Source organism: Thermostichus sp. OS-CIW-20 (genome assembly GCF_054061455.1).
This window is the reverse complement of the sequence record NZ_JBSSEF010000008.1, coordinates 1-57,179: the sequence shown is the minus strand read 5'-3', so window position 1 is coordinate 57,179 and position 57,179 is coordinate 1. Positions and strand designations below refer to the sequence as shown.

Below are 57,179 nucleotides of genomic sequence, written 5' to 3'. Positions count from 1 at the left end.
TATGCCACCAACACGGCCGGCTGGCAGGCGGTGGTCAAGCAGGCGGATATGTTCTTGTTGCTGGTGCCTCCCTACTATTTCCTTAGCTCCATCTGGGTGGCACGGCAGCGCATGCCCCTCTCGCGGGTGCCGGCTTTCCGCACCTTGCAAGGGATCAGCATTTTGGCGGCGGTCTATCTCATCCTCTCTTGGCTCAGCCGCCGGGTCTATGTTGTCTTTTTCTCTTACCTACCCTTTTCGGCCTTTCTGTGGATCCTGGCGGGGTTGTTGGGGGTGGCCTATATTGGCTATCGCATCCTCTTTGGGAATCCGCCCCAGTACCCGCCCGAAAGCTGAGGGGCTGGCCGACAGGGACTAGAATTCGAAAGAAACCCTTTGCAACGGCAATGGTGACAGTCCCTCTGATTTCAGCCCTGAACATCGACTACCGGCCTTTGCAGGAGTTGTTAGCGGCGGGAGCTTGGCTGGAAGCGGATCGGCTGAGCCTGCAACTGCTGTGCCGGGCGGCGGGGGAGGGGGCGGCGCGGCGGGGCTGGCTGTACTTTTCCGAGGTGAGCCGGATCCCGGCAGAGGATCTGCGCACCATCGATGGCCTGTGGCGGGCGGCCTCCGGGGATCGCTTCGGCTACTCGGTGCAGCGGCAACTCTGGCTGGGGGTCAACCGCAACTGGGAGCGCCTCTGGCCGCTGATTGGCTGGAAGCAAGGCTACCACTGGACTCGCTATCCCGACGAGTTCACCTGGGATCTGTCCGCTCCCAAGGGCCACCTGCCCCTTTCCAACCAACTGCGGGGGGTGCGGGTGCTGGAGGAGCTGCTTACCCACAGAGCTTGGGAAGACCTATCCGGCTGAGCGTCTTTTGAATCTTATTGAATCTAAGTTGGATTGGACTGTGGCCGAGCAACTGCAACTGACCCAATTTCCCCACCTGCCCGGCGATCTGGCCCAAGCCTGCGAGCAGGCCATCCAGGCCACACGCCTGGCCCTGCAAGCGGGATACCGCCGCTTGCTCATCGAGATCCTGGCCCCCGACATCAAGCCGGAAGTCTTGGCTCGTCCATTTTTGGAGTTGGTGCCGCCACCGGCTTTGGTGTTGTTCAGCGATGCCGGCGGAGCGGCCCTGGCCCAGCGGGAATGGGGATCCCTCCCCGACGGGATCCAACTGCAGAGCCTGACTGCCCGCACCCAACCTACGCCAGAACAAAGTGTCCTGTTCGTGATGCCGGCGGTTTACAGCCTGGATCAGGTGGAGCGGGTTTGCCAGTTGGTGAGCGGCGGCGATCCCTCTGGGCTGGCGGCCAAAGGCCGGGATCCCAAGCCCGTCGTTCTCCTCAACCCGCAACTTCAGGATGCCGCCGCAGTGGGGGTGGGGTTGGCCGGGCGCCGGCTGCGGCAACGCTTCCTGAGCACCTTTGAGACCAGCTACTACCTGCGCTCGCTGGTAGAAGGAGCCCTGTTTCGCGCCTACCCGGATCCCTGGAGCGTGTGGCAGCAGGAAGAGCCCGGCCTCTACAGCGTCCTCAAAACCTTTAGGGCTCGGCCCAGCGGCGAAGAAGTGGCCGAGCTGTTCAGGGCCAGCAAGAGAGGGGATCCCTGGTGGAGCTGGCGGCGCTGGCTGGGCGGGATCCCATGATCGACCTGCAGCTTCAAGACTGGTGGTCGCGGCAACGGCTCACCCAGCTTAGCTACCCCAACCTATCTCTCAGCGGCGCAAGTGTGTCTTTGCGAGTCATTTTAGAGCCATTTAAAAACGTCGGCGCGATCTGGTATTCAAAGATTTATGGAGAGTATCAGGATAATGTTTTATTGCTGGCCTGCTCTCCAGATTTAGAAGGACTATCGGATCGTGTAAGATGCCTAGAACAGTCTCCTATTCAGAAACTTTGCCGAGAAAATTTTTCCAAACATTTTACTGAATATTTGCTAACTGATGCCGTCGCCTATGAATTAGAAATCCGATTTGAAGGCAAAGACTTTCTTGTTGTCGACCAAGAGAGGCTTGGAAATAGAGTTGTCCACCAAATCTACATTCACGACAACTGCTTTTTCAAACCCGTAGAGGACGATCTCCTAAGCAAGATTATCGGTTGCGTTCTTGAGCAACATAGCTTCTACTTAGGGCAGGAAATCGACTGGTCAGAGATCTCGGCGAGATTAACTGATCACTTGCTCACTTCGAGCAAAATCGAGATCCAAAGCGATCCCAAGAGGCAACATGTGTGGATCCCACAGCTAGAAGAAAAAAGTATCCTCTCGGATCCCTTTTTCAAAAAGCTTTCGGCCAGGGCACAGTGGTTATTGAAGGCAGATAAGCCCGTTTTAGAAAGAAAAAAGCCACTGCCTGAAGGGTTCGCCAGCATCTAATGCTTCTGATGATATTTTTGCCCCCTAGCTGCAGCACCTTCCCCAGGGCAGACTGCTCGTATCGCTGCTCCTATCGGAAAGGGACTGGGGGTGAGGGGAGAGACTGGAAGGGTCAGCGGCGCGACGCGCCAGGGCATTGTCTCAAACTACTCTGATATCGATCCCAAAGTTCCAATCCAGTTCCAATTTCGGTGATAGAATCACAACACGCTAGGAGTGTCTGGGGGCTGCCCCCAGGCTGAGATTACATCCTCAGAACCTGATCTGGGTCATACCAGCGTAGGAAAGCGAGTACCGGAGTTGACACCATGCGCAGCGAATGGGTTGCCCGCCGTCGTGGGCAAGCAAATGTTACGCAAATGCACTTTGCCCGGCAGGGCGTGATTACCGAAGAGATGGACTACGTGGCTCGGCGAGAGAACCTACCGCCGGAGCTGATCCGCTCAGAAGTGGCGCGGGGCCGCATGATCATCCCTGCCAATATCAATCACACCAACCTAGAGCCCATGTGCATCGGGATCGCCTCCCGCTGCAAAGTCAATGCTAATATTGGCGCCTCCCCCAGCTCCTCTGGATTAGCCGAAGAGCTGGAAAAGCTGAAATTGGCCATTAAATACGGCGCCGATACCGTTATGGATCTGTCCACCGGCGGCGGCGACTTGGACGAAATTCGCACGGCTATTATCCAAGCTTCTCCGGTGCCCATCGGCACGGTGCCCATCTACCAAGCTCTAGAAAGTGTCCATGGCAATGTCGAAAAACTCTCGGCAGAAGATATCTTGCACATCATCGAAAAGCAGGCCCAGCAAGGGGTGGACTACATGACCATCCATGCCGGGATCCTCATCGAATATCTGCCATTGGTGCGCAACCGTCTCACAGGAATTGTCTCTCGCGGAGGTGGGATCCTGGCCCGTTGGATGTTGGCCCACCACAAGCAAAACCCGCTCTACACCCACTTCCGCGACATCATCGAGATCTTCAAGAAATACGATGTTTCTTTTAGCCTGGGCGATGCTTTGCGGCCCGGATGTCTGCACGATGCTTCTGACGAGGCCCAGATGGCGGAGTTGAAAACCCTGGGGCAGTTGACCCGCATGGCCTGGGAGCACGATGTGCAGGTGATGGTGGAAGGGCCAGGGCACGTGCCGATGGATCAAATTGAGTTTAACGTGCGCAAGCAAATGGAGGAATGCGACGAGGCTCCTTTCTACGTTTTGGGGCCGCTGGTAACCGATATTGCCGCTGGCTACGACCACATCAGCTCTGCCATTGGGGCGGCCTTGGCCGGCTGGTACGGGGCGGCGATGCTCTGCTACGTAACTCCCAAAGAACACCTGGGCTTGCCCAATGCCGAGGATGTGCGCAACGGCCTCATTGCCTACAAAATTGCCGCCCACGCTGCCGATATTGCCCGCCACCGTCCTGGGGCCAGGGATCGAGATGACGAGATGTCCAGAGCCCGCTACAACTTTGATTGGAACCGACAATTTGAGTTGTCTTTAGACCCAGAGCGGGCGCGAGAATATCACGACGAGACCTTGCCGGCAGATATCTACAAAACGGCGGAGTTTTGCTCGATGTGTGGACCGAAGTTCTGCCCCATGCAGACCAAAATGGACGCAGAAGCGTTGAGCGAGCTGGAGCGATTCTTGGCCAAGCAGCCAACAGCTTAGGCATTAGCTTGCCCTGGGCCTCGAACGAAGTTGGAATCGACCTTGGTTCCATCCCTGCTCTCGGGGGAGTGGGGAGGGGCTCTCTCTGCAAGCTATGCTGGGTTATAGAGAAACCCTTGCGGTTGTCTCTGTGGAGGAGAGAGAAGAGCATGGCACTGAAGCAACTTGGACATGTTGCTGTCCGCGTAGAAGACATCTCTAAGGCAGTAGAGTTCTACGAAAAGTTGGGGATGGTCAACGTCTGGAAGGATCCCGACTGGGCCTATATGAAAGCCGGAGACGATGGGCTGGCACTCTTGGGGCCGGGCTACCGGGCGGCAGGGCCCCACTTTGGCTTTGTCTTCAGCAGCAGGGAGGAGCTGGAGGAGCAGCATCGGCGCTTGCAAGCCGCAGGGATCCCGGTAGGGGCCATTCACAGCCATCGGGATGGCACTGCCTCCTTCTATGGCAAGGATCCCGATGGCAACCTGTTTGAGTTTCTGTACGAGCCGCCAGGCACTTTTGACCAAGCCAAGGCCAAGACAGCCGAGGCAAGTGCTTGAGCTCTGAACTGCTATCGCGCACAAGCAAGCTAGGGGCCGTGGGCGTCCTTCTGTAGCCCTAAGCAATCTTGCTGAGCAGCCCAGCTGCCCAATCGAGAAGACGGTTCACTTCTTCTGAGGTTCTGGCTTCCGAGTAGAGCCTCAGCAGAGGTTCGGTGCCGCTGCCCCGGATCATCACCCAACTGCCGTCGGCAAGGCTAAACTTGTGGCCGTCGCGATCGAAATGCTTGATTACCTTTTGCCCCAGGATCTCAAGGGGGGGATCCGTCTGTAGCTGCTGGAAGAGCCGGGTTTGTTGACCTTGATCCGCCAGGTGCAGGTCGCGGCGTAGGTAAACTGAGGTGAACCCTTCCCGTTCTTGCAAAGCTCGGTAAAGGGCGCTCAGATCTTGCCCGGTTTCGGTGACGGCTTCGATCAAGTACAGGGCAGAGAGGAGGGCATCCCGCTCGGGGATGTGGCCCAGATAGCCGATGCCGCCCGATTCTTCTCCCCCCAGCAACACCGGTGTGCTCAGCATGCGCTCGGCGATGTACTTAAAGCCCACCGGCGTTTCCGTAACTGGCAGGCCATAGCGCTCGGCCACCTTCACGAATAGCTCCGAGCCGCTGATGGTTTTGACGATCTCGCCCCGCAGGCCGCGCCGCCCCGCCAAGTGGTCGATCAAGATGGGAATGAGGATCTGCGGGCTGAGAAAATGGCCTTGCCCATCGAGGGCAGCAATGCGGTCGGCATCGCCATCGAAGACCAGACCCATCTTTAACGGGGCGGGATCCGCTGCGATGATCTGGGCAGAGGTCTGCAGGTTTTGCGGCAGCGGCTCCGGTGGGAACCCGCCAAACAAGGGATCCCGACGTGCCTGCAATTCGATCACCTTCTCCCCCAACAGGCGGCTGAGGCCCCCGGCGCCAGAGCCAAACATGACATCCACCCAGATCTTGGCCGGGGATCCTTTGAGCTTCTCCAGATCCACAAAGCGGCTGAGCTGAGCCAGGTAGCCGGGCCAGGGATCCCAGGTTTCGATGGGGGCTGGGTTGGATGCGAGAGGTTGCAGGTGGTGCAGCTCCTGCTCGATGGCGGCGGTAACCTCCGGCGGCACGGAGCCGCCAAATCCGCCTTTGACCTTGAGGCCGGAATAGTGGGGCGGGTTGTGGCTGGCGGTGATCACCAAGGCGCCGTGGCAGCCGCGCTCTTTGGCCGCCCAGCTAAAGGCCGGTGTCGGGGCCACACAGGCAGAGAGATAAACCGGGATCCCCAGCCGCGCCACCACCTCGGCAGCGTGGGCAGCAAATTTTTCTGAGAGAAAGCGGTTGTCGTAGCCGATCAGGATCCCTGCCCCAGGATAGGTGCGGGCCAGCACCTGGGCGCTGGCCTGGGCGGCAATGCCCAAGTTCTGGAAGGTAAAGCCATCGGCGATCACGGCTCGCCAGCCGTCAGTGCCAAAACGAATGGAGTTCCCGGCCATGATTGCACCCAGATCCACCCCGACTACAGAGAAGGATAGCTTGGTAGCCCTGCACTTGAGGGCAGGGCGGAAAAGCCCGTAAGCAACTTTAGTGGCTCGCCAAGAGTTGCCACCAAGGCGTACCGTTCCCAGGCGAGCACCGACCGGTGGCAAGCGTCCGAACGTCTCAGCCAACCTGCAAAGACTTCGTCCCGCTGACGCCATCAGAAGAGTAAGCAGAACCTTGGGGCTTTGCCTCGAGGAACTGTCTGGGGGCGTCTTGACAGCGCCTTTACGAGGTCGTTGTTGAACTGCGTAAGAATCCCCTGCCTTTAGGCGGTGGGAGTGTCAAATAGCACGGCGGAGCCGCCACCCCACTCCCCCGTTTCAAAAACGGCAGCGGCTGGGTGGGGTCGCAAAAGCTGCGGAAACGGCTACAGTAACCTGGAAAGCGTTCCGCTCCTAATGAGCCATGACTCAGCAACTGACTCTCGACGGACTGGGATCTGGATCGGGTGGGGGATCCCGTCTAGGGCGAGTAATCGTAACCGATTTGCAGGGGGAGATGCAGCGCTCCTACCTGGAATATGCCATGAGCGTGATCGTGGGGCGGGCCTTGCCGGATGTGCGGGATGGCCTCAAGCCGGTGCATCGCCGCATCCTCTACGCCATGCACGAGCTGGGCCTGACGCCGGATCGCCCCTACCGCAAGTGCGCGCGCGTCGTGGGGGACGTGCTGGGGAAATATCACCCCCACGGGGATCAGGCGGTCTATGACGCGCTGGTGCGCATGGCACAAGACTTTTCCAGCCGCTACCCCCTGGTGGCGGGGCACGGCAACTTCGGCTCGGTGGACGACGACCCGCCGGCGGCCATGCGCTACACGGAGTGTCGGCTGGCGGAGCTGAGCCACACAGCCCTTCTGCAGGGGATCTCCGAAGCAATTGTGGACTTTATGCCCAATTTCGACGGCTCCCAGGCGGAGCCCACCGTCCTGCCGGCCCGCCTGCCCATCTTGCTGCTCAACGGCTCTGCTGGCATTGCCGTGGGCATGGCCACCAACATCCCGCCCCACAACCTGGGGGAAGTGGTGGACGGCCTGCTGGCTTTGATCGACGAGCCCGATCTCAGCCCTGAGGAGCTGTTGCGCTGGATCCCGGGGCCGGACTTTCCCACCGGCGGCCAAATTGTCGATGGCCAGGGGATCCGCGAGGCCTACCTCACCGGCCGCGGCTCCATCACCCTGCGGGGAGTGGCCCGCTTTGAGGAGATCCAGCCGGGCAGAGGACGCCACCGCCGGCCCGCCCTGATCATCAGCGAGTTTCCCTATCAGGTGAACAAGGCTGCCTGGCTCGAGAAGGTGGCCGAGCTGGTCGCCCAAGACCGTCTCAGCGGCATCGCAGATTTGCGGGATGAGTCGGATCGCAGCGGCATGCGCGTGGTGGTGGAGCTGAAGCGGGAGGCCAACCCGCAGGCGGTTTTGCAGCAGTTGTACAAGCTCACCCCCTTGCAGAGCACCTTTGGGGTGATCCTGTTGGCCTTGGTGGAGGGAAAACCCCAGCAGCTCAGCTTGAAGCAGATTTTGCAGCACTTTTTGCAATTTCGCGAGGCCACTCTCAAGCGGATGTTTCGCGCCGAACTGCAGCAGGTACAGCGCAAAGCCGAAGAGGTGGCGGGGATGGTGCTGGCCCTGGCCGATCTGGAAGGGGTAATCGACCTGCTGCGGCAAGCGCCCGATAGCGCCACGGCCAAAGCCCAGCTGCAAACCCGCTTGGGCTGCACCTCCCAGCAGGCGGAGACGATCTTGGCCATGCCCCTGCGCCGCCTGACAACCTTGGAGCGGGAGCGCCTCTATCAAGAGCAAGCCGAGCTGCAGGCCCGCATCGCCGAGCTGCAGGGACTGCTGCAAGATCGCCGCAAGCTCTTGAATTACCTGAAAAAAGAGCTGCGACACTTGAAAAAAACCTTTGCGGATCCCCGGCGCACCCAGATTCTCTCGGCCTCGGAACTGGAAGCGGAGGCGGCCCAGATCCCCGGCGGCGAAGCCGGCGAAGACAGCCGCTTTCTGCTGCAACTCACCCGCAAAGGCTACGTGCGCCGCCTGCCTCTGCCTGGGCCTCGCTCCCGCAGCAACCCGGCGCAGCGGGAATTGGGAGAAGATACCCTGGTCAGCCTGGAATGCGTGACCCCAGAGCAGGCAATCTTGGTGCTCACCGCCAGCGGCAGGGCTTTCACCGTGCCCATCGAAGGGATCCCCCTCAGCACCGGCTCCTCGCGGGGGGTGCCTCTGGTCACCCTTCTCCCCAACCCCGAGCCGATTGTTGCCGCCTTCCCGTTGGATCCCGTTCGCGTCAGCGGTGCGGAGCACTCTCCCGGCGAGGCCAGCTTGGTGGTGCTCAGCCGGCAGGGGCGGATCAAGCGGGTGGCCTTGGCGGAGCTGGTGGGCCTCAGCCAACGGGGAGCCGCCGTCTTGAAGCTCAAAGAAGGAGACGAGCTGGGCTGGGCGGCCCTTTGGCATCCCGGCCACCAAGGCTACAGCGTTGTCCTGGCCACCTCCGGCGGGCGGGTGCTGCGGCTGGACGCCGAACAGATCCCCTTGATGGGTCGGGCAGCTATGGGATCCCCAGCTCTACGTTTGGGGCGCACAGAACAGATCGTCGGTATGGCGCTGCTGCCCCCGCAAGGGATCTTAGTTTTGGCCAGCCGGTCGGGGTATTTGAAGCGGCTACCCCTGGGCGAGATCCCCATCCTGGAGCAGGGTAAAGTGGGCGTGTCGGCCTTTCACTTCTCCAACAAAGGGGATGGCTTGGTGGGCTTGGTGGGTTTTCCCCCCGATCTGGCGGCGCACCCCCATCTGCAAGTGGATGTGATCGCGGAGTCCGAGCGGGTACACTCCTTCTCTCCTGAGGAAATTCCCCTGCAAGGCCGGTCCGGCGGCGGATCCCTGTTGGTCAAGGGGGAGCAGGTTAGGGAGTTGCGCCTGTTTTGGCCGCAGTGGCTGCCGGAGGGCGGGATTGGATAGCTCTGGAGCTTTTGGGGGAAAGCAGAAGTCTGGATCGCTAGGACAGAGAGCCATCCCCAGGCGAGGCAGAATCAGGCGGCTGGGAGCCGGGATCCGGCGCTTCGGGATGGCGGACAGGCTTAGGGAGAGTGCCACCTGACTTAAGAACCAGGCAGCGCACAGTTTGGTGCAGTTCCTCCAGCAAAATGCCGATGGCAGAGCGGAAGTCCCGGTGGTCATCCCGCATTTGCTCCAAAATGGCGCGGATGACTTCCTTACAGTCCTTCAGGATGTGCTGCTGCTGGGCGATGATCTGCACCAGCTCGCTCTGTTCCTTGAGCAACTCTCGCAAACAGGTACGCAGCTCGTCCACCTGGTTTTGCCAAAGGGCTTGCCCCTCTCGCAACTCCATGACGCTGGTGCGCAAATCGGCGGTGGCATCGCGCAGGGCTTCGCTGTGGCGCCGCTCGGCCTCCAGTTGGCGTTGCTGCTCCTGCTGCTGTTGGCGCAGCTCGGAATTGGCCCTTAGGTTGGCTTCCGCCACTCTGAGCAATCGATCCAAGCAGGCCTCGGCGAGAGCCCAGCGCTCCTCCGGCAAGGAAGATCGGCCTCGGCTAGCCCGCCTGCGGAAATATCTTACGGTCACTGCACCTCGTACCTGTGGCAAGGACATTAGACTAGGCGTACACTCGAGCGAGGGAGTTTGTCCCAGCAAGTTGTCCATCGATCATACCGCTTTTCCCAACCCCCCCTGCAATTTGGGCGCGAAAAACCGTCCGAGCAGCTTCTGGGCCGCAGGGATCCATCCATCTGGCAGAGCACCCCTTGAGTTAGAAACAGCGGCCCAGCACCGCAGCCCAAGGAGCGAGGCTGCCTCTTTCCAGGGATCCCGGAAGTCCCTCTAGGATGAAGAAAGTTTGCAGAGAGGAAAGCCATGCTTTCACTAGCCAATCAGGTGGTGCTGATTACCGGCGCTTCTGCCGGCATTGGCAAGGCCGTCGCCCTGGAAGCGGCCAAACGCGGGGCCCGCTTGGTGCTGGCGGCCCGCCGGGAGGAGCTGCTACAAAACGTCAAGGACTTGGTGGAGAAGCAGGGGACAGAAGCGCTGGTGGTGCCCACCGACATGGCCGATACAGCCCAGGTGGAGGCGCTGGCCCAAAAGGCCCTGGATCGCTTTGGCCGGGTGGACATCCTGGTGAACAACGCCGGCTACGGCCAAATGGGACCGGTGGAAGAGGTGGATGTGGCGGCGATGCGGCGGCAGTTCGAGGTGAATGTGTTTGGTCTGCACGCCCTCACCCGCGCCCTCTTGCCCCAAATGCGGGAGCGGGGCAGCGGCCGCATCCTCAACCTCAGCTCCGTGGCCGGCCAGATGTCGATGCCTTTCAGTGGGGTTTACAGCGCCACCAAGTTCGCCGTGGAGGCCCTCAGCGACGCCCTGCGGGTGGAAGTGGCCCCTTTTGGCATCAAGGTTATCGTGATCGAGCCAGGGCCGGTGGCCACCGAGTTTGGCCGCGTGGCCGAAGAGACCTTTGCTGCTGTTGTCAATCCCAACGGCCCCTACAAAGCGATCTTGGACAAGGCTGCCGAGCTGGCCAGCTCGTTCCACAAAATGGCCTGGCCGGTGGAGAAGGTGGTGGAGCCGATCCTGAGAGCCATGACGGATCCCCACCCTTCCGACCGCTACACCGCTTTTACGGGCGGCAAGCTGGCGCTGGGGCTGATGCGGTTGCTGCCCGCCGCTCTGGCCGACCAAATGTGGCGGCGCGTCTACGGCCTGGATGCCCTGGGATCCCCCAAATCGGCCTAGTCGCCGATTGCAGGGATCCCTTCCCAGCGCAATTCCGGGCATTTCGTGCGGCAGGGTTGTATCTTGGGGGAGCGACAGGTTAAGTTTGTTGAAGGACTTTTAATAACCAGGTGTTCCCCTTCCCCATGAACAAACCTCTATCTCCCCAGCGCTGGCTAATTGCCCTCATGCTGGGCTTTTGTCTCTGGCAGGGATCCGGCCTAGCTCCTGCCCACGCCGCTCTGGCCTCTGCCCTCACCTATGACCGCTTCTTGCGCTATGTCGAGGAGGGTCGCGTTACCGATGTGCGCCTCCTCGATAACAACCTGGTAGCCGAAGTGACGGCTGTTGACCCACAAACGCAGCATTCCACCCGCTACCGGGTCAACCTGCTGCCCAACACCGTGCCGCAACTGGTGGATCGCCTCACCGAGCAGGGGATCGAGGTGGCTGTAGTGCCCACCCGCGATGGCAGCGCCTTCTGGGCGATCTTGGGCAACCTGGTCATCCCGGTGCTGCTGCTGGGGGGGTTGTTCTTGTTCCTGCGCCGCGCTGGCGGAGGAGCAGGCGGTCCTGGACAGGCGATGAACTTCGGCAAGTCGCGGGCCCGCTTCCAGATGGAAGCCAAAACCGGCGTCAAGTTTGACGATGTAGCCGGGATCGAGGAGGCCAAAGAAGAGCTGCAAGAGGTGGTTACCTTCCTGAAGAAGCCGGAGCGCTTCACTGCCGTAGGGGCCAAGATCCCCAAAGGCGTGCTGTTGGTGGGGCCGCCGGGGACGGGTAAGACCCTCTTGGCCAAAGCCATTGCTGGCGAGGCGGGAGTGCCTTTTTTCAGCCTCTCTGGCTCCGAGTTCGTGGAGATGTTCGTCGGCGTGGGGGCCTCGCGGGTGCGGGATCTCTTTAAGAAGGCCAAGGAGAATGCTCCCTGCATCGTCTTCATCGACGAGATCGACGCGGTGGGCCGGCAGCGGGGAGCGGGCATTGGCGGCGGCAACGACGAGCGCGAGCAAACCCTGAACCAGTTGCTTACGGAAATGGATGGGTTTGAGGGCAACTCAGGGGTAATTGTTATTGCCGCAACCAACCGCCCGGATGTGCTGGATGCGGCGCTCCTACGGCCTGGACGCTTCGACCGCCAGATCACCGTGGATCGGCCCAGCTTCAAGGGGCGCTACGAGATCTTGCGCGTGCATGCCCGCAACAAGAAGCTGGCAGAAGAGGTCAGCCTGGAGGCCATTGCCCGCCGCACCCCTGGCTTTGCCGGCGCCGATCTGGCCAACCTGCTCAACGAGGCGGCCATCCTGGCGGCCCGCCGTCAGCACAAAGCCATCACCAACCAGGACATCGACGACGCCATCGACCGCATCACCATTGGCCTGACCAAGCCGCCGCTATTAGACGGCAAAAGCAAGCGCCTCATCGCCTACCACGAGTGCGGCCATGCTCTGTTGATGACCCTCTTGCCCCATGCGGATCCCTTGAACAAGGTAACGATCATCCCCCGTTCCGGAGGTGCCGGCGGCTTTGCCCAGCAACTGCCCAACGAGGAGCAGATCGACTCCGGCATGTACAGCCGCGCCTGGCTGTTGGATCGGGTGGTGGTCGGTTTTGGCGGTCGGGCGGCGGAGGAGATCGTCTTTGGCTACTCGGAAGTGACGACGGGGGCCAGCAACGACCTGCAGCAAAACACCAACCTGGTGCGGCAAATGGTGACCCGCTTTGGCATGTCCGAGCTGGGGCCCCTGATGTGGGATCCGCCCAACAACGAAATCTTTTTGGGCGGCGGCTGGATGAACCGCGTCGAGTACTCCGAAGATGTGGCCGCCAAGATCGACCGGCAGGTGCGGCAAATCCTGGAGAGCTGCTACCAAAGAGCGAAGCAAATCCTGCTGGAGCACCGGGCGCTGCTGGATCGCCTGGCCGACACCCTGGTGGAACGGGAAACCCTAGATGGGGACGAGTTTCGGGCCATTGTGGCAGAATACGTGCCCATCCCCGAGAAGATCGGCTTGCCCAGCCCGAAGACGGCTTGAGGGATCCCCTCTCGCTGCGGGATTGATTAACCTGGGAGGGTGGTTGTTGGGGCCGGCGCCCGGCAACTGCCCTTTTGTTTTGCGGCTGTCGTCAGGTTGTGTCATGCTCTCTTCTCTCTCTGCCTTGCCGGTTCACCTCTACCGCTGCCTGAGCTGTGGTCAGGAAGGGCTGAACCTGCCACCGGGACGTGAGCCGGGAGCCGCGGCGGATCGGGTTTACTGTCCCCGTTGCGGCCAGATCTACCCCATCACCGCCTTTGGAGCGGTGGATTTTTTGGCCGCCGCGCGGGACTTGCCGCTCACTCCCGCTCAGGCCATTGCCCATCTGCCCGGGTTTGCCTGGGGCTACGATCGCCTCTGGCGGCCTTGGGCGCTGTCGCTGTTGTCGGGGGAGCGTTTCGGCAGCGAGCGGGAAGGCCAATTGCTGGCGGAACTGGTGGGGGAGGCAGATCCCGTCTTGGATTTGGGCACGGCAGGGGGGTACTGGAGCCGCCTCCTCTTGGCCAGGGATCCGCAGCGGACGGTGATCGGCCTAGACAACGCGACGGGAGTGCTGGCGGAGGCGGCCCAGCAGGCCCAGCCCCACTGGCAGCGCTACAGCCTGGTGCGAGCCCGGGCGGAGCAGCTTCCCCTGGCCTCTGGAGCCTTTGGGGCGGTGATCAGCGGCGCCACCCTGAACGAGGTGCCGTTGGATCCCTGTCTGCGGGAAGTGGCCCGTGTTTTGAAACCGGGAGGGGTGTTTGTCTCGATGCACAGCCAGCAGGTGCAGGGATGGGGGCAGAGGGTGCAGCAGTTGCTGGAGGCGACCGGCCTTCGCTTTTTCTCCGCAGACCAGTTGCGCTGGCACTTTGCCCAGGTGGGGTTGCGCTTGGAGCGCTATCTCAGCTTCGGCTGGGTGGCTTTTGTGCAGGCAGTGCGCCTCTAGGGGATCCACTCCAGGCCAACGCCAAAGCTGGATTCCCGCGCCAAGGTGGAGTGGCGCAGGCTGTAGCGGGCAGCAAGACGAAGGGAAGGGCTAATGGCGTAGGCGGCGGTGATCTCCGCTAGGGTGGCCTGTCCTTCTTCCGGCTCCTGCGGGGCCACCCAAGTGTAGCTGCCAGTCAAGTCGGCGGCTCCGGGAGCCAGGGCCAAAACAACAAAGGCCCCATAGCTCACCCCGCTGAGGCGGCGGTTTTTTTCTTCCAAGGCTCGATAGCCCAGTTGGGGGGCCAGGTTCAAGCGGGAGCCCATAGGGGCGAGAAAGTAGCGCACCTCTGACCCGTACTGGCGGATTTCTGGGTTCTCAGAAGATTGGCGATAGTCGCCGCTGAGGGTGAGGCGATCTCCCAGGCGCAAGTCCTGCAGGCTGATTCGCCACTCAGAAGCCGACTCGAAACCCGCCTGCAAACGGGTGGGCAAGACGGGAGTATTGCGGATTTCTTCCAGGAGATTGGGCGGACTTTGCAGCCAGCGGCGCAACACGGGGCTATCCTCCACAATTTGGCTATCCAGCCCCAGATCTAAAACGCCTGAGAGCGCGGTTGGCCGCGGATCTGCTTCCTTGCGGCCCGCTTGGGTCGAATGGGCCCAGGCCGGCCATGCTGGCATCAGCCCAGCCCCAAGGAGCAGCATACCCAAGCAAAGTCCTTTGCCAGATTGCCCTACCACCTGCAACCCCCGCCCCTCCCGTCCTTAACTGTAGCTGCTTCCAATAGGAGCTTTCACGCCAGCTCGCGGGCGCCGCGGCTCTCAGCAGCGTAGGATGACACCCCAAGGACGGTTCAACAATGGCAAGGCAAAGACTAGCGGTTTCGGCTGTTGGCCATGACTCGCAGCCGCTGGGCCAGGTTTTGCAGTTGCCGCTCAAATTGCAGATTTTCCCGCTGCAACTGGCTAACTTTTTCACAGCTATAGAGAACGGTGGTGTGATCTTTCCCGCCAAAGTAATCGCCAATTTTGGGCAAGCTAAGATTGGTATGGTGACGCATCAAAAACATGGCAATTTGCCGCGCCTGGCTGATGTCCCGCTTGCGAGAGGATCCCAATAAGCTTTCTCGGTCGACGCCGAATTCTTCACAGACCACGTCAATAATCATGTCGGGCGTGATCTCCTTGGGCTCGCTGGGGGGGTTGAGAATGGGCTGAATCGTCTCCACACTCATCGGCAGGCCAGAAATGGAGACGTAGGCAACGGCACGGATGAGGGCGCCCTCCAGCTCGCGAATGTTGCTGGTGTAGGTGGTAGCAATGTATTCGATCACCTCAGGCGGTAGGATCATCCCCTCGTACTCGGCTTTTTTCTTGAGAATGGCCATGCGGGTCTCGATGTCCGGCGGCTGAATTTCCGCAATCAAGCCCATCGAAAACCGAGAACAGAGCCGCTCCTGCAGCCGAGGGATGAGGTGAGGGGAGCGGTCGGCAGCTAGCACGATCTGTTTGCCCGACTCGTGCAACGTATTAAAGGTGTGGAAAAACTCCTCTTGGGTGTACTCTTTGCCTTCGATAAATTGAATGTCGTCCACCAATAAAATATCCACATCTCGATAGTGCTCCCGGAAAGACTGCATGCTGTCTCGCCGGATGGCATCGATTAAATCGTTGGTAAAGCGCTCGGTGGACACGTAAAAGACCTTGGCCCGCGGATTCGCCTCCAGTTGGTAGTGGCCGATGGCCTGCATCAGGTGGGTTTTGCCCAGCCCTACCCCGCCGCAGAGAAACAAGGGATTGTAGGCCCGCCCAGGCTTGTCGGCCACGGCCAGAGCCGCTGCATGGGCCATGCGGTTGTTGGGGCCGACCACAAACCGCGAGAAGGAATACTTGGGGTTGAGATCCGGGGCTCGCATGGGCAGGCTGCCGCTCACCTCCAGCCCCAAGGGGGCGGAAGCAGGAAAACTGCCGGCCTTGCGGGAGGTTGAGGCCACAGCCGTTGAAGGAGCTTCTTCCTCGACCAAAGCCTGGGGAGCGACGGAAAACTCCACTTGCAAAGGGATTCCGGCCACCCGCTGCACCACCTCGGTGATGGTGGAGGCGTAGTGCTTTTGCAGCCAGCCCCGCGCCCATTCGCTAGGAGTGGAGATGGTGAGGCGGTTGTCCACCAAGGATTCAGCTCGCGCCGTCTTGATCCAAGCCTCAAAAGTTGGACGGCTGAGCTGCACCTGTAGATGCCCCAAAGCTTCGTCCCAGAGTCGATCTAGGGAGATGTCCACACCACACACCCAAAGCGACACAGCCAAAGCCCAGCAAAGACAGGGGCGCCAACCCGGTGCCTCTGCTCTCTCGACTGGGATTGTAGGATCCCCAATTTAGCTGCTCGGCGTGAGGCGGCCAATCTAGCGATTTTCCGTCGAGTCTGCTACGATAAAGCTTTGCTAATTGTCTGCCGGTGAACTGGGCTTCTCCCTCGCCAGTCGCAGCAGGCCTTGTTGACAGGATGAGTTGGTCTCCACCATGACTCAGCGTACCCTTCGTGGCACCAATCGCAGACGCATTCGCGTCTCTGGGTTTCGGGCCAGGATGCGCACGGCAAGCGGGCGGCAGGTCTTGCGGCGGCGGCGGGCCAAGGGGCGTTATCGCCTGGCGGTTTCTTAAGGGTTAGCAGAGCCGATCCCATCTCAAACTCTTGGGGTGTCGGCGTCCAAGACGGGTTGACTCCTGCCTGGGATTCCCTTTCAGTGCCCAATGCTGCCTGCTCCTTATCGCTTGCGAGATCGGCGAGCTTTCCAGGCGCTTTACCAGGCGGGGCAGCGCCGTTCCGGTGCAGGCTTGATCCTTTTGTTTCAGCCGATGCCGGCGGGGTGCGAAGGGATCCCCAGCCAGGTGGGGCTGGTGATCGGGAAAAAGGTGAGCAAATCTGCTGTCAAGCGGAATCGGCTGCGACGCCGGTTGCGAGAAATCTTGCGGCCCCTGTGCCCAAACCTGAAACCCGGATACCGGCTACTGCTCATCTCCAAGCCCAACCTGCTCACCTATAAGTGGCCAGAGCTACAGGCAGAGGTGCATCGTCTTTTGCAAAAGGCCGATCTGCTCGTCAGCCCGAGCCCAGATCCTGAGCCTTCTTAGAAGCTGGGCAGGCTGCGCTACCCGTGCTAGCCTGGTGCCATCATCTGCTGCTGGCTGCGCTAGATATGGGGCGGGATGTACATCAAGCGGATCGAGCTGACCCGATTTAAGTCCTTTGGCAGCACGACCTCGCTGCCCCTGTTGCCGGGTTTTACGGTCATCTCCGGCCCCAACGGCTCCGGCAAGTCCAACATCCTGGATGGGATCCTGTTCGCGCTGGGGCTATCGTCCTCGCGGGGGATGCGGGCAGAGAGGCTTTCGGATCTGGTGCATTCTGGCAGCCTCAGCAGCAACCGGCGGGTAGAGACCCACGTCGCCGTCACCTTCGATCTGGGGCCGGGAGAAGACGGCCAGCCGAGAGAATGGAAAGTCAGCCGTCGGCTGCGGGTCAGCCCCGGCAAGGGAGAGGATCCCGATTCCCTGCCCTACACCAGCACCTTCTACATCAACGATGTGCCCTGCACCTTGAGCGAGCTGCACGAGCAACTGGAGGCGATGCACATCTACCCCAACGGCTACAACGTGGTCCTGCAGGGGGATGTTACCAGCATCATCTCCATGAACTCCAAGGAGCGGCGGCAGATCCTCGACGAATTGGCGGGGGTGGCCACCTTCGACCGCAAGATCGCCCAGGCCAACGCCAAGCTGGAGGTGGTGCGCGAACAAATTGAGCGCTTCCGGCTCATCGAGCAGGAATGGCAAGCCCAAGGAGAGCGGCTGCTCAGGGAAAGCGAAAAGGCGCAGCAGTACCAGCAGTTGCGGCTGCAGTGGCAAACGCTGGAGCGACAGCAACGGGTGTTGCTTTGGCGGCATTTGCAAGCCCAAGTGGAAGCAACCCAGGCAGCCATTCGGCAGCTTCTGGAGGCTCAGGAGCAAGCCACTGCTCAGGTGCAGACCTTGAGCGAGCAGTTACAGCAGGCGGAAGCCGCCCTGAGCGAGCTGCAAAGCCGCATCCACGCCCTCGGAGAGGAAGAATACCTGCACCTGCAAGCCCAGATCGCTGCCGCCGAAGTGCAACGGCAACAGCTCAGCCAACAGATCGCCGCCTGGCAGCAGGAAATCGAGCAAACGCAGCGCCTGCAGCAGGAGCGCCAAACCCAACAGCAGCACCTGCAGGCAGAGCTGGAACGCCTGCAAAGCCAACAGGAGCAACTGGCCCAGGCCCAGGGATCCCTGCAAGCCCAGGTGCAGAAAGCCCAAATCAGCCTAGAACAAAGCCGCGAACAACTGCGGGCCCTGGCCCAATCTGCCGAGGCCTGGGTCAAGCAGCAGCGCTACCTCACCCGCCACCTGGAAGAGATCCGCGCCGAACAAGAGCCTTTGCAACAGGAGCAAATTCGCCTGCAAGAGCGCCAACGGCAACTGGCGCGACAAGTCCAAGACACCCAAACTGAGATCGCCCAGATTGAAGAATGGCTGGGATCCCACCTGGCCCTCACCGCCGAGCTGGAACAGGCCTGCCGACAGTCGGAAGCCCAGGTGCAGGCCCTGGCGCAAGAGCTGGCGCAACTGCAAGCCAACCTGGAGCTGGATCGCGCCACCCACGAGCGGCTGGCCGCCGAGTTCCACGCCAAGCAGCGGCAACTGGACAAGTGGGAGACCCGCCGCCAACTGCTGCAAGAATCCCAGGGATCCCGCGCCACCCAGGCCATCCTGAGCGCCCGCCTGCCGGGGGTTTTGGGATTGGTGGCCCAGTTGGGGCAGGTGGATCCCCAGTATCAACTGGCGCTGGAGATTGCGGCAGGCAACCGACTGCACTTTGTGGTGGTGGAAGATGAAAGCGTCGCCGTCAGCGCGATCAACCTCTTAAAGCGGGAAAAACTGGGGCGCGCCACCTTTTTGCCCCTCAACAAATTGCAGCCCGCCCGCCCGCCCGCCCCCCTCAACTTAAACGGTCTGATCGACTACGCCATCCGCCTGGTGCACTTTGAAGAGCGCTACCGAGATGTTTTTGGCTTTGTGTTCGGCTCCACCCTGGTTTTCCAGAGCCTGGAGCTGGCCCGGCCCTACATCGGCCAGCACCGCATGGTCACCCTGGAAGGGGAGCTGCTGGAAACCTCGGGAGCCATCACTGGCGGCACCGGCCCCCAACGAGCTGGGATCCATTTTTCTGCGGGCGAACACTCGGAAGGGGAAGCCCTGCGCGCCCGCCTGGCCGATCTGGAAGCGCTGCTGGCCGCCCTCGCCCCTCGCCTCCAAGCCGCCCAAGCCCGCGAAAAACAACTGGCCCAGGCCCTGCTCCTGGCCCGCCAGGACGCCCTGCAAGCCCAGCAATACCTGGAGCGGCACCAGGCCGACTGCCAAAACCAGCAGGCCCGCCTGCAACACCTGCAGGGATCCCTGGCGCAATGGCAAAGCGAAAGCCAGCAGATCCAAGAGCGGCTGCACCAGATTCAACTCCGCTGGGATCCCTTGCAACAGCGCCTGGCCGATCTCGCCCGCAAGCTCAGCCAACTGGAGGGATCCCCGGTCAACCAGCACTGGCAGCAACTGCAGCAGGCGGTACAGCAGCAGGAGAGCCACCTGGCGGAGCTGCAACACCACCTGGCCCACCTGGAGCGACAGCAGCAGGAGAACCTCAGCCAGCAACACCTGAAGCAGGCCCAGATCCAGCACCACCAGGAGCGCCTGCAAGAGGGCGAACGGCGTCAGGCCCAACTTCAAGAGCAAATCGCCCAGGCCCAGGCCACTCTCGCCCACATCCAGCAGCACATTGCCGAGCAACGGCAACAGATGGGCCAGATCGAAGCCCGCCTCGCCCACCTGCGCCAAGAGCGGGAGCGGCAAGAATTTCAACTGCGCGCCCAACAGCAGCAGCTCCAACGCCTGGAATGGGAACGCTACCACGCCCTCACCCAACAGCAGGAAAAAGAGGCCATCCTTGCCCAACTGCAAGCCCAACTGCAAGCCGCGGCCCAAGAGCTGCCGGATCCCCTTCCCCCCCTGCCCCCCCACCTGACCCTGGACGAGCTGCAACGGCAAAAACGCAAAATCGAAGAGCAATTGCGATCCCTGGAGCCGGTGAACATGTTGGCCATCGCCGAATACGAACAGATCCAGGCCCGCCTAGGGGATCTCAGCGCCAAACTGGAAACCCTGCACCAAGAGCGCACCGAATTGTTGCTGCGCATCGAGAACTTTTCCACCCTGCGCCGCCAAGCGTTTTTGGATGCCTTCCATGCCATCAACGGCCATTTCCAGACCATCTTTGCCCAGCTTTCCGAGGGAGAGGGCTATTTAGAATTGGAGAACCCAGAGGATCCGTTGGCCGGGGGTTTGACCCTGGTGGCCCGCCCCAAAGGCAAGCCAGTGCGTCGTCTCAGCGCCATGTCGGGCGGAGAAAAATCCTTGACGGCCCTCAGCTTTATTTTTGCGTTGCAGCGCTATCGCCCCTCTAGCTTTTATGCCTTTGACGAGGTGGACATGTTTTTGGATGGGGCCAATGTAGAAAAATTGGCCGACATGATCTGGCAGCAATCCCGCCAGGCGCAATTCTTGGTGGTCAGCCTGCGCCGTCCCATGCTTGAAAAAGCGGAGCGCACCATTGGAGTGACCCAAGCTCGCGGCGCCTACACTCAAGTGATCGGCCTAGTCAACCCCACCGCTCACGTCGGCTAAAGCACCCAGCAGGCGGCAATCGCGGCGGGATCCCATCTCGCTTGCTATCTAGAGAAGAGCGTAGATTCCAAAAACTCCGCAGGGCAAACCATTTCAGCAGATGTTGATGAAAATGCAAGCTCTTCTATCCCAAAGCTGCCGATCGATATTGAGCTTGAGGAAAATCCCATCAGCATTGTCGATAGCAACAACGCTGCTGCTTTTGGTCGGCAATGCCTCTGCGCAATCCCTGGACAATGGCGGATCCAAGGCAGAAGCTCCTACAGCTTCCCTTCAAGTTTTGTCGGCTTTGCCAGCTGCCACAGCGAGAACTTGGGTCGCGCAAACCTTGCCAAACCCCGGCAGCTCTGGTGATCGCACTGCCATAAGGCAAGCTGTGCTCACCGACCCATTGATCAACGAGTATCTCCGACAAGCAGCAGCTCGATCTCCCGGTGTGCCGGTTCATCCTCTGGAAACCGGAGCAATCGCCATTGCCGAAAACTATGCTCTGGTTGAAGTCTCTGCCGGAGTTGGCGACCTTCCGGTAATTGATGGCTGCTATTTGCTTAAAAAACACAGTGGTCAGTGGGTAGTGGTGGCTCAGGCGGGCTGGGAGCCAGGGCTAAGCATTAATCCAAGTTGGCTCTCGACAGTGCTAGATGTGCCCAAAGATGTTGTCAGTCGGCTAATTGATACACTTCGCAGTGCCGGCAAGGAGGTTGAGATCGACGACACCTTGTACACAGATGTCCCCCTGCCCTGCATTACTCAGATAGAGGATCCCAATCCGCCGACTAATGTACGATCGACACCCGCTGTAGCCGCAGGCAATGTTATCGGTCAACTGCCCAATGGAACCGAAGTGCGGGTCATGGAAGTACTCAACGGCTGGCTCAAGATTCGGCAGCCATTGGTGGGCTGGGTATCGATGGGTCTGACACGGGTATCCTGTGGCAACTCCCTGGCAGAAGTGGAAAAGAATCTAGAAGCTCTGCATTCTCTGAAGGGGGAATTGGCCAGAGAGGCCGCCGATACCCTGGTGCGATACCTCTATCGGGGTGCAGAGGGATCCTTTGCCGCAGCGGCGCTGGCCCATTTCAACGAGCTTGCCATCAACCGGTTTTATGCTCTGAAAATGGTGCTTGACAGGCACACTGAAGAGGTGCGTCGTCACGTATTGCAGCAAGCCATCGCAGCAGGGATCCATCCTCAAGCCCGGACACACTTCGAGCAGGAAATTGCCCAGAGCAAGACTCTCTCCCCTACTCTCAAGACCTGGAAAACGTTGAATCAGAGCCAAACCAGACTGAGACTTTATAAACTAGAGCCCTAGAGCCAGGGCTCCCAATTGCTTCCTATTGCCCTTCAGCAGGGGGTTATTCTGGAATCCAGTTTTGCATGGGAATGTCCAGTTCATGCCATGACGGCCTTGACGCTCAATCTCAGCCCCTTGATGACTCTGACGCGAGAGGATTTTATCCGGCTATGTGCGGCCAATCCTGAGCTAAAGCTAGAGCGCACTGCCCGAGGAGAGCTGGTGATCATGTCCCCCACTGGCGGTGAAGTTGGCCACTGGAATGCAGAGATCACCACAGAGCTAACCCTCTGGAATCGCCAATCAGGCCGAGGCAAAACCTTTGATTCTTCCACGGGGTTTTCTCTGCCTTCAGGCAGCGACCGCTCTCCTGACCTGGCCTGGATCCCGCTGGAAAAGTGGGAGGCTCTGGATCCCCAGACCCGCCGGGGATTCTTGCCCCTGTGTCCTGACTTTGTGGTGGAGATCCTCTCGCCCACCGATTCTTGGGTTCAAGCCCAGGCCAAGATGCAGGAGTACTTGGACAACGGCTGTCGCTTGGGGTGGCTTTTGGATCCCAAGGCCAAGCGGGTGATGATCTACCGGGCAGGACAGGCGCCGGAGCTAGTGGAAGACCCAGAAACCTTGTCGGGAGAAGACGTGCTCCCCGGCTTCACCCTGCCCATCCGCAAAATTTGGTCTGCCGAGAGCTAAGGGATCCGCAAAAGGGGAAACAACTGGTAGTGTCTTAATGGCTTAAAAAACAAGCATTTGGCCCTGCCGACAGTGGTAGAGGAGATTGCCCAGAGTTTATCCTATTCACAGCATCTGCAAACAAGGGCAGGCCACCATGAAGGGATTTGCGCGGGCAGTTCAGGTGTGGGGCACAGTCGGGGCGCTCAGCGGAGTCCTTTCTGGCAGAGTGATGGGGCAAGCGGCCTTGCCCCCTGTGCCGGTCATGCCCTCAGTTGAGGATCCGATTGCGAATCCGATTTCTCCCTTCCAGGGTGCGTCGCCCGATCTGGGCATCCCGGCAGCTCCTCCTTTGCCAGCAATGGGCCAGGATTTGCGCTATCTGGTGGAGTTGTTCATCAACGAGTCTTGGCAGGCGGGCAAGCAAGCCGCTGCGGTTAACTACAACGACCTCTACACCCGCCTGTTGGCCCGCACCTACAGCGATCCCCGTCCGCCCATCGAAGTCGAGTACGAGCTGATTCGAGAGGTTCTGCGCGAATACGGGGATCCCGCCGATCGCTTCTGGGATCCCCAAAGCTTCAGGGACTTGCTCAACCGCCCTCGTCCACCCCTGCAGGCGCGTCAGATTGGGCCGCGCCAGGTTTACCTGGCAGTGCCGGAGCTCACCCCTGCCACAGCCCAGCAGATCCGCCAAGCCCTCTACACCCAGGATTACAGCCAAGGCATTGTCCTCGACCTGCGCAGCTCGGTGGGCTATGACCCGCAAGTGATAGCGGATGTGGCACGCCTATTCTTGCCCCGCTCCGTGCAGCCGCTGCTGGTTACCGAAGACCGCTTTGGCCAGCCTACCCCCTGGAACAGCGAAAACCTGCCACTGGCTGCTGGGATCCCATCGGCCGTCCTGGTCGACGGCAACACCCGCCAGGGGGCCACCCTCCTGGCGGCCCAGTTGGGAGCCAGCGGCAGCACCGTTATAGTAGGGCAACCCACTCAAGGCAGCGAACGCCAGACCCGCTTCTTTGCCCTTCCTTCTGGCGCGGCGGTGGAGCTGGCCGTGGCCACCTGGAAGACCGGCGATGGACGCTCCTTAGCCCAGGGCTTGGTGCCCCTGCAAAAGGTGGAGGGGGATGAGAACGCCTGGCTAAAGGCCGCCCTAGAAGCGCTGGCCCTGCCCCGCCGCCCCAGCCCTCCCCCCCGCCCCACCGTCCTGGTGCAAGAGGGCCGTGTTGGTCGCTTTGTCCTGGGCATGGATACCCGCAACGTCGATACCCACCTCTTGGGCAACGTGGATTTGATCCCGGCCGAATCGCGGGCAAATGTATTTCAGCCCAACAGCGACCTGAAGATCTTCTACTTGCAGGACTACATCCTCTTTGCCTACCGCCGTCCGGGCGTCCTCAATAGCTTTTTTGCCGACCGCATCTACACCACCCAACCCGAAGCCATGACTGGCGAAGGGATCCGTATCGGCTCCACCTACTCGGAAGTGATCGCCATTTACGGCGGGCCTGGCGAGAACGGCTACAACGAGGTGGTGCCCTACCCCAAGGGGAGCCGAGAATATCTGCGCGACGATCGCTACTATGTCAACTACGACGCCCTTGGCCTGTCCTTTGCCTTTGCGGCGGGATCCAACCAGGTCACCGCCATTGGCCTGTTCAAGCCGGGGAGCTAAAGGGAGCGGGCTGCTGCCCTAGCGAGGGGTCGAAATTAATCGATTGTTAACGTTTTTGTCCGAAGCCCTCAACACTGCCTGGAGCAATGCGGTAAATTAGTGCAGCGACCCCGCAAAGGGGATTTTTTGTGCCGTTCAGAGACTGTAGGAGAAGCCCTTGGCAAACGTTGTGGTTGTCGGTGCCCAGTGGGGCGACGAAGGAAAAGGTAAGATCACCGACCTCCTCAGTGAAAAGGCGCATGTGGTCGTCCGCTACCAAGGCGGGGTTAACGCAGGACATACCGTGGTGGTGGGGGGCCAAATCTTTAAGCTGCACCTGATCCCCTCCGGCATCCTCTACCCCGACAAGCGCTGCATCATCGCCAGCGGCACGGTGATCGACCCTGAGGTGTTGCTGGCCGAGATCGACCAACTGCACCAACTGGGGATCTCCACCCACAACCTCTACATCGCCGAGACAGCCCACGTAACCTTGCCCTACCACCGCGTCATCGACGTGGCCGAGGAAGAGCGACGCGGCATCTACCGGCTGGGCACCACCGGGCGAGGCATTGGCCCTACCTACGCCGACAAGGCCGAGCGCATGGGCATCCGCGTCGTGGACTTGATGTACCCCGACCAACTGCGGGAGCGCCTCAGTTGGGCCATTCCCTACAAGAACGTTTTGCTGGAAAAAATCTACAACCTACCCCCTCTGGATCCCGAGCCGATCATCGAGCAATACCTGGCCTACGCGGAGCGGCTGCGCCCCTACGTCACCGACGCTGCCCTACTCCTCACCCAGGCCATCGAGGAGCGGCAGAACATCCTCTTTGAGGGGGCCCAGGGCACGCTGTTGGATCTCGACTACGGCACCTACCCTTACGTCACTTCCTCCCATCCCATCGCCGGCGGCGCCTGCGTGGGGGCCGGGATCGGCCCCACCAGCATTGACCGGGTGATTGGGGTAGCCAAGGCCTACACCACCCGCGTCGGCGAAGGCCCCTTCCCCACCGAGCTCAAGGACGAGATTGGCGCTTACCTGGGGGCGGCGGGAGCCGAATTTGGCACCACCACCGGGCGGCAGCGGCGCTGCGGCTGGTTCGACGGCGTAATCGGGCGCTACGCCGTGCGGATCAACGGCCTGGATTGCTTGGCCATCACCAAGTTGGATGTGCTGGACGGCCTAGACGAGATCAAGGTGTGCGTGGCCTATGAGTACCAGGGGCGCGAGATCCGTCACTTTCCCAGCGATGCCCGCGTCTTTGCCCAGTGCAAGCCCATTTATGAAACCCTGCCCGGCTGGAAGTGCTCCACCAAAGACTGCCGCTCCCTTGAGGACTTGCCTCCCGAAGCCTACGACTACCTGAAGTTTTTGGCCCAGTTGATGCAGGTGCCGATTGCCATCGTCTCCCTGGGAGCCAGCCGCGACCAAACCATTATCGTGGAGGATCCCATCCACGGCCCCAAGCGCGCCTTGCTCTACCCCAACGGCCGCAAGCAAGTTCACGCCCTCATGCCCGACTGACGCGCCCTAGCTCAGTGGCTACTCTGCTGAGGGACACTGCTTAGCAAACCAGCCTGGGCCGCGCAGAGGGAGCCAAGGGAGAGGGATCTGCCCCCCAACCCTTACGTTGCCGCTACCGCCCCATAAGGATCCGCTAAGCTCAAAAAAGGTAGAGATTGCTGACCCTGTCTTCTGGTCTTGCCATGGCTGCTCCCACCTATTACACCATTACCTTCGGCTGTCAAATGAACCGAGCCGATAGCGAGCGCATGGCCGGGATCCTCGAGTCGCTGGGGTATGTGCCCGCCGAAGACGAGCTGCAGGCAGACTTAGTTCTCTTCAATACCTGCACCATCCGCGATAACGCTGAGCAAAAGGTGTATTCCTACCTGGGCATCCAGGCGCAGCGCAAGCGGAAAAACCCAGCCATCAAGCTCATCGTGGCCGGCTGCGTGGCCCAGCAGGAGGGGGAAAGGTTGCTGCGCCGCGTCCCCGAGTTGGATCTGGTCATGGGCCCCCAGTACGTCAACCGCCTTGGGGATCTGCTGGCCCAGGTGGAGGCCGGCAACCAGGTGGTGGCCACCGAGCCTGTCGAGATCCCGGAAGACATCACCAAGCCCCGCCGGGATAGCCGGGTGACAGCCTGGATCAACGTCATCTACGGCTGCAACGAGCGCTGCACCTACTGCATTGTGCCGTTGGTGCGGGGACGGGAGCAATCGCGCCAGCCGCAGGCCATCCGCGCCGAGATTGAGGACGTGGCCCGGGCCGGCTACCGCGAGGTCACCTTGCTAGGGCAAAACATCGACGCCTACGGGCGGGATCTGGATCCCAAGACCAACCTGGCCAGCCTGCTGCGCTTTGTCCACTCGGTGGAAGGGATCGAGCGGATTCGCTTTGCCACCAGCCACCCGCGCTACTTTACTGAAGAGCTGATCGCCACCTGTGCCGAGCTGCCCAAGGTGTGCGAGCACTTCCACATCCCCTTCCAGGCGGGCAGCGACGCCGTCCTCAAGCGGATGCGGCGGGGCTACACCCAGGAGCGCTACCGCCAGCTCATCCAGCTCATCCGCCAGTACATGCCCGAGGCCACCATCAGCGCCGATGCCATCGTCGGCTTCCCCGGCGAAACGGAAGCCCAGTTTCAGGAAACCCTGCAACTGGTTCAGGATATCGGCTTTGATTTCCTCAATACTGCCGCCTACTCTCCCCGCCCTGGCACGCCGGCAGCCGAGTGGCCTGACCAGGTGCCGGAAGAGGAAAAAAGCGACCGCCTGCAACGGCTCAACCGCTTGGTCGCGGAGGTGGCTGCCGCCCGCAGCGCCCGGCTGCTGGGCCAGGTGCAGGAGGTGCTGGTGGAAGGCCCCAATCCCAAAAATCCTCGCCAAGCTATGGGACGTACCCGCGGCAACCGCATCGTTTTCTTCGACGGCGATCCCGAGCAATTGCAGGGATCCCTGGTGCCAGTGCGCATCACTGCCACACGGGCCTTTTCCCTCAGCGGCGAGATCGTCAAGCCAGGGGAAGAGAAACCTCAAGCGGCGGAACTTGGAGCCTGCACGTAAGCCCACGACGAGGATTGAACTCGTGACCTCCCCCTTACCAAGGGGGTGCTCTGCCACTGAGCTACGTGGGCGGCATGGTGGGCCGAGTTGGATTCGAACCAACGTAGGCATAAGCCAGCGGATTTACAGTCCGCCCCCTTTAACCACTCGGGCATCGACCCTTGGACACTGGCTTCCTATATTAGCAGAAAGTGCTGCCCAAGATCGAATCCAGGCGAGAAGAGCTGTCTTGGGGACGGGAGCTAAACAGGGAGGGAGTTCCCGGCAAGACATCATGCCCTACCTTGCGGGGGCTGCTGGCAACAAGGGGCTTGAGGGCATTTGGCCAAACTGGAGAGAAAACTTGATAGGGTGGAGGACAGTCCCTTCACTTGTCCCTATGGTTTCAACCCTCGGCACTTCCACCTCCGTCGAACAAGTTTCTCCCAACCAGTCGCTATTGCCCCTGACCAGCCGCACCAACAGCCAGGGCCACCTGGAAATCGGCGGCTGCGACGTGGTAGAGCTGGTGCGCCAGTTTGGCTCTCCCCTCTACATCCTGGACGAGTGGACGTTGCGACACGCCTGCCGGCTCTACCGCGACACCTGGGCCCGCTGCTACCCTGGGGGATCCCAGGTCTTGTATGCTACGAAAGCCTGGAACTGCTTGGCCATCTGCGCTTTGGCCTTACAAGAAGGGCTGGGGCTGGACGTGGCCTCCGGCGGGGAGCTCTATACCGCTATTCAAGCAGGAGCCAGGGGTGAGGAGCTCTACCTGCACGGCAACGCCAAGTCGGCGGAGGAGCTGGCCATGGCCCTGGAGGTGGGCTGCACCCTGGTGGCCGATAGCCTCTACGAGCTACAGCAACTGGCCGCTCTGGCTACCCCTGCACGACCGGCCCGCTTGTTGGTGCGGGTCAACCCCGGCATTGACGTCCACACCCACGAGTACATCCGCACTGGCCAAACCGACAGCAAATTTGGCATCGGCCAGTGGCAACTGCCGGAGGTATTTGATTTTTTGGCAGCCCATCCCCAATTGCAATGCGTCGGGCTCCACGCCCACATCGGATCCCAGATCTTCGACCTACAAGGCCACCGGGATCTGGCAGGGGTACTGGCCCAGGTCTGGCGCCAAGGGCTGGAGAAGGGGCTGCCCTTGCAGGAGCTGAATGTGGGCGGCGGACTAGGGATCCGCTATGTCGAATCCGACGATCCCCCCTCCATTCCGGAGTGGGTGGAAGCCGTGGCCACTGCAGTGCAGCAGAGCTTCACCGCCGCCGGGATCCCGCTGCCCAAGGTGCTCTGCGAGCCTGGACGGTCTGTGGTTGGGCCAGCGGCTGTAACCGCCTACACTTTGGGGGGCAAGAAGTGGATCCCGCCCAGCGAAGACCTTCCCGAAGGGCGTCTCTACGTCACCATTGACGGCGGCATGTCCGATAACCCCCGCCCTATCACCTACGGAGCCCGCTACACCGCCCTTCTGGCCAACCGCCCTGAGGCCGAGGCCACCCAGCGGGTGACAGTGGCGGGCAAACACTGCGAGTCGGGGGATGTGCTCTTGAAAGATGTGCTTTTGCCCAACCCAGCGCCCGGCGAAGTCCTAGTTGTGTTGACCAGCGGGGCCTACAACTACAGCATGGCCTCCAATTACAACCGCTTCCCTCGGCCCGCGGCAGTGCTGGTCAACCAAGGGAAGGCCCAGTTGATCCTGCGACGGGAAACTTATGCAGATCTGATCCGTCAGGACATCTTACCGGAGCGGTTGCAGCGGTGAAGGGCAGAGACGGCTGCCTGTAACCGTTGCCGTTGAGGGCGGGGCCCGGCTTTCTCTGCAGCGGCGACCCCGCTGGCTCTGGGGCAGGAAAGACTGGAAGACAGGTAGGAGGTGAGTGGTAGGCTGGTCAGGGGGCCGCAGTCCAACAGGGGTTCCGGAGCCAAAAGGTTCTGGGGCGCAGGATGGCGTAGGCAAAGGGTCCGCAACGAGGGGAGCGTGAACGGGGTTTTTCGGCATGCTGGCGGCCTTATGGGCTTGGCTACAGCAGTTTAATGTTCTCAGCCTGTTGGACTGGGCTCTGGCCGTCTTGCTATTGGCTTTGGCCCTCTATTACACCCGCGAGAGCCGGGCCGGGGTGCTGGTGCGGGGGTTTATGGTGCTGCTGGTCCTGTATCTGGCCACCGCCTCGCTGCCGCTGGTGCACCTGATTTTGGATCGCTTGCTCCTGGCCGCGGCTGTGGCGATGGGGGTACTCTTTCAGCCGGAGTTTCGGCGGCTCCTGGAGCAACTGGCGAGGGCCATCTGCGTTGAGTGGCCGAACAGCACAGACGATGACGAGGATGACCCTAAGGAGGATTTGGTGGAGGAGGTGGTGCAGGCGGTGCGAGAACTCTCCCAAAATCGGACAGGGGCGCTGATTGTCATCGAGCCAGATCAGCCCATTGACTCGCGGGTGTTCACCGATAAAGGGGTTCCTCTCCAGGCGCGGGTGTCCCGGGAGCTCTTACAGACGATCTTCCAGACCTCGACGCTCCTGCACGATGGGGCTGTAATTATCCATCGGGATCGGATTCGCGCGGCAGGGGTGATCCTGCCGGTTTCGGAGCGAACTGCCTCTCGCCAACTGGGCACGAGGCACCGGGCGGCGATGGGGATCACAGAACAGGCCAATTGCTTGTGTATTGTGGTCTCAGAGGAGACGGGATCCATCTCACTGGCAGAAGGCGGACGCCTCGAGCGACCTCTGACCAGTGCCAAGCTCCACGAACTGCTGGTGCAGCGGTTGCGCCATCCGCGCGAAGCCAAAAAACGGGATGCTCCTCTGCAGGGATTGTGGGCCCACCCGTGGATTCACAATGGGCTGTTGCGCTGGTGGGGATCCCTGCCAGATCTAGCCAAACTCCTTCGCAAACCTGAGAAAACCCTTCCTAAAGACTGATCCGCATGACCCTTTCTCCTGTCCATCTTCTGCAGTTGCCTGCCGACCTAGATCCGCAGTTATTGCCCCGCCATGTGGCAGTGGTCATGGATGGTAACGGGCGGTGGGCGCAAAAACGAGGCTTGCCCCGCAGTGTCGGGCATCAGCGCGGGGTAGCGGCTTTGAAGGAGTTGCTCCGCTGCTGTCACGATTGGGGGATCCCCCTCCTCACCGCCTACGCCTTCTCCACGGAGAACTGGGGCCGCGCCCGCGAGGAGGTGGATTTCCTCATGACCTTGTTCGAGCAGGTGCTGTGGCAGGAACTGGCGGAAATGGTGCAGCAGGGGGTGCGCATCCAGTTTGCCGGCCAGTTGTCGGCCCTGCCCCGATCTTTGCAGGACACGATCCTGCATGCGGTGGAACGCACCCAGCACAACGAGGGCATTTGCCTGACGGTGGCCCTCAACTACGGCGGCAGACAGGAGATCGTGCAGGCTTGCCGCTCGATTGCCACCCTGGTGCAGCAGGGGCTTTTGCAACCGGATCAGATCGACGAGGCCCTCTTTTCCCAATTTCTCTACACCACTGGCTTGTCGGATCCCGACCTGTTGATCCGCACCAGCGGCGAGATGCGCATCAGCAACTTCCTGCTCTGGCAGATGGCCTACACCGAGCAGTACTTCACCCCCATCCTCTGGCCGGATTTCGACCGCGCCGCCTTTCACCAAGCCCTGCTCAGCTATCAGTCGCGGCAGCGGCGCTTCGGCAGATAAGACCTTGACGGATCCCCGCCTGGTCAAATCCAACTAGGGGCCGACCCAAGCGCTCCTGCCCTCACCCCCAACCCCTCTCCCTCAGGGAGAGGGGAGTTAGGGAACGACTTAGATGGACAGGCAGCACATATGTAGGAATGTGTACCTGAAGCCCCCCAGCTAGCGCAGAAAGCTGGTGACCAGCCACATCACCGCAAACGTGATCCCCACCAACAGGGCGCCGGGGGCATCGCCGCCGGTGAGGGGAAGGGCAATGGCGTAGGCCAACATCAGTCCCAGGCTCAGTCCTGCCAGCGCCAAGAGAAAAGCGCGAAGGAAGCGGCGCTCTTTGCGGTACAGGAAATAGATACAGGCCATCAGCCCCAGCGCCAGTTGCAGGGAGGGATACTCATCGGGAGCCAAGACAACCCAACCCACCAGTCCTCCCAGCAACACGGCGGGCCAGAGCATATCCGGGGCAGAGGGGCTATCCAGCCAGCGGCTGATCCAGGGGGGATTTTGGGCAGCGGGACGGGGCAAACTCGGTTCTGTCTCTGGACGGGCAGCCCGCTGTTCAGCGTAGCGAATGCGGTCGGGGACGGCGATCTTGCCCTCCTTGCGCAGGCGCAGGCGCTGCATCAGGATGGCGTCGTAGGCTTGTTCCACCCGCTCCTGCTGCTGTTCATCCGCACCCAAGCTGGCCAGGAGCCGTGCCCGCGCCGATTGGATCTCCTCAAAGGAGGCTTCTTCGCTGACTCCCAACACTTGATAGGGACTCATCTCAGCCATAACGACCAGCCCTGTAACTCTCTATCACCTTAGCCCAGCCGCCAATTCAGCGGCAGGAGCCGCTGGCAGGGGTTGGGTTGCCTTCTCCTCAAGGGATCCAGCGCCCGCAGCCGAGAGGAGAAGAGCCCGCAGCGACTGCGCCACCTGTTCAACTGCGGCTTGGGTGGTGGCCTTGCCCAGGCTGAGGCGGATGGATCCCAGGGCCTCGGCCTCGGAATAGCCCATGGCCAAAAGGATGCGGCTGGGGATCCGTTGGCCGCTGCTACAGGCAGAGCCGGCGCTGATGGCGATCCCCTGGCGGCTCATCTCCCTCACCAGCACATTCCCCGGCATGGCGGCAGTGCAGTAGCTGAGGTGGTGGGGCAGGCGTTGCTCCAGATCCGAGGGGCCAGTTAGCCGCAAACCTGGCACAGAGGCCAGCAACTGGGCCAGCTGCCGTTGCAACTGCCGCAGGCGGGCCGTCTCCTGCTGCAGCTCTTGGGCTGCCAAGGCCGCTGCCACCCCTAGACCGACAATGGCAGGGATCCCCTGGGTGCCAGCTCGCAGCCGCCGTTCTTGCCCGCCCCCCCGCAGCAGCGGTTGCAGCTCCACCCCCGGGCGTACGTAGAGCGCCCCCACCCCCTGCGGCCCGTAAAGCTTATGCCCAGACAGGGAGAGCAGGTCCACCGGCAGTTGCGCCAGATCCAAGGGGATCCGCCCCACCGTCTGCACCGCGTCGGTGTGGAAGAGAACTCCCGCCTGGCGACAGAGGCGGCCCAGCTCGGCAATGGGCTGCAGGGATCCCACCTCATTCTGGCCGTGGACGATGGAGACCAGCACGGTGGTGGGCTGCAGCGCCCGGAGCAGGGTTTGGGGATCCACCTGGCCGGCGGCGTTCACCGGCAGGCGGGTTACCTTCCAGCCTTGGGCCTGCAAGCGGCGGGCGGCATTCTCCACCGAGGCGTGCTCGACGCTGGAGATGATCAGGTGCTGGGGAGTGGAGTAGCGCTGCGCCACCCCAAACAGGGCCAGGTTGTTGGACTCCGTCCCGCCGGAGGTAAACAGCAGCGTCTCCGGCTCACAGTTGAGCAGCTCGGCCACCTGCTGCCGCGCCCGTTCCATGGCCATGGCCGCCCGTTCGCCCCAAGCGTGCAAGCTGGAGGGGTTGCCCCAACTTTCCTGCATCGCCAGCCGCATGGCCTCGATCACCTCCGGCCGAGGCGGAGTGGTGGCGCTGTGGTCAAAGTAAAGCGCGGGATCGAGAGGCGACATGGGAGCTTGACAACCCAGGACTCGATGTCCCCATCTTAGTGCTGGCGCGTTGGCAATTTACACCCCTTGCCGCAGGCGTTGCAGTCGTGCCAGCTCTTTAGGCGGGAGGGGGTTTTGGGCAGCGTCTGACTACCCCACCGCATAGGCAAGTGGGGTAGGTGCATCGAGATCTCAACCGCGCCAGGGCCCTCCAGGAGAGAGGACGAAAAGACTAGGAGGGAGTAGAAGCAGGGGTCGATCCCTGGCTCGTCAGCAGCGTTGCGCGCGGATAGGAGAGCATGACTCTAGTCAATAATAAGCTCAACTATACTGAAAATAATGTATAATATGTTCAGTACGGATTACTACCAGTTGATCTTTCTGTTTACTTTCGAGTCTGCCAACATGGTAGCCAAAGCAAAGCAGAAAATTGGTAGTAAGACGACACGGAAACTGCGCTTTGGGTATTCTACTCAAAGCTTTGCGGGATACCGCCATTCTGTTTGGAAACAAACAGAATGCTATCGCTGCATAGTTGAACAGTGATGTTCAGCAGTGTTCAGCGTAAATGTATCAGCGCTGCGGAGCGGCATGGCTACCGACCTGAGCCAGCGTCGCCAGAAAAGGAGGGAGAAGAAAACTCTTGAAATTACCTGAATAAGGTGGTGCGTTGGCGGTGCATGACCACCGATTCCACCAGGCCAATGGCCAGAAAGTTGGTCAGCAGAGCCGAGCGGCCATAGCTCAAAAAAGGCAGGGGCAGGCCGGTGATGGGGGCCAGGCCGATGGTCATGCCGATATTGACAACTGCCTGAAAGAGGATCATGGCCAGCACCCCGATGGCAATTAGGGAGCCAAAATTGTCCTTGGCCCCCTGGGCAATCCAGATGAGCCGTGCACAGAGAATCCAAAACAGAATCAGCACCGTCAGGGTGCCGACAAAGCCCATCTCTTCCCCAATGGCCGAGAAAATGAAGTCGGTGTGCTGCTCGGGGATGAAGTCCAGTTGGGTTTGGGTGCCCTGCTGGATGCCACGGCCCCAGAGCCCGCCGGCCCCGATGGCGATGCGGGACTGAATCAGGTGGTAGCCAGATCCCCAGGGCTCTTGCATGGGATCGATGAAGATCTCCAGCCGCCGCCGCTGGTAGGGCTTGAGGATGTGCCAGGCCACCTGGCCCATATGCCCGGAGAGCAGGTTGAGCACTCCAAAGGTCATCGCTCCTGTCCACCGCCAAGGCAGCCGCCAAGCCGCCAGGCTCGCCATGCCCAAGCACCAGATCAGCCAGACCCAGAGCATCCAGCTCAGCTCGGGGCGGGTGTGCAGGCCGTAGAGGATGGCCCCCACCCCCGGCGACAGCAGCAAAAGGATCCAACTGCCCTTGGCCCCGGCCCAGTAGAGCATGGCCAGCAAGATGGCCACAAACACCAGGGCCGTGCCCAAGTTGGGCTGTAGGAAGATCAAAACCCAAGGAGGGGCGATGACGGCAACGGCCACCCAAATTTGGCTGAAGTATTTGATCGGCCAGTGGTGCAAAATGGCCGCCAGGGTAATAATGACCCCCAACTTGGCAAACTCGGAAGGCTGCACCTGGACGCCGGCAATGGAGATCCACCGCTCCGCCCCCCCTCCTGCCGTGCCGAAAAAGAGCACTGCAACCAAGCCCGCCAAGGTCAGGCCATAGGTAAACCAGTGCCAGCGCAGCAGCCGCTCATAGGGGATCCGCGCCACCATCGCCAAAAACACCAGGCTGATCCCGGCCATGATCAACTGCTGCAGCCAGTAGTGGCTGATGGGGCGCTCCCAGACAGCGCTGCGGATGGCAACAATGCCGATGCCCGTCAAGGCCAGCACCGTGGCCAGCAAGATGCCGTCGAACTCCCGCCAAAGCGACAAGATCTGCTGCAGGAGCCGTTTCCACCTTGACTGGGGGGGCACTTTTGGATCGGCGCTGTGCAGGAAGAGGGCCATATCTGATGGAGCGACGCCGGCACCAGTTTATCTCTATTCCCAGCTCTGCAGTTGCTCTATCCAGGCAGAGGGCCGGGATCCCACCTGTTCTCGGCGCCGCTCAAAATTGGCTGCCGTCCAAATCAGAAGCAGGCCCAGCAGGATGCCCATGCCCCACAGCAGCAGCGGGTAAGTCGTTATCAACAGCCATCCCTGCCGCAAGACGCCCAGGCCAAAGCCTAGGGTGCCCGCCCACAGGTAGGCCCGCACCCGCAGCGCCAGACCCAGTACTCCCAAAGCCAAGCCCAGCCCCACCAGCCAAAACCCTGCCCACAGTTGCCCGTGGGTTCAAAACCAAGGGCACCGCCAGCCACAGCCAGCCAATGGACTCCGCGCCCTGCGCCAAAAACACGAGGTAGCTGGATCCCAGCAGCACCAGCCCCATGCCAAAGGACTCCGTCCCGCTACCGCGAACGGCACTCTGCTGCCACAGCCGCAATCTCTGTCCTGCCGGTGCCGACAACCGCCCGCCCAGCGCCACCCGTCCCGCCCATTGCAGCAAGCCCAGCAGCAGCAGGATACCCCCCCAAGCAGACAGGCTTGAGTCAGGCCCAAGCCAGAGGATCCCGGCCAGAAGCGCCCCCAGCCAGTAGGCATGGGTCAGGAACACCCACCCATTGCCAACCCCGGACTTCTGCTGTAGCCACCAGGCCAGGATGCCAGTACTCAACAGCAAATGCCAAAAGCGAATTGCCGGATGGGGAAAGCTCAAAAGCAAGAGGGAACCGCCCAACCCCAACTGCGACACCTGCACCTGCCCCGAGAGCAACCCCCGCCAGATCAACAGGGATCCAGCCGCCCCGATTGGCCACAGCCTCGCTCCCCGCCATTGCAGCAAGCGGCGGCTCCAGGTGTAGGCCACCGCGCCGACAACCCCCAGATAGAGGATCCCGAGAACAACAGTAGGACGAAACTCCGACGGCCCCAGGCTCCAGAAGAGGTGCAAGCTGGAGAGAGCCAAAAAATGGGCCAATGTCTCGTAGAAAGCGGAACCCACCCCCAGCAAGCGAGCCCGTCGCCAAACCGCCAAGGGGATCCCTATGAGTAACCCCAAGGCAACAACCCGGATCCCCCACGGGATCCCCAGCCCGTCCAGCGCCCACATGTTGATCGGCAGCAGCAGCAGGGCAATAGCCTCCAGGGTTTGGCCTGTCAGACGCAGCCCTTCCTGCCGCCCCGCCCCCACCCCAAACGCCGCCGTATAGGCCAAGAGCACCCCGTACTGAGCTGTCGGGGAAAACTCTTCCCAGAGGCTGGCCGCCAGCACCCCCGAAGACACCACCACCAAAAACAGGCCCAAAAGCAGCAGCCAAGCCACGCTCAGCTCAGACAGCAAGTTGCGCAACAATACAGCCATCTCCGGGGGAGAGGAGGGCTCGCCGGTCAAGGACTCCGTCCCGCCAGCGCGAACAGGTTGGGGCTCTTCTCCCGGCGCGACAACCCCAGAGCCGGCCAAGCGAGCGTTTCTTTCCCGCACCATCTGCGGGATCCAAATCAAGTCAAGAGCTGACCGATCCCCAACAGCCCAAAAGTCAGCAGCCAGAGCAGCCCTGTGCGCCAGCGGCGCAGGTAAAAACGGTGCAGGCCGCAAAGGCCGAACAAACCCAAGATCCAGAGCACGTAGGCCGAGCCCAGGCTGGCCGGGATCCCGTTGCCGGGAGAGACTGCTGCTGCCTTCCGCTCTTCCTCCTCCGCTTGGCGCTCCAGCCGATACTGCTCCACCAGATGGCGAAATTGCTCTGTCGTCAGCAAACCCAGCTCCAGCCAGGCTTGCAACCCCCGCAAGACCTGCTGCCGGGATCCCGAAACGGTATCTTGGGAGCCCATCGCTGCATTCCCTGGGGATTAGTATGAAGAAATAAAACTCTGAAAACCCAGTTGCTGAGGTGGGAAAAGCTAATGCTACGATAACGGAGCGTGCCTTTGGGCGCTAGCTACGGACGAGTTCAATACCGATCTGTGGTTCGCTCTGCCCCTTTTCTTCGCCCCTCCCCCCTGCCGCCTGTTTCTGAGAGCAACCGGCTTAAGATATTTTCCGGCAGTGCCAATCCCGCCCTGGCCCAGGAGGTAGCTCGATATTTGGGCTTGGATCTGGGCCCGATACTGCGCAAGCGCTTTGCCGATGGGGAACTGTACATCCAAATCCAGGAGTCGATCCGGGGTGCCGATGTCTACTTGGTGCAGCCCACCTGCCGCCCGGTCAACGATCACCTGATGGAGCTGTTGGTGATCATCGACGCCTGCCGCCGCGCCTCGGCCCGCCAGATCACCGCCGTCTTGCCCTACTACGGCTACGCCCGCGCCGACCGCAAAACCGCCGGACGGGAAGCCATCACCGCCAAGCTGGTGGCCAACATGATCACCCAGGCGGGAGCCCACCGGGTGCTGGCCATGGATCTCCACTCGGCCCAGATCCAGGGCTACTTCGACATCCCCCTCGACCACGTCTATGCCCAGCCGGTTCTGCAGGCCTACCTCAAAGAAAAAGGCCTGCTCGACGAGGATATTGTGGTCGTCTCTCCCGATGTAGGGGGAGTAGCGCGGGCTCGCGCCTTTGCCAAAAAACTCAAGGAAGCCCCGCTGGCGATTATCGACAAGCGCCGCCAGGCCCACAACGACGTGGAAGTCATGAACCTCATTGGCGATGTGCGCGGTAAAATCGCCATCCTTGTGGATGACATGATCGATACGGCGGGCACCATTTCCGAAGGGGCAAAGTTGCTGCGCAAGTCGGGAGCCAAGGCGGTTTACGCTTGCGCCATTCACCCGGTCTTTTCCGATCCCGCCATCGAACGCCTGCAGGGCGGGCTGTTTGAAGAGGTGATCGTCACCAACACCATCCCCATCCCTCCAGAGCGGCATTTTCCAGGCTTAACCGTCCTCTCGGTGGCGAGCGTGCTGGGAGAAGCGATCTGGCGCATTCACGAAGACAGCTCCGTCAGCAGCATGTTTCACTAAAGTTTCTCCAGAGCATCGCTAAAGTATAGATAGGGGGTGCAGAACGGGCGTACCTGGAGGGGATCCCTTGCTTTTTGCCCTGTGAAGACCAACTCAACAGGTACCCCCCATCTATCCTGATGGACTGGGTAGAGCTAGCTTCCCAGCCGAGTTTTTCCCATGTCGCCTCCCATTTCTAGGTCACCAAGATCCGTTGTGAACGGTTGTGTTGCCGGGCAGGCCGCCGCCAGGGAAGAGCTGTCCCTTCCAACTGAACTGAAGACAGAGTCCGCTGCGGCGCTGTACCCGCTGTTGCAATTGCTGGGGCAACTGCTGAACGTACCCTGGGTCTATCTAGAACTGGTCCAGCCGGGATCCCATTCCGACTCGCCTGCAAAAGGGATCCTCTACCCCAACCCCCAGCAGATCCCCGGCAACGAGCCGCCCAACCCCATCGGCGGATCTTGGCCCTTTCAGGAAGCCTTTCCCCTGCTGGATGAGGGAGGGAGGCGGCTGGCAACACTTTACCTGCTGGGGGAGCGCCCCCGCCAACTGAGCCTCCCCGAACGGGGACAGATCGACCTCATCGCCCTTAGCCTGCGACACATCCTGCTCCAGGCCCAGGAGCAGCGACAAGCCCTCGAGCAGCTCCAGACGCAACTGCAGCACAGCCGCAGCACCGCCGCCCGCTACCAGCCGATCTTCGAGAACGCCGTCGAAGGGATTTTTCAAACCACTCCAGAAGGGAAATATCTCGTGGCCAACCCGGCTCTGGCCCATATTTTCGGCTACGAATCCCCGGAAGATTTGATGCGCCACGTCTCCGATATCGGCACTCAGATCTACGGCGATCCAGAGCAGCGATCTGAGTTCGTACAGCGCATGCTGAAGGAAGGCCAGGTCGTGCACGCGGAGCAGCAGGTCTGCCGCAAGGACGGCAAAAAAATCTGGATTTCTTTAAACGCCCGCGCCCTGTACAACGAGCAGGGGGAGCCCCTCTATTTTGAAGGGTTTGTTACCGATATTACAGCCTCCCGCCAGCTTAAAGAACGGCAACAGCAACTGGAAGAAGCCCGCAGAGAGAGCGAACATCGTTTTTTGCAACTGGCTGAGAACAGCCAGCAACTGTTTTGGATTTCAACGCTCTGCGGCAAAGAGCTGATTTACGTCAGCCCCGCCTGTGAAGCCATTTGGGGCCTTTCCCCTGCAGAGGCCTACGCCAATCCCCAGGCCTGGATGCGCCGCATTCACCCTGACGATCGCTGGCTGTTCCCCGCCATTTTTCAAGCCCAACTTCAGGGCCAACCCACCGATGTGGTTTTTCGCCTCTGCCGCCCCGATGGCCGCCTCCTCTGGCTGCGAGAACGCACCTTTCCCATCCTCGACAAAGAGGGCAAGGTCTACCGGGTGGCAGGGATCGCCGAAGACATCACCGAGTCCAAGCAACTGGAAGCCGAACGTCGTCGTATAGAGCAAGCCTGGCAACAGAGCGCCAATCATTTCCGGCAGATCTTTGAGCTGGCTCCCAACGGCATTGCTCTGGTGGATCTGCAGGGGCGATTTATCCAGGTCAACGAGGCCTTTGCCCAGATCGTCGGCTACACCCCCGAAGAGTTGCAGCGTCGGCAACAACTGGACATCCTCCACCCCGACGATGTCAACCAACTGCTGGCGGCTAACGAGGCTCTCTTGACACGCAAAGTCTCCATCAGCCAGCGGCAGATTCGCTACATCCACCGTTCCGGCCAAGTTGTCCATGTGCTGTTCCAGGCCGCCCTGCTTACCGATGGAGCCGGCCAGCCCACCCAGTTTCTCAACCAGGTGATCGACATCAGCGCCCGCGTCGAGGCAGAAGTGGCCCTCAAAGAAAGCGAAGAACGCTTCCGCCAATCCTTTGAGTGGTCCCCCATCGCCAAGGCCATGACCCACCTGGATGGCACCTATTTTCAAATCAACGCCGCCTTTACCGAAACCCTGGGCTACACCCTAGAAGATCTCGAGGGGAAAACCGTCCTCGACATCACCCATCCCGACGACATCGCCGTCACCTTGGAGAGCACCAACCGCCTGCTGGCCGGCGAGGTGCACCACTGCGAACAGGAGCAACGCTACATTCACAAGAACGGGCAAATTGTCTATGCCCTTCTCCGCATCACCCTGGTGCGCACCGCCCAAGGGGATCCCAGCTACTTTCTCAGCCAAATTTTGGACATTACCGAGCGCAAGCAAGCCGAGGCAGCCCTTCGCCGAAGCGAGCTGAGTTTGCGGGGCATCTTTGAGCAGTCGGCCCTGGGCATTTCCATCGTCGATAGGCAGGGCCGTTACCTCAAGGTGAACCCCGCCCTGGAAGAGATCCTTGGCTACAGCGGCGCCGAATTGGTCAACAAGAGCTTCTGCGACCTCACCCACCCGGACGACCTCGAGGAAGATTGGCGACTCTTCCAGGAAGTTTTGAACGGCCAACGGGATCGCTACCACCTGGAAAAACGCTATATCCACCGCAGCGGCAAGGTGGTTTGGTGTCGCCTGGCAGTCTCAGCAGTGCGGGATCCCGAAGGCAAAAACCTCTTCATCATCGGCATCTCTGAAGACATTACCGAAGAAAAACGGGCGGAGCTGCAGATTCAGGCGGCCCTGCAGGAAAAAGAGATTCTGCTGCGGGAGATCCACCACCGCGTCAAAAATAACCTGCAAATCATCTCCAGCCTGCTGCGGCTCCAGGCGGATCAAATCAAAAGCCACAAGTATGCCCGCGTTTTTAAGGACGCCGGCAGCCGCATTCAGGCGATGTCTTTGATCCACGAGGGCCTGTACCAGTCCAACAACCTGGCTGCTGTGGATTTGAGGCAGTACCTCCACAATTTAATTTCTAATCTTTTCCACTCCTACGGCGTGAACCCCGAGATCATTCGCGCCAGCATCCGCGCCGAAGGGATCCGCCTCAACCTCGATGAGGCAGTTTTGTGTGGCCTGATCATCAACGAGCTGGTCACCAACAGCCTCAAATACGCCTTTCCCAAAGGCCGCAGCGGCCAGATCGACGTCCACTTTAAGCAAACCCGTACTTATACTCAGTTGCGCGTCTCTGACAACGGCATTGGCCTGCCCAGCAACTTCGATTTCAAGGAAACTCAATCTTTGGGTTTACAACTGGTTGCAACTCTCACCGATCAGCTCCAGGGCAAGATAGAATTGAGAAACAAGTCGGGTACCACTTTCATCATTACCTTTCCGAGGAGCCAGCCTTGAAGAAAGTTCCCATGCTTGCCAAAGGCAGCATTCTGGTTGTCGAAGACGAGAAGATCATCGCCAAGGATATCGCCAACGTCCTGAAAAAATTTGGCTATGCGGTGCCGGCCATCGCGTCCTCTGGCGAAGAAGCGATCCGATGGCTGGAGGAAATGTCGGTGGACTTGGTCTTGATGGACATCGTTTTGAAAGGGGATCTCGACGGTATTGAAGCCGCCAAGCGGATCGCCGAGCGCTTCAACATTCCGGTGGTGCACCTGACGGCCTACGCTGATGAGGACACTCTCTCTCGCGTTAAGGAGACACAGCCTTTTGGCTACATCATCAAACCTTTCAAAGAGCGGGAGCTCTACACCGCCATCGAAATTGCCTTGCACAACCACCGGCAGAGCCTAGAAAGCCGCAGGCTGGAGGAGAAAAGGCTGGAGGAGCTGCGACAGAAGCTGCAGCAGTTGCAGCAGTTTGCAGAGGTCAAGGGCACTTTGTTCAAGAAGTTCTTGCAAGATCTGAGTGAGCCCCTCTCGAACCTCAAGTTTGCCCTAGGATTGCTCAAGGAGGCAGAGTCGGAGCAGAAGCGGCAGCACTACCTACGGGTGCTGGAGGAAGAGTTTCACCGCGAGCTGGAACTGATTCATCAGACTTCTAACCTGGAAGATTTGCTAAACCTGGAAAATGTCGGCCTGCTGAGCCAGTTTAGCTTGTTGCGGGCCCAGGAGCCCAGCCGGAGTCGCCTGCTAGAAGGGGAGAAGCCGCCAGCCACAGCTACGGCTACCCTCTCCGAGCCCCCCGCAGCGGCGGCCTGTCCTGCCCCGCCGCCCAGCCCTGCCGCTGCCGAGGAGGCGATTACAGTGCCGCGGGCGACGCTGCGCCCCCTCAACCAAACTCAGTTGGCAGAGCGGCTGGGGGTGGTGGTCTCCGCCATCACCTACTGGAAGTTCAAGAGTGGGTTTCCCGAGTGGAGCCGCAGCCGGGATCCGGACGGCATTGCTTGGCACTACTCGCCCGATTCCAAGCGCTTTTCGCCCGTGCCTTAGCTAGCGCTGCACGACTTCCAGGCGCACCGGCGCCAGCCCTGAGCGCACCATCCCCAGGGCCTCCGCCGCCCGCAGGGAAAGGTCGATGATCCGACCGGGGATGAAGGGGCCGCGATCGTTGATGCGCACGACAGCCTGGCGCCCGTTGTCCAGGTTGGTTACCCGCACCTCGGTGCCGAAGGGGAGGGTGGGATGGGCAGCTGTCATCTCGTGGCGGGTGGGGTGCAGGTCATACCAGGAGGCGATCCCTTCTTGCACAGGCCCGACCACTCGGACAGAGTCCGGTTGCGCCTGGGCCTGAGTTTCTGATCGGCGGGCAGCGGTGGCTTTGGCGGCAGTCAGGGTGGCCGGCTGGGGCAGGGCCGAAGGGGCAAGAGGAGGGGCATCCAGCAGCAGACGGCGCAGACGATTGGCAGCCAAAACCGCTGTATCCACCGGGCGTTGGTTATCCAGCAGCAGCACTCCTTCGTCGATGCGCAGCAATTCCTCGTCGTTTACCCGAACCGCGTAGAGGGGATCCCCGGATTGGGGCTCTGCCCAAGCCAGAGTAATGGTCGTGTCCTTCAGGGATCCCTGGGCCATTTGGTTGAGCCGGGCCACGAGGGAGCTGGCCCGCAGCAGCGGCGACTCCAACCCGGGCTGCTCGACAAAGCTGACAACGGGGAGATCCCGAACGTAGACGGTGACCACCTGCCGCCCGTCCATCTGGTAGTCGTAGAGGGTGGAGACAGGCTGGCTGGACGACTGCTGCTGTTCGCCGATCTTGAGGATGGGCTCTTCCATTGGCCGAGAAGGGATTGCCCGGCGAGCCAGGGAAAGAGACTGCGAGTGTTGGGGGTTCAAGGTGCCGAGTTTGGCTGGCGGGGGAGCGTTGGGTTGGGGGGGAGAGACAAGGTCAGTTGCCGGGGAGAGGGAGTGGGTTTTGGGGGATAGCTGGGTTGCTCTGGCACTAGGGGAGCCGCTGCGAGTTGAGGCTTGCGCCCGCGAGGTTGGGCTGCCCAACATACCTGCCGGCAAGCTGAAGGCCGTAACACAGAGACAGCCGACCAAGCCCACTTGGCGGGCGGGAGCCAGTCCCTGTCCAAGCCGCTTCCAATTTCGCATGAGGCCGCGCTCCTCTCGAAACTCCTGTACAACGTCCAATGCGACAGTAAAACAGAAATTAATGTACCATAGGTTTCGAAGTTGACAAGCTTGCCCGGCCAAGGGCAAAAGCCCAAGTCCCGTCAGCATAAGGATTTTCGGCATCTTGGACTACCGCTCAGCAGGGGTTGACATTGAACTCGGACGCGCTTTTGTCAAGGGGATCCGGGAGCGCATTGAAGGCTCTCAAGCTCAGTCTTCAGGTTCTTCAGGAACCTTGGGCGGCATTGGCGGCTTTGCCGGCTTGTTGGAGCTACCGGCGGGCTACCGGGCCCCGGTTCTGGTTGCCGGCACTGATGGAGTGGGCACCAAGCTGGAGATCGCCCAGCAGTGGGGGCAGCACCGCGGCGTGGGCATCGACCTGGTGGCCATGTGTGTCAACGATGTGCTGACGGTGGGGGCCAGGCCGCTGTTTTTCCTGGACTACATTGCCACCGGCAAGCTGGAGCCGGAAGCGCTTTGGCAGGTGATCGACGGCATCTTGGAGGGCTGCCAGGAGGCCGGCTGCCAACTCCTGGGGGGGGAGACGGCAGAGATGCCGGGGTTTTACCCGCCCGGCAAGTACGACCTGGCGGGTTTTTGCGTCGGGATCGTCGAGAGGGCAGACGTTCTCGACAGCTCGCGGGTGCAGCTTGGGGATCGGTTGTGGGCCTTGCCCAGCAGCGGGTTGCACAGCAACGGCTTTAGCCTGGTGCGGCGCATTGTGGCCGAGCGGGGCTGGCCTTGGGATCACCAACCCCCTGGCTGGGATCGGCCTTTGGCGGAGGTCTTTCTCACTCCCACCCGCATCTATGTCCAGGCAGTGCAGCGGCTGCAGGCAGCAGGGATCCCCCTCCACGGCATGGCCCACATCACCGGCGGCGGCATCCCAGAAAACTTGCCCCGCTGTTTGGCTCCGGAGCAGGCGGCGCGGCTAGAGCCCCACAGTTGGCCCATCCCACCGGAGTTTCTCTGGCTGCAGGAGCAAGGCCAAGTGGAGACCTTGGAGATGTTCAACACCTTCAACCTGGGGGTAGGCTATGTGCTGGTGATCCCTCCTGAGGCGGAAAATCGGCTGAGATCCCTGCTCCCCGAAGCCTTTCCCATTGGCGAGGTGGTGCCGGCCCGCCCAGGGGAGAGCCGGGTCTTGGGGCTGGAGGAGTGGGGATCCTTGGTACCTTGAGTCCCCACCAAAGGGGGGAAGGAGCTGGCTGTGTTTGCGGATCCCTGCCGCTGCTGTGCTAAGTTTGCTGATGGCCTCGGCGCTGCTGCCTCTGTTGCTCTCAACCTCCGCCTATTTCACAAGAGAAGGGCTGCGCGCTTTCCCATCTCCGGACTTGGGCTGTTGGCCAACTCCCGCTGACCCTCTAGGTTAGGAGCCGCCGATGACAGGTTTATCCACTGCTCCTGCAACCAAGGCTGCCATCGAAGTGGAACATCTGAGCAAAACCTACGGCAGCTTTACGGCCATCCGCGACATCTCTTTCCAGGTCAACGCCGGCGAGATCATGGGGTTTCTGGGGCCCAACGGCGCCGGCAAAACCACTTCTATGCGCATTTTGGCTGGCTATTTGCCTGCCAGCGAGGGGACGGCGCGGGTGGCCGGGTTCGATGTGCATGAAAACCCTATGGCGGTGCGGCAGCGCATCGGCTACCTGCCAGAAAACCCGCCCCTCTACCCGGACATGACGGTGGAGAGCTACCTGGACTTTGTCGCCCAGATCAAACGGGTCAGCGCCGGGGATCGGCCGCGACGGGTGGACGAGGTGATCCGCCGCTGCAGTCTGGAAGACAGGCGCCACACCTTGATCCGCAAGCTCTCCAAGGGGTACAAGCAGCGGGTGGGCCTGGCCCAGGCCCTGGTGCACGACCCGCCGGTGATCATCCTGGACGAGCCCACGATTGGGCTGGATCCCAAGCAAATTATCGAGGTGCGCAACCTCATCAAGAGCCTGGCAGGAGAGCACACCATCATCCTCTCCACCCACATCCTGCCGGAGGTAAGCATGACCTGCGACCGGGTGGTGATCATCAACCGCGGCCAGGTGGCGGCCATTGGCACGCCCGCCGAGCTGACGGCCCAGCTTCAGGATCGGCAGCAGGCGAAGCTGGTGGTGGGCGCTCCTGAGGAAACGGCCATCCGAGCGGCCCTGCAGAACCTGCCCCAGGTGGAGGTGGTGAGCTTGCAGGCCCTGGGATCCGATCCCCCTCGCTGGCAGGTGCACCTGAAGAGCCATGTTTCTGCAGAAGGCTGGATCCCGGAGGTGGCCAGGGCCCTGGTACAGGCGGGGATCGACCTCTACGAGATCGGCCGTCCCCAGGCTTCTTTGGAGGAGATTTTCCTGCAGCTCACTACCCAAGAGGGATCCGAAGGCGCGTTGGAGGAAGCGGCATGAACGGCGTGGTTGCCATTTTTCGCAAAGAGCTGCGCGGCTACTTCACCTCCCCCATTGCCTACGTGGTGGCGGCGGTGTTCTGGGGACTGGCGGGGTTTTTCTTCGTCAACATCTTGGTGCGGGTGATCAACTTCTCGCAGCAGGTGGATCTCTTTGCCCAGTTTGGCCAAGAGAACCCTTTTGATGCCGCCACCATCCTGTCGCAGCAGTTTCTCAATCTGCTGGGCACGCTTTCCTTATTTTTATTGCCCATCTTTACCATGAGCTCCTACGCCGAGGAGCGGCGGCGGGGCACCATGGAGCTCTTAGCCACTTCCCCCATCACCAACCTAGAGGTGGCCCTGGGCAAGTGGCTGGCGGTCTGGGTGTTTTTCATCACGCTGCTGCTGCCGCCGCTGGTCTACCACGTGCTGGTGCTGAGTAGCGCCAACCCAGCAGTGGACTACCGCCTGACCCTGATGGGCTATGTGGGGCTTGCTCTGCTGGCCGGCAGCGTCATGGCCCTGGGGTTGTTCATCTCTTCCCTGACCGACAGCACCCTTATTGCGGCGGTGGCTACCTTTGGGCTGATCCTGCTGCTCTGGGTCATCGACGCGGCAGCCGGCCAGGAGAGCAACTGGATTGCCGCCACTCTGAGGCATGTCTCGCTGCTGCAGCAGTACAGCAACTGGGTGCAAGGGATCCTCAGCAGCAGCAGTGTTGTCCTTTTCCTCAGCATCATCGTGCTGGGGCTGTTTGCCACGGTGCAATCGGTGGAAAGCCTGCGCTGGCAGCAGAGCTAGGGTTGCGTTGGGAGGAGTGCGGTGATGAAAGCTTGGCAGGCATTGGCAGATTGGACGGGGATCGTCGGCCTTGGCGTCGTGGCCATCGGCCTGCTGGTGGGAGCTGCCCTCACCGGCTGGACGGCGGTGCCCCTGAGCCTGATGGCCACGGGCTTGGCCCTGGTGGTGGTTTGGGGCCTCACCCACCGGAAGGAAGTGAGCCTGTTCCTGGGCCTGCGCTCCACCCAGACCAACGCCAACATCCTGGTGGCGGCGGCGGCGATGGCCGTGATCTTGGTGTTGCTCAACGTCGTGGCGGTGCGCTACGACCTGCGCCTGGATCTCACGGAAGAGGGGCTGTTTACCCTCTCCCCCCAGACGCGGCAATTGGTGCAAGGGCTGGCCCAGCCAATGAAAGTCTGGGTGGTCACCACCGCCCCCGATCCCAACCTGCGGGAACAGCTGGAGCGCTACCGCCGCCTCAACCCCGAGCGCTTCCAGTTTGAGTTTGTGGATCCCAACCGCGATCCCCTCACTGTCCAGCGGCTGCAGGTTACCCAAAATAACACTCTGGTGGTCGAATCGGGCAATAACCGCCAACAACTGCCCCAGCCGCCCGCCCCTGAGCTGGAGAGTAAGCTCACCCCTGTGCTGGCCAAGGTGGTTAACCGCGGCGAAGTGGTGGCCTATTTTGTACAGGGGCATGGGGAGGTGAGCCTGGAAGCTCGCGAGGGCACCCCAACCCTGGCCCAGGCGGTGGCAGCCCTCGGCCAGGAGGGCTACCGGGTGGAGCCGCTGAACCTGGTGCAGTCGCAGATCCCAGAGGAGGCGGATGTGTTGGTCTTGGCAGGGCCGCAGCGGGCTCTCTTCCCCGGCGAGGTGGAGAAGCTGCAGGACTACCTGGCCAAAGGGGGGCGGCTGCTGCTCTTGATTGGGCCACGGGTGGATGCCGGCCTGGATCCCTTGCTGGAGGAGTGGGGCGTGGTTTTGGGGGATGACTTCATCATTGAGGTGAGCAGCGTCAGCCAGCTTTTGGGCACGGGGCCGGCGGTGGCCCTGGTTACCACCTACGGGGATCACCCCATCACCGCTCCCCTGGCAGAACAGCGGCTGATGACCCTCTTCCCCCTGGCCCGTTCTGTAGACACTGAGGTCCGCGAAGGGATCCAGGCCACGCCTCTGCTGCGCACCAGCCCGCAGAGCTGGGGAGAGACCAGCCCCAACCTAGAGGCCGGCCCGCTGCAATTTGACCCGGATCAAGACAAGCCCGGCCCCCTGACCCTGGGCGTAGCCCTGACCCGCCAGGTGAAAGGCGATCAGAAGACCTCAGAATCCCAGGAGGGGCCGACCGAGGCTCGGCTGGTGGTGATCGGCAACGTCAACTTTGCCCTCGACGGCAACCTGAGGCAGCAGGGGAACCGCGATCTCTTCCTCAACACCCTCAACTGGCTCACTGAGCGAACCGAACAGATCTCCATTCGCCCCAAATCCATCACCGACCGCCGTCTTGCCGTGACCGGCCAGAACTTCCGCTGGCTGGTGCTGGGATCGACGGTGCTCCTGCCGCTGGTGGCGTTGGGATCGGGGGCCGTGCTCTGGTGGCAAAGACGATAGGGCCAAGGAGGACGAGCATGTTCAAGCGCAGCACCTGGATTCTCTTGGGCTTGGCAGTGGCTGCTCTGCTGGGGTATTTCCTCTTTGACAACTTCCAGCAACTGCGCCAGCAGCAGCAAGCGGAGCGGGCGCGGCTTTTCCACTTTGCCCCCGACACCATTGCCCGCATCGAGATTCGCCAGCAGCAAGAGGGGGAACCGGAGGAAATCCTTTTGGAGCGCACTCCTGAGGCAGAAGAGGGATCCCGTTGGCGCATTATCCGTCCCATCCAGTCGGCGGCGCTGGACTTCCCGGTGGAGCAGTTGCTCAACAGCTTCTCCCGCCTCACGCCTCAAATCACGCTGGAAGGGGCTGAGGATTTGGCGGCCTTCGGCCTAGATAAGCCGCGCCACCAGATCGCCCTCTTCCCCCAAGAGGGGGATCCCTACCGCCTGGACATTGGCAACGACAACTTCGACGGCTCCGGCTTCTACGCCAGGCCAGAAGGGGGAGAGGTGGTGCTCTTGGCCAGCACCCAGAAGGGATCCCTCTTGCCTTCTCTGCTGGCTTTGCGGGACAAAACTCTGCTGCGCTTTGACACAGCGGCGGTGAAGTCTCTGCAGGTGCAGTTGGCCGAGGCAGAGCCAGAGGTCGTTCGCTTGGAGCGACAAGAAAATACGTGGCAGATCGTCGAGCCCCGCGAGCTGCCTGCCGATGACCTGAACGTCGACCGTCTGCTCAATACGTTGTCTCGCCTGCAAGCGGTGGAGTTTCCGGCTGAAACCAAAGCGGAGCTGGCTCCTTATGGTCTGGAGAAGCCTTCTGCCCAGCTAACCGTTGAGCTCAAGGATGGCAAGACCCTGACTGTGGCCTTGGGAGCGGAAAAAGAGGGCCAGGTGTACGTCATCACCTCCGAGCACCCGGCGGTGGCCACCCTCCTCACCAGCACCGCCGACATTCTCCGCTCCGACTTCGAGGAGCTGCGGGATCACCGCATCGCCCGCCTCAACCCCAACCAGGTGGGCCCAGTTACCCTGGAATCCCAAGGGGAGCGGGTTACCCTCAATCCTCTGCCCCAGGAGAAGGGATCCCTGGATCTGCGCTGGGAAAATCCGGAGCAACCGGGCCAGCCGGTCAACCTCAGCTCCCTCTTCTCCAGCCTCAATGCCGCCCGCGCCAAGGAGTTCCTGCCGGAGACGGATCCAGACGCCCAAAAAGCCTTGGCCGAGCCAGATCTGAAGCTGACCTTTGAGGCCAAGGGCGAGGACGGTCGGGATCCCTTGAGGTTGAGCTTGACGTCTGCCGGCCTGCGTGCCTATGTACAAAGCAGCTATCAGCCGGATATTGCCGTCATCGACCTCAGCACCTTCAACAGCGTGGAAACCGAAGTGAACCGCTTGCTGGAGGGCAAAGCGGAGGAGACAAGGGACCAACGGGGAGGGTCTTCCTCAGGCTCCTAGCGGTGGCCGGCGGGCTTTTCTTAGCTGGCAGAGGCGGTGGTTGTCTCTTCTTTGGCTGAGGCTGCTTTTTTCAGAGCCTCGCCCTGGATCGTCAACACCGAGCAGGGGGCCCGGTGGAGCACGTAGTTGCTGACGCTGCCCAAAAATAGCTCGCTCAGCCCAGAGTAGCCACGGCGACCCACCACGATGAGGTCGGCTTTCCAGGAGCGGGCCAAGTCGCAGATGACCCGACCGGGGTTGCCGTAGTTGAGGCGGTACTCGGCGCGAACTCCCTGCTCAGCGGCTTTCTCCACCAGCGAGCGCAGGTAGTCCATCTGGTTTTGCTCGAAGATGGCACACTGCTCCCGATAAGACTGCCACAGCTCAGCGCTGATGGTGGAGCTGTAATCCACCCCCAAGATCATGGGCGGCTCTGGGGCACCGGGCTCTTCCTGGGACAAAACATGGAGGATCATCATCTCGGCCTGCATGGCCTTGGCCAGTTGGACGGCCTTTTGAAACACTCCCTGGCTCAGCTCTGACCGATCCACCGCCACCAAAATCCTGCTGAACATACCGACTTCCTCCAAATGGCTAACAGATGGGCAAAAGACAAGGCTTGACTTCGGTTTCGACTCCAAGTTCCTTTTTTCTTTGCCCTCATCTATCTGTGTTGTAAAAGAACTGGGCGAGAAAACCGCGGGCATCTCGGATGACCTGTCGGATTGGCAATGAAAGTTCAGAGATCTTGACACAGGTCAGAACTCATCCTCCTGGGCTGTCCACTCTAACACCGCCTGCGCAGCAGTTCCAGCGTCAGGGTGGGGATCCGCCGTTCCTGCCCCGCCCAGGTGCCCAAAGAGCCAGGGGTGGGATAGCCGATGTCGTCGGTTACCGGCAGGCCGTTGCGAGCAGCCATCACCTGAGCCAGCTCAAGGGCAGGGCCATTGTAGTTCACGTAGGGATCGTTCTGGCAGGGGTGGGTAGAAAGGACAAATCGGGGTCGAATCTGGGCCAAACTCGCCAACAACGCTTGTGTCTCCGGCTCGGAGCCTGGGGCCGCTCCCGGCGGATAGCGAGCTTCCAAAGAAGCCGCGATCCAATCTTGCGTGGGCAGATTGCGGTTGAGATCGACGCCGTTGGCATTGAGCCGTTGCCCTAGGGCACAGCCATCCGGGTTCAGGCGTGGGATCGCCCATAGGGTCGCTTTCCCGGCCAGGGATCCCCATTTCCCAGAAGCCACATAGCGCTCGATCAGGGCATAGCCCTCCACCTCATCCCCGTGTACCCCGCCGAGCAGCAGCAAGGAGCGGATCCCTTGGGTGAGCTGCCAAAGGTAAATGGGACGCCCCTGCACCGAGTGGCCGATCACTTGCAGAGATGCCAAGGGCTCACCGGCGCCCAGTCTTGGCAACATAGGGGATCCCAGCAAAACTTGCACCGCTAGAACGGAATATCGTCCGGCTCCGCTGGGGAAGCCCCCCCTCCTTCAGAGGAGTCCACAGTTGCAGACTCACCCATCCCCGTCAGAGAGAGAACCCGCGCCGATCCCAGTTGGTGGACGCGACGCGCGGTGATCTCGGCCAACTTTTCCTTACGCCCATCCCGCTCCACCACATTCATGTGCAGTTGGCCCTCCACCGTGATCTGATCCCCCACGCGGCAGGTGTCCACCACCCGCTGGGCCAGCTCTCCAAAAAAGGCAACCCGCACTTGGTACGGTGGCTCCTCCGGGCGCAAGCTGGGAAAGCGCAGCACCAGTGAGGTAACGGCCAGGTTGTCGGGAGTGTAGCGCAGCTCCGGCTCGCTGGCCACTTCCCCCATCAAGACAATCGAGTTCATGACAGAGCCACTGTCTATTGGGGCGTTAAAAGAAGGCAGCTCAACTACCTTTACCATGCCTCCAGACCCGGATCCCGTCAACCTAGTTCACGCGCAGAGTCATGTAGCGCAGGATGCTCTCGTTGATGCGCAGATTTTTCTCCCAGGTGGCCACTGTCCTTGGCTCGGCCTCGTAGTTGAACTGGATGTAGAGGCCTTCCTTGAACTTCTTCATCTCAAACCCGGCAAAGCGGCGCTTGCCTCTGTTGGTAATTTCCAGGCCAGTTGCCCCGTTTTCTCGTAGGAGCGATTCCTGCTCGGTGAGGAGTTGTTGCAAGGGTTCGTCCGAGAGGTCGGGGCGCACGATCAGCATTGTCTCATAGGCGCGGGGCATGGAAGCCAGTTCTCCTTGGGAATCCAAATCAAAAGGTGCAGTAGGCTATCCTAGCTTCTCTTTGCGACAATCGAAAAGGGCCACAGCTCAATTCTCCACCCCTCTGCAGCGACAAAAGCAAGCCTCTTCACAAGAGGGGATCCGTTGTCCGATACAATAGGGGATACTTCGATAGCTGCCGGTTGGCTTAGCCAAGACACTCTCAGTCGATCGATATCTAGGGTTCCAAGCATGAGCGCAGATGAAGTTTACAGCCGTGTTCGCAAGATCGTGTCCGATCAACTAGGCGTAGAGGACGACAAAGTAACCCTGGAAGCTAATTTCCAGAACGACCTAGGAGCCGACAGCCTCGATACGGTGGAGCTGGTCATGGCCTTCGAGGAGGAGTTCGATCTGGAAATCCCCGATGAAGATGCGGAGGGCATTGCCACTGTGCAGGATGCCGTCAACTACATCCTCTCTAAGAAAGCTGCCTAGCCTGGGAGAGGGCAATTCTGCCGGCTTGCCTTCCTTCTAACCGGAGGGTACCGGGTCGAAACTGCTCATGGTTGTCGTGGATCCTGCCGCCGCTCCTATGTCCATCCCATCCAACTTCCATCGCCGTGTTGTCATCACGGGGCTAGGGGCGATAACCCCCCTTGGCAATTCTCCTGGCGAGTTCTGGCAGAGCTTGCTGGCAGGCCGCTCTGGTATTGGGCCAATTACCCACTTCGATGCCTCTCGCCACGAGTGCCGCATTGCCGGGGAGGTGAAGGGGTTTGATCCCCTCGACTACCTGGATCGCAAGGACGTCAAGCGCACCGATCGCTTTGTCCATCTGGCCCTGGCCGCCACCCAACAGGCGCTGGAGGATGCCCAATTTCGCATTACCGATCTCAACGCTGAGCAGGTGGGGGTGATCTTGGGCACCGGCATCGGCGGCATCCGGGTTTTGGAAGAGCAGCAGACCATCTACCTGCAAAAGGGGCCGGATCGCTGTAGCCCCTTCATGGTGCCGATGATGATCGCCAACATGGCAGCAGGCCACGTGGCCATTCGCTTTGGCGCCAAGGGGCCTAACTCCTGTACGGTGACGGCCTGTGCTTCTGGCTCCAACGCCATCGGCGATGCCTTCCGGCTCATCCAGCGGGGGGAAGTGCAGGTGGCCATTACGGGGGGCACAGAAGCGGCAGTGACTCCCCTCTCGGTGGCGGGGTTCAGCGCCATGAAGGCTCTTTCCACCCGCAACGACGCCCCCGAGCAGGCCTGTCGGCCCTTTGACCGGGATCGGGATGGCTTTGTCATGGGGGAAGGGGCGGGGATCCTGCTGCTGGAGGAGTTGGAACACGCCCGATCTCGCGGCGCCAAGATCTATGCCGAGATCGTCGGCTACGGCCTCACCTGCGACGCCCACCACATCACCAATCCCGCCCCCGCTGGCGAAGGTGCCGCCCGTGCGATGCGGCTAGCCCTTAAAGATGCCGGGATCCAGCCTGACCAGGTGCAGCACATCAATGCCCATGCCACCAGCACACCGGTGGGGGATGTAGCCGAGGTGCAAGCCATCAGGGCAGTTTTCGGGGAGCACGCCCCTCGCCTGGCCATCAGCGCCACCAAGTCCATGACGGGCCATTTGTTGGGGGGAGCAGGCGGCGTTGCCACCGTGGCGACGGCCCTGGCCATCCACCACGGCTGGGTTCCCCCCACCCTCAACTTGGATAACCCCGACCCCGAGTGCGAGGGGCTGGACTTTGTCCCCCACAGGGCACGGCAGATGGCCGTTGACGTGGCCCTGGTCAATGCCTTCGGGTTTGGGGGGCACAACGTGACCCTGGCCCTGCGCCGCTACTCTTCCAACTAAGGGATCCTGCCCATGTCCACTTCTGAAGGCTCCGCCCCCTCTGTTCGCCAGCAGGCCCTGGCCGCCTTGACGGCGGAGCTGACGCAGCAGGGCCATCCCCCTGAATACGCCCAGCACATGGCGGCGGCAGTGATTTTTCAGGCCGATCTGGATCTCTGCGCCGCCCAGTTGGCGCGGCTGCTGAGTTGGCTAAAGCAAAACCATCCGCAGCTCTATCCAGAGGCAGTGCAACTGGTGGATGCCACCCGCGAGGAGTTTGAGCGGCGGGTTCAACGAGGATAAGAGATTCGTAGAGGCCTGGGGTGCCAAGGCTAGGATAGGGGGTATCTCCTTATCTCCAAGCTCGCTGCCAATTGCCGCGGAGCTGCTCCCCCCTCTCCCTGGGGGAGGGAGCTGGGGGTGAGGGAAAAGTTGTGTTGACCCGCTAGGCATTGGAGATGGCTACTGCGGATGCGAAGTTCCCCGAGCGGATAGCTCAGCCGTCCTCTCAGGAAGAGCCTGGAAAGGGATCCCTGCTGCTCCATGTTGGGGGCATGAGCTGCGCCGGCTGTGTTCGGGTCGTCGAGCAGACCCTGCTGAATCAGCCGGGGGTGGTCAAAGCCAGCGTTAACCTGGTTACCGAATCAGCTCTTGTGGAACTTGCCCCTGGGATCCAGCCTGATCCCGAGCATTTGGCCCGGATCTTGACGGATGCAGGGTTTCCCAGCTCTTGCGCCGCCGGCAGGGGCGATTTTCCCCAAGCTCAGGCTCCTTCCCCCGACGGATGGGACAATGCCCTGGACGCGCCTGCGGATCCCCTCGCGCGGCAACGGCGGCAAGCCCAAGACCACCTTCGCCAGGCCCTCACCGCCGTTTTTTTGCTGCTCATTTCTGCCGCTGGACACCTGGATCTTTTTGCCCGCCTGGGCCTGCCCGTCCTCAACGACGTCTGGCTGCACTGGGGGTTGGCGACGCTGACCTTTGTCGGCCCGGCCCGCGGCCTTGTCCTGGACGGCTGGCGGGCGGCGCGGCGGCTGGCCCCCAACATGAACACGCTAGTCACCCTGGGATCCGGATCCGCCTACCTGGCCAGTCTGGTGGGGTTGCTGGCCCCGCAGGTGGGCTGGGAGTGCTTCTTTGAAGAGCCGGTGATGCTGCTCAGCTTCATCCTGCTGGGGCGGGCCCTGGAACAGCAGAGCCGTCTGCGGGCGGCCAGCAGTTTGCAATCGCTGCTCAGCCTGCGCCCCAGCGTTGCTTGGCGAGTCCGACCCTCTCAACGGTCAGGATCCCCAGCCGAAGACCTGAGCAAAGGCGAGCTGGCGGCAGAGCAGTGCCCCGTGGAACAGGTGCAGGTGGGAGACTGGCTGCAGGTGCGGGCTGGCGAGCAGATCCCGGTGGATGGGGAAGTAATTGCCGGCCAGGCCACGGTGGACGAGGGCATGCTCACCGGGGAATCCCTACCCGTGCTCAAACAGCCAGGGGATCCGGTTGTGGCCGGGACGGTCAACCAATCGGGGCTGCTGCTGTGCCAAGCTACGCGCACCGGCAAAGACACCACCCTGGCCCAGATCATCCGCTTGGTGGAAGAAGCCCAGGCCCGCAAGGCCCCCATCCAGGGCCTGGCCGACCGGGTGGCCGGCTACTTCACCTACGGGGTGGTGGTGCTGGCCCTTCTCACCTTCGCCTTCTGGTACTGGGTTGGGATCCCCTTGTGGGGCAGCGAGCTCCTGAGGGGGGTCGGCCTTCACTCCCCTCTGCACCTGGCGGATCACCCGCCCCACCCCACCCCTCTGCTCCTCAGCCTTAAGCTGGCCATCTCGGTGCTGGTGGTGGCCTGCCCCTGTGCCCTCGGATTGGCGACGCCGACGGCCATTCTGGTGGGCACCGGCCTGGGCGCGGAGCGGGGGCTGCTCATCCGCGGCGGCGATGTCCTGGAGAAAACCCACCGCCTGCAAACGGTTGTCTTCGACAAAACCGGCACCCTCACCCAGGGGGATCCGCACCTAACAGATTGCCTGGCCCTCGACCCCTCTCTGGATCCGGCTCGGCTGCTGCAACTGGCGGCCACGGTGGAAAGCGGCACCCGCCATCCCCTGGCCCAGGCCATTTTGGGGGCCCTCCGCGAGCGAGGACTACCCCTGCTCTCTGCCGACAAGTTTTACACTCAGCCAGGCCTGGGGGCCTCGGCGCGGGTGGAAGGGCAAGAGGTCATCTTGGCCTCCTTAGAGGGGCTGGCCGCCCTAGGGATCCCGATTTCCCCGCAAGCGCAGGCCCAAGCCCAGGCGCTGCTACAAGCTGGCAAAACGGTGGTGGGGGTGGCCGTGGCGGGATCCCTGGTGGGGCTGTTGGCGGCCCAGGATCCCTTGCGGCCCGACGCCCGGGCAACGCTGCAACGGCTTCGGCAAATGGGCCTGCAGGTAGTCCTGCTAACCGGCGACCGAACCGAGGTGGCCCAGCAGGTGGCCCAGGCCTTGCAGGTGCCAGGGATCCGCGTCATCGCCGAGGTGCAGCCGGCAGACAAAGCTCAGGTTATCCGAGATCTGCAGGCCCAGGGTCAAAGAGTCGCCATGGTGGGTGATGGCATCAACGACACCCCCGCCCTGGCCCAAGCTGACGTGGGCATGGCTCTGCACTCTGCCACCGCTGCCGCCCTCGAGACTGCCGATATCATCCTCATGCGCAACCGCCTCTGGGACGTCGTGGAAGCCATCCGTCTCAGCCGCGCCACCTTCCGCAAGATCCAGCAAAACCTCCTCTGGGCCTTCGCCTACAACTGGGTCGGGATCCCGGTGGCTGCCGGTGCGCTCCTGCTCAGCTTCGGCATCGGCCTCAGCCCCGCCCTGGCCGGCGGCCTCATGGCCTTCAGCTCCCTCAGTGTAATCTTCAATTCACTCCTTCTCAGGAGAACTTTTATAAGTGGTGGATCCCCTGACGAGCAAAATTAAAAAGTGTTAAAGACAACCAATATTCCGCCTACTATCTGTTTCTATTTCCGAAGTTTTACTGACTTCTGCCACAACTTTTGCCCTGCTCAGGCCTAGGAAGCAGCGATCTCGATTAAGTTCAATCAAGGAAATTAATTAGCTTTGACTTTTGAAAAGCCAAATGTAAAGTGAGGCTTGCGCTGGCCCAAAGCTGCCTCATTTTGTACCTTGCGTAGCAAGGGAAAAACCGTGAAAATACTGAAAAAGTCAGATCCGAAAGTTGGAGAGAGGGCAGAGACATGGCAATGCTTGGAGATCTTCAGGAATTTTCCCTAGCCGAGCTGTTGCATTTGATGGAAAAAGGAAAGAAAACAGGCCAACTCTCCATTTGGGGGCCCAATGGCATTTATCGAGTTTGGCTGTATCAGGGGCGAGTGGTGGCGGCCTTGTCTCCCCAAGAAGAGCATCAGTTGGAGCGCTTGCTGGTGCGCTTAAACCTGGTCAGCCAGCAAGTCGTGGCAGATTTGGCCTCCCTCTGCAGCTTGCAGGAGCCTCTGGGCCTTTGCTTGCAGCTGCAGGGGTTTATTTCCCCTGCAGCTTTGGCCAAGCTCTTTCGCTATCAACTGCAGGTGGGGCTTTACAGCCTGATACATTTACGCTGAACACTGCTGAGCATTACTGCTCAGCGGTGAAGCGATAGCATTCTGTCCGTTTCCGTTGTCACTACGCGACGCTGACGCGACCGCGCTACTCGGACGGAGTCCAAACAGAAAGGCGGTATCCCGCAAAGCCCTGAGCATAACACCCAGAGCGCCTTG

General features: G+C 61.1%; 48 protein-coding genes, 2 tRNA genes, 1 pseudogene and 1 riboswitch (1 of these 52 running past the window's edge). Of the genes and pseudogenes, 34 read left to right on the top strand and 17 right to left on the bottom strand.

Annotated elements, in window-relative coordinates; genetic code table 11:
* The 6 genes from ACVWXC_RS05135 to ACVWXC_RS05110 all read left to right on the top strand — a co-directional run.
* On the top strand, window positions 1-336 hold the 3' portion of the coding sequence (locus tag ACVWXC_RS05135; protein WP_011428940.1) for a hypothetical protein. It extends 192 nt beyond the left edge of the window; the window shows 336 of its 528 coding nt (coding positions 193-528); the start codon falls outside the window, past its left edge; it ends in the stop codon at window positions 334-336.
* Window positions 337-386: 50 nt separating this feature from the next.
* Window positions 387-851 carry a GUN4 domain-containing protein gene (locus ACVWXC_RS05130; RefSeq protein WP_011428939.1) on the top strand — a complete coding sequence of 155 codons (465 nt, stop codon included), beginning with the start codon at window positions 387-389 and terminating at the stop codon, window positions 849-851.
* A 40-nt stretch (window positions 852-891) separates the two neighbouring features.
* Window positions 892-1,632 (top strand): DUF1995 family protein, encoded by a 741-nt coding sequence (locus ACVWXC_RS05125; RefSeq protein ID WP_011428938.1) that lies wholly within the window; start codon window positions 892-894, stop codon window positions 1,630-1,632.
* Window positions 1,596-2,363 (top strand): hypothetical protein, encoded by a 768-nt coding sequence (locus ACVWXC_RS05120; protein ID WP_041438007.1) that lies wholly within the window; start codon window positions 1,596-1,598, stop codon window positions 2,361-2,363. Before ACVWXC_RS05125 ends, ACVWXC_RS05120 begins: the two co-directional genes overlap by 37 nt.
* 202 nt (window positions 2,364-2,565) lie before the next feature.
* Window positions 2,566-2,666: riboswitch (TPP riboswitch) on the top strand.
* 5 nt (window positions 2,667-2,671) lie between these two features.
* Window positions 2,672-4,039, top strand: coding sequence for a phosphomethylpyrimidine synthase ThiC (thiC, locus tag ACVWXC_RS05115; RefSeq protein ID WP_011428936.1), 1,368 nt, complete (start codon window positions 2,672-2,674; stop codon window positions 4,037-4,039).
* 149 nt (window positions 4,040-4,188) lie between these two features.
* A complete protein-coding gene (locus tag ACVWXC_RS05110; RefSeq protein WP_011428935.1) occupies window positions 4,189-4,581 on the top strand; it encodes a VOC family protein in 393 nt (130 codons plus the stop codon).
* A 58-nt stretch (window positions 4,582-4,639) separates the two neighbouring features.
* On the opposite strand, the gene ACVWXC_RS05105 is transcribed toward ACVWXC_RS05110, so the two are convergent.
* Window positions 4,640-6,043, bottom strand: coding sequence for a phosphoglucomutase/phosphomannomutase family protein (locus ACVWXC_RS05105; RefSeq protein WP_099812648.1), 1,404 nt, complete (start codon window positions 6,041-6,043; stop codon window positions 4,640-4,642).
* Between the two features lie 451 nt (window positions 6,044-6,494).
* Here ACVWXC_RS05105 and ACVWXC_RS05100 point away from each other — a divergent pair, with 451 nt between their 5' ends.
* A complete protein-coding gene (locus ACVWXC_RS05100; protein ID WP_011428933.1) occupies window positions 6,495-9,044 on the top strand; it encodes a DNA gyrase/topoisomerase IV subunit A in 2,550 nt (849 codons plus the stop codon).
* Between the two features lie 37 nt (window positions 9,045-9,081).
* On the opposite strand, the gene ACVWXC_RS05095 is transcribed toward ACVWXC_RS05100, so the two are convergent.
* Window positions 9,082-9,567 carry a hypothetical protein gene (locus ACVWXC_RS05095; RefSeq protein ID WP_240527883.1) on the bottom strand — a complete coding sequence of 162 codons (486 nt, stop codon included), beginning with the start codon at window positions 9,565-9,567 and terminating at the stop codon, window positions 9,082-9,084.
* A gap of 390 nt (window positions 9,568-9,957) precedes the next feature.
* On the opposite strand from ACVWXC_RS05095, the gene ACVWXC_RS05090 reads away from it, so the two are divergent.
* From ACVWXC_RS05090 to ACVWXC_RS05080, 3 genes are all read left to right on the top strand, one after another.
* Window positions 9,958-10,833: an SDR family NAD(P)-dependent oxidoreductase gene (locus tag ACVWXC_RS05090; protein ID WP_011428930.1), complete on the top strand. Its 876-nt coding sequence runs from the start codon at window positions 9,958-9,960 to the stop codon at window positions 10,831-10,833.
* A 125-nt stretch (window positions 10,834-10,958) separates the two neighbouring features.
* Entirely contained in the window at window positions 10,959-12,845 is a 1,887-nt protein-coding gene (ftsH, locus tag ACVWXC_RS05085) for an ATP-dependent zinc metalloprotease FtsH (RefSeq protein ID WP_011428929.1), read from the top strand.
* A 103-nt stretch (window positions 12,846-12,948) separates the two neighbouring features.
* Window positions 12,949-13,770, top strand: a complete 822-nt coding sequence (locus tag ACVWXC_RS05080) for a class I SAM-dependent methyltransferase (protein WP_099812651.1) — start codon at window positions 12,949-12,951, stop codon at window positions 13,768-13,770.
* Here the strand turns inward: ACVWXC_RS05080 and ACVWXC_RS05075 are convergent.
* Window positions 13,767-14,432 carry a hypothetical protein gene (locus tag ACVWXC_RS05075; protein ID WP_206336916.1) on the bottom strand — a complete coding sequence of 222 codons (666 nt, stop codon included), beginning with the start codon at window positions 14,430-14,432 and terminating at the stop codon, window positions 13,767-13,769. The two genes, ACVWXC_RS05080 and ACVWXC_RS05075, sit on opposite strands and share 4 nt — an antisense overlap.
* Window positions 14,433-14,626: 194 nt before the next feature.
* The gene (gene dnaA, locus ACVWXC_RS05070) at window positions 14,627-16,030 is read right to left on the bottom strand and encodes a chromosomal replication initiator protein DnaA (protein WP_011428926.1); all 1,404 of its coding nucleotides are present in this window, start codon (window positions 16,028-16,030) and stop codon (window positions 14,627-14,629) included.
* Between the two features lie 241 nt (window positions 16,031-16,271).
* Between dnaA and rpmH the strand changes: the two genes are divergently transcribed.
* The 8 genes from rpmH to miaB all read left to right on the top strand — a co-directional run bounded on the left by rpmH (window position 16,272) and on the right by miaB (window position 27,199).
* On the top strand, window positions 16,272-16,412 hold the full coding sequence (gene rpmH / locus ACVWXC_RS05065) for a 50S ribosomal protein L34 (RefSeq protein WP_011431673.1): 141 nt from the start codon (window positions 16,272-16,274) through the stop codon (window positions 16,410-16,412).
* 90 nt (window positions 16,413-16,502) lie between these two features.
* Entirely contained in the window at window positions 16,503-16,883 is a 381-nt protein-coding gene (gene rnpA / locus ACVWXC_RS05060; protein WP_011431672.1) for a ribonuclease P protein component, read from the top strand.
* A 75-nt stretch (window positions 16,884-16,958) separates the two neighbouring features.
* On the top strand, window positions 16,959-20,501 hold the full coding sequence (gene smc, locus ACVWXC_RS05055) for a chromosome segregation protein SMC (protein ID WP_099884414.1): 3,543 nt from the start codon (window positions 16,959-16,961) through the stop codon (window positions 20,499-20,501).
* A gap of 106 nt (window positions 20,502-20,607) precedes the next feature.
* Window positions 20,608-21,816 carry an SH3 domain-containing protein gene (locus ACVWXC_RS05050; protein ID WP_457391452.1) on the top strand — a complete coding sequence of 403 codons (1,209 nt, stop codon included), beginning with the start codon at window positions 20,608-20,610 and terminating at the stop codon, window positions 21,814-21,816.
* An 87-nt stretch (window positions 21,817-21,903) separates the two neighbouring features.
* The gene (locus ACVWXC_RS05045; protein WP_414401362.1) at window positions 21,904-22,491 is read left to right on the top strand and encodes a Uma2 family endonuclease; all 588 of its coding nucleotides are present in this window, start codon (window positions 21,904-21,906) and stop codon (window positions 22,489-22,491) included.
* Window positions 22,492-22,627: 136 nt separating this feature from the next.
* On the top strand, window positions 22,628-24,148 hold the full coding sequence (locus tag ACVWXC_RS05040; RefSeq protein ID WP_041438701.1) for a S41 family peptidase: 1,521 nt from the start codon (window positions 22,628-22,630) through the stop codon (window positions 24,146-24,148).
* A gap of 157 nt (window positions 24,149-24,305) precedes the next feature.
* Window positions 24,306-25,655 (top strand): adenylosuccinate synthase, encoded by a 1,350-nt coding sequence (locus tag ACVWXC_RS05035; protein ID WP_011431667.1) that lies wholly within the window; start codon window positions 24,306-24,308, stop codon window positions 25,653-25,655.
* A gap of 182 nt (window positions 25,656-25,837) precedes the next feature.
* A complete protein-coding gene (miaB, locus tag ACVWXC_RS05030) occupies window positions 25,838-27,199 on the top strand; it encodes a tRNA (N6-isopentenyl adenosine(37)-C2)-methylthiotransferase MiaB (protein WP_011431666.1) in 1,362 nt (453 codons plus the stop codon).
* Here the strand turns inward: miaB and ACVWXC_RS05025 are convergent.
* Together ACVWXC_RS05025 and ACVWXC_RS05020 are read right to left on the bottom strand one after the other, a co-directional pair.
* Window positions 27,199-27,270, bottom strand: a tRNA-Thr gene (locus ACVWXC_RS05025). The two genes, miaB and ACVWXC_RS05025, sit on opposite strands and share 1 nt — an antisense overlap.
* A gap of 4 nt (window positions 27,271-27,274) precedes the next feature.
* A tRNA-Tyr gene (locus ACVWXC_RS05020) sits at window positions 27,275-27,360 on the bottom strand.
* Between the two features lie 218 nt (window positions 27,361-27,578).
* Here ACVWXC_RS05020 and lysA point away from each other — a divergent pair.
* The 3 genes from lysA (at window position 27,579) to ACVWXC_RS05005 (ending at window position 30,866) form a co-directional block, all read left to right on the top strand.
* Window positions 27,579-28,955, top strand: a complete 1,377-nt coding sequence (gene lysA, locus ACVWXC_RS05015; RefSeq protein WP_011431665.1) for a diaminopimelate decarboxylase — start codon at window positions 27,579-27,581, stop codon at window positions 28,953-28,955.
* Between the two features lie 235 nt (window positions 28,956-29,190).
* Window positions 29,191-30,114 (top strand): diadenylate cyclase CdaA, encoded by a 924-nt coding sequence (gene cdaA / locus ACVWXC_RS05010; protein ID WP_011431664.1) that lies wholly within the window; start codon window positions 29,191-29,193, stop codon window positions 30,112-30,114.
* 5 nt (window positions 30,115-30,119) lie between these two features.
* Window positions 30,120-30,866, top strand: a complete 747-nt coding sequence (locus tag ACVWXC_RS05005) for an isoprenyl transferase (RefSeq protein ID WP_011431663.1) — start codon at window positions 30,120-30,122, stop codon at window positions 30,864-30,866.
* 159 nt (window positions 30,867-31,025) lie between these two features.
* Here the strand turns inward: ACVWXC_RS05005 and ACVWXC_RS05000 are convergent, their stop codons facing one another.
* The 5 genes from ACVWXC_RS05000 to ACVWXC_RS04980 all read right to left on the bottom strand — a co-directional run bounded on the left by ACVWXC_RS05000 (window position 31,026) and on the right by ACVWXC_RS04980 (window position 36,699).
* Window positions 31,026-31,625 carry a CPP1-like family protein gene (locus ACVWXC_RS05000; RefSeq protein WP_099813293.1) on the bottom strand — a complete coding sequence of 200 codons (600 nt, stop codon included), beginning with the start codon at window positions 31,623-31,625 and terminating at the stop codon, window positions 31,026-31,028.
* A gap of 33 nt (window positions 31,626-31,658) precedes the next feature.
* A complete protein-coding gene (locus ACVWXC_RS04995; RefSeq protein WP_011431661.1) occupies window positions 31,659-32,885 on the bottom strand; it encodes a cysteine desulfurase family protein in 1,227 nt (408 codons plus the stop codon).
* A gap of 628 nt (window positions 32,886-33,513) precedes the next feature.
* Window positions 33,514-34,833 (bottom strand): rod shape-determining protein RodA, encoded by a 1,320-nt coding sequence (rodA, locus tag ACVWXC_RS04990; RefSeq protein WP_457391447.1) that lies wholly within the window; start codon window positions 34,831-34,833, stop codon window positions 33,514-33,516.
* Between the two features lie 100 nt (window positions 34,834-34,933).
* Window positions 34,934-36,352, bottom strand: a complete 1,419-nt coding sequence (locus ACVWXC_RS04985; protein ID WP_240531035.1) for a hypothetical protein — start codon at window positions 36,350-36,352, stop codon at window positions 34,934-34,936.
* Between the two features lie 14 nt (window positions 36,353-36,366).
* Window positions 36,367-36,699, bottom strand: a complete 333-nt coding sequence (locus ACVWXC_RS04980) for an NINE protein (RefSeq protein ID WP_457391445.1) — start codon at window positions 36,697-36,699, stop codon at window positions 36,367-36,369.
* A gap of 132 nt (window positions 36,700-36,831) precedes the next feature.
* Here ACVWXC_RS04980 and ACVWXC_RS04975 point away from each other — a divergent pair, with 132 nt between their 5' ends.
* The 3 genes from ACVWXC_RS04975 to ACVWXC_RS04965 all read left to right on the top strand — a co-directional run bounded on the left by ACVWXC_RS04975 (window position 36,832) and on the right by ACVWXC_RS04965 (window position 42,092).
* Window positions 36,832-37,830 (top strand): ribose-phosphate pyrophosphokinase, encoded by a 999-nt coding sequence (locus tag ACVWXC_RS04975; RefSeq protein WP_099884625.1) that lies wholly within the window; start codon window positions 36,832-36,834, stop codon window positions 37,828-37,830.
* Between the two features lie 195 nt (window positions 37,831-38,025).
* Window positions 38,026-41,058 carry a PAS domain S-box protein gene (locus tag ACVWXC_RS04970; RefSeq protein WP_457391443.1) on the top strand — a complete coding sequence of 1,011 codons (3,033 nt, stop codon included), beginning with the start codon at window positions 38,026-38,028 and terminating at the stop codon, window positions 41,056-41,058.
* Between the two features lie 11 nt (window positions 41,059-41,069).
* Window positions 41,070-42,092: a response regulator gene (locus ACVWXC_RS04965; RefSeq protein WP_011431655.1), complete on the top strand. Its 1,023-nt coding sequence runs from the start codon at window positions 41,070-41,072 to the stop codon at window positions 42,090-42,092.
* Here ACVWXC_RS04965 and ACVWXC_RS04960 read toward each other — a convergent pair whose 3' ends face one another.
* Complete coding sequence (locus tag ACVWXC_RS04960) at window positions 42,093-43,196, bottom strand: septal ring lytic transglycosylase RlpA family protein (protein ID WP_099812662.1); 1,104 nt, start codon at window positions 43,194-43,196, stop codon at window positions 42,093-42,095. It lies immediately after the preceding gene.
* Window positions 43,197-43,341: 145 nt separating this feature from the next.
* On the opposite strand from ACVWXC_RS04960, the gene purM reads away from it, so the two are divergent.
* The 5 genes from purM to ACVWXC_RS04935 all read left to right on the top strand — a co-directional run bounded on the left by purM (window position 43,342) and on the right by ACVWXC_RS04935 (window position 49,424).
* Window positions 43,342-44,397, top strand: coding sequence for a phosphoribosylformylglycinamidine cyclo-ligase (purM, locus tag ACVWXC_RS04955; RefSeq protein ID WP_457391440.1), 1,056 nt, complete (start codon window positions 43,342-43,344; stop codon window positions 44,395-44,397).
* Between the two features lie 202 nt (window positions 44,398-44,599).
* Window positions 44,600-45,610: an ABC transporter ATP-binding protein gene (locus ACVWXC_RS04950; protein WP_457391438.1), complete on the top strand. Its 1,011-nt coding sequence runs from the start codon at window positions 44,600-44,602 to the stop codon at window positions 45,608-45,610.
* Window positions 45,607-46,392, top strand: coding sequence for an ABC transporter permease (locus tag ACVWXC_RS04945; RefSeq protein ID WP_011431651.1), 786 nt, complete (start codon window positions 45,607-45,609; stop codon window positions 46,390-46,392). Before ACVWXC_RS04950 ends, ACVWXC_RS04945 begins: the two co-directional genes overlap by 4 nt.
* 24 nt (window positions 46,393-46,416) lie before the next feature.
* The gene (locus ACVWXC_RS04940) at window positions 46,417-47,985 is read left to right on the top strand and encodes a GldG family protein (RefSeq protein WP_011431650.1); all 1,569 of its coding nucleotides are present in this window, start codon (window positions 46,417-46,419) and stop codon (window positions 47,983-47,985) included.
* Between the two features lie 17 nt (window positions 47,986-48,002).
* Entirely contained in the window at window positions 48,003-49,424 is a 1,422-nt protein-coding gene (locus ACVWXC_RS04935) for a DUF4340 domain-containing protein (protein ID WP_099884425.1), read from the top strand.
* Between the two features lie 20 nt (window positions 49,425-49,444).
* Here ACVWXC_RS04935 and ACVWXC_RS04930 read toward each other — a convergent pair whose 3' ends face one another.
* From ACVWXC_RS04930 to rpsF, 4 genes are all read right to left on the bottom strand, one after another.
* On the bottom strand, window positions 49,445-49,978 hold the full coding sequence (locus ACVWXC_RS04930) for a universal stress protein (RefSeq protein WP_457391435.1): 534 nt from the start codon (window positions 49,976-49,978) through the stop codon (window positions 49,445-49,447).
* Window positions 49,979-50,190: 212 nt separating this feature from the next.
* The gene (locus tag ACVWXC_RS04925) at window positions 50,191-50,820 is read right to left on the bottom strand and encodes a M14 family zinc carboxypeptidase (RefSeq protein ID WP_457391434.1); all 630 of its coding nucleotides are present in this window, start codon (window positions 50,818-50,820) and stop codon (window positions 50,191-50,193) included.
* A 26-nt stretch (window positions 50,821-50,846) separates the two neighbouring features.
* Window positions 50,847-51,245 carry a single-stranded DNA-binding protein gene (locus tag ACVWXC_RS04920; protein WP_099812668.1) on the bottom strand — a complete coding sequence of 133 codons (399 nt, stop codon included), beginning with the start codon at window positions 51,243-51,245 and terminating at the stop codon, window positions 50,847-50,849.
* 82 nt (window positions 51,246-51,327) lie between these two features.
* Window positions 51,328-51,618, bottom strand: a complete 291-nt coding sequence (gene rpsF / locus ACVWXC_RS04915) for a 30S ribosomal protein S6 (RefSeq protein ID WP_011431645.1) — start codon at window positions 51,616-51,618, stop codon at window positions 51,328-51,330.
* Window positions 51,619-51,849: 231 nt separating this feature from the next.
* On the opposite strand from rpsF, the gene ACVWXC_RS04910 reads away from it, so the two are divergent.
* From ACVWXC_RS04910 to ACVWXC_RS04890, 5 genes are all read left to right on the top strand, one after another.
* Window positions 51,850-52,095, top strand: coding sequence for an acyl carrier protein (locus ACVWXC_RS04910; protein WP_011431644.1), 246 nt, complete (start codon window positions 51,850-51,852; stop codon window positions 52,093-52,095).
* 67 nt (window positions 52,096-52,162) lie between these two features.
* Window positions 52,163-53,458: a beta-ketoacyl-ACP synthase II gene (fabF, locus tag ACVWXC_RS04905; RefSeq protein ID WP_457391429.1), complete on the top strand. Its 1,296-nt coding sequence runs from the start codon at window positions 52,163-52,165 to the stop codon at window positions 53,456-53,458.
* A gap of 12 nt (window positions 53,459-53,470) precedes the next feature.
* Complete coding sequence (locus ACVWXC_RS04900) at window positions 53,471-53,740, top strand: hypothetical protein (protein WP_099812671.1); 270 nt, start codon at window positions 53,471-53,473, stop codon at window positions 53,738-53,740.
* A 155-nt stretch (window positions 53,741-53,895) separates the two neighbouring features.
* Window positions 53,896-56,382: a heavy metal translocating P-type ATPase gene (locus ACVWXC_RS04895; protein WP_457391426.1), complete on the top strand. Its 2,487-nt coding sequence runs from the start codon at window positions 53,896-53,898 to the stop codon at window positions 56,380-56,382.
* Window positions 56,383-56,660: 278 nt separating this feature from the next.
* Window positions 56,661-57,023, top strand: a complete 363-nt coding sequence (locus tag ACVWXC_RS04890; RefSeq protein ID WP_457391424.1) for a DUF4388 domain-containing protein — start codon at window positions 56,661-56,663, stop codon at window positions 57,021-57,023.
* Here the strand turns inward: ACVWXC_RS04890 and ACVWXC_RS04885 are convergent.
* Window positions 57,015-57,179: pseudogene (locus ACVWXC_RS04885) on the bottom strand (RNA-guided endonuclease InsQ/TnpB family protein); the annotation flags it as partial. The gene ACVWXC_RS04890 and the pseudogene ACVWXC_RS04885 sit on opposite strands and share 9 nt — an antisense overlap.

Coding starts and splice junctions, on each gene's coding strand:
- fabF (WP_457391429.1), top strand. CDS start 52,163: ATGGTTGTCGTGGATCCTGCCGCCGCTCCTATGTCCATCCCATCCAAC.
- ACVWXC_RS05000 (WP_099813293.1), bottom strand. CDS start 31,625: ATGAGTCCCTATCAAGTGTTGGGAGTCAGCGAAGAAGCCTCCTTTGAG.
- ACVWXC_RS05130 (WP_011428939.1), top strand. CDS start 387: ATGGTGACAGTCCCTCTGATTTCAGCCCTGAACATCGACTACCGGCCT.
- rnpA (WP_011431672.1), top strand. CDS start 16,503: ATGCTGCCTGCTCCTTATCGCTTGCGAGATCGGCGAGCTTTCCAGGCG.
- ACVWXC_RS04985 (WP_240531035.1), bottom strand. CDS start 36,352: ATGGTGCGGGAAAGAAACGCTCGCTTGGCCGGCTCTGGGGTTGTCGCG.
- ACVWXC_RS04935 (WP_099884425.1), top strand. CDS start 48,003: ATGTTCAAGCGCAGCACCTGGATTCTCTTGGGCTTGGCAGTGGCTGCT.
- ACVWXC_RS04910 (WP_011431644.1), top strand. CDS start 51,850: ATGAGCGCAGATGAAGTTTACAGCCGTGTTCGCAAGATCGTGTCCGAT.
- ACVWXC_RS05050 (WP_457391452.1), top strand. CDS start 20,608: ATGAAAATGCAAGCTCTTCTATCCCAAAGCTGCCGATCGATATTGAGC.
- thiC (WP_011428936.1), top strand. CDS start 2,672: ATGCGCAGCGAATGGGTTGCCCGCCGTCGTGGGCAAGCAAATGTTACG.
- rpsF (WP_011431645.1), bottom strand. CDS start 51,618: ATGCCCCGCGCCTATGAGACAATGCTGATCGTGCGCCCCGACCTCTCG.
- ACVWXC_RS05075 (WP_206336916.1), bottom strand. CDS start 14,432: ATGCCAGCATGGCCGGCCTGGGCCCATTCGACCCAAGCGGGCCGCAAG.
- ACVWXC_RS04940 (WP_011431650.1), top strand. CDS start 46,417: ATGAAAGCTTGGCAGGCATTGGCAGATTGGACGGGGATCGTCGGCCTT.
- ACVWXC_RS05005 (WP_011431663.1), top strand. CDS start 30,120: ATGACCCTTTCTCCTGTCCATCTTCTGCAGTTGCCTGCCGACCTAGAT.
- ACVWXC_RS04995 (WP_011431661.1), bottom strand. CDS start 32,885: ATGTCGCCTCTCGATCCCGCGCTTTACTTTGACCACAGCGCCACCACT.
- ACVWXC_RS04920 (WP_099812668.1), bottom strand. CDS start 51,245: ATGAACTCGATTGTCTTGATGGGGGAAGTGGCCAGCGAGCCGGAGCTG.
- cdaA (WP_011431664.1), top strand. CDS start 29,191: ATGCTGGCGGCCTTATGGGCTTGGCTACAGCAGTTTAATGTTCTCAGC.
- ACVWXC_RS05090 (WP_011428930.1), top strand. CDS start 9,958: ATGCTTTCACTAGCCAATCAGGTGGTGCTGATTACCGGCGCTTCTGCC.
- ACVWXC_RS04965 (WP_011431655.1), top strand. CDS start 41,070: ATGCTTGCCAAAGGCAGCATTCTGGTTGTCGAAGACGAGAAGATCATC.
- ACVWXC_RS04960 (WP_099812662.1), bottom strand. CDS start 43,196: ATGCGAAATTGGAAGCGGCTTGGACAGGGACTGGCTCCCGCCCGCCAA.
- rodA (WP_457391447.1), bottom strand. CDS start 34,833: ATGGCCCTCTTCCTGCACAGCGCCGATCCAAAAGTGCCCCCCCAGTCA.
- ACVWXC_RS04930 (WP_457391435.1), bottom strand. CDS start 49,978: ATGTTCAGCAGGATTTTGGTGGCGGTGGATCGGTCAGAGCTGAGCCAG.
- ACVWXC_RS05110 (WP_011428935.1), top strand. CDS start 4,189: ATGGCACTGAAGCAACTTGGACATGTTGCTGTCCGCGTAGAAGACATC.
- miaB (WP_011431666.1), top strand. CDS start 25,838: ATGGCTGCTCCCACCTATTACACCATTACCTTCGGCTGTCAAATGAAC.
- ACVWXC_RS05040 (WP_041438701.1), top strand. CDS start 22,628: ATGAAGGGATTTGCGCGGGCAGTTCAGGTGTGGGGCACAGTCGGGGCG.
- ACVWXC_RS05100 (WP_011428933.1), top strand. CDS start 6,495: ATGACTCAGCAACTGACTCTCGACGGACTGGGATCTGGATCGGGTGGG.
- ACVWXC_RS04925 (WP_457391434.1), bottom strand. CDS start 50,820: ATGTTGCCAAGACTGGGCGCCGGTGAGCCCTTGGCATCTCTGCAAGTG.
- ACVWXC_RS04900 (WP_099812671.1), top strand. CDS start 53,471: ATGTCCACTTCTGAAGGCTCCGCCCCCTCTGTTCGCCAGCAGGCCCTG.
- lysA (WP_011431665.1), top strand. CDS start 27,579: ATGGTTTCAACCCTCGGCACTTCCACCTCCGTCGAACAAGTTTCTCCC.
- ACVWXC_RS05080 (WP_099812651.1), top strand. CDS start 12,949: ATGCTCTCTTCTCTCTCTGCCTTGCCGGTTCACCTCTACCGCTGCCTG.
- ACVWXC_RS05045 (WP_414401362.1), top strand. CDS start 21,904: ATGACGGCCTTGACGCTCAATCTCAGCCCCTTGATGACTCTGACGCGA.
- ACVWXC_RS04950 (WP_457391438.1), top strand. CDS start 44,600: ATGACAGGTTTATCCACTGCTCCTGCAACCAAGGCTGCCATCGAAGTG.
- ACVWXC_RS05105 (WP_099812648.1), bottom strand. CDS start 6,043: ATGGCCGGGAACTCCATTCGTTTTGGCACTGACGGCTGGCGAGCCGTG.
- rpmH (WP_011431673.1), top strand. CDS start 16,272: ATGACTCAGCGTACCCTTCGTGGCACCAATCGCAGACGCATTCGCGTC.
- ACVWXC_RS04980 (WP_457391445.1), bottom strand. CDS start 36,699: ATGGGCTCCCAAGATACCGTTTCGGGATCCCGGCAGCAGGTCTTGCGG.
- ftsH (WP_011428929.1), top strand. CDS start 10,959: ATGAACAAACCTCTATCTCCCCAGCGCTGGCTAATTGCCCTCATGCTG.
- ACVWXC_RS04945 (WP_011431651.1), top strand. CDS start 45,607: ATGAACGGCGTGGTTGCCATTTTTCGCAAAGAGCTGCGCGGCTACTTC.
- ACVWXC_RS04890 (WP_457391424.1), top strand. CDS start 56,661: ATGGCAATGCTTGGAGATCTTCAGGAATTTTCCCTAGCCGAGCTGTTG.
- smc (WP_099884414.1), top strand. CDS start 16,959: ATGTACATCAAGCGGATCGAGCTGACCCGATTTAAGTCCTTTGGCAGC.
- ACVWXC_RS04895 (WP_457391426.1), top strand. CDS start 53,896: ATGGCTACTGCGGATGCGAAGTTCCCCGAGCGGATAGCTCAGCCGTCC.